The 57,671-nt window shown below is 44.9% G+C and carries 50 protein-coding genes, 1 other RNA gene and 1 other annotated feature (2 of these 52 running past the window's edge); of the genes, 18 read left to right on the forward strand and 33 right to left on the reverse strand.

Annotated features, from left to right (window positions below; translation table 11 throughout):
- Positions 1 to 40 carry the beginning of a bifunctional aspartate kinase/homoserine dehydrogenase I gene (gene thrA, locus AACS00_RS12325; RefSeq protein WP_258306871.1) on the reverse strand. It extends 2,432 nt beyond the left edge of the window, so only the first 40 of its 2,472 coding nucleotides appear in the window; it begins with the start codon at positions 38 to 40; its stop codon lies beyond the left edge, outside the window.
- Positions 41 to 60: 20 nt separating this feature from the next.
- Positions 61 to 180: a sequence feature (Thr leader region), on the reverse strand.
- Positions 181 to 441: 261 nt separating this feature from the next.
- Between thrA and AACS00_RS12330 the strand changes: the two genes are divergently transcribed.
- Complete coding sequence (locus tag AACS00_RS12330; RefSeq protein ID WP_072668854.1) at positions 442 to 912, forward strand: hypothetical protein; 471 nt, start codon at positions 442 to 444, stop codon at positions 910 to 912.
- On the opposite strand, the gene AACS00_RS12335 is transcribed toward AACS00_RS12330, so the two are convergent.
- Together AACS00_RS12335 and AACS00_RS12340 are read right to left on the reverse strand one after the other, a co-directional pair.
- Positions 909 to 1,394, reverse strand: a complete 486-nt coding sequence (locus AACS00_RS12335) for a putative 4-hydroxy-4-methyl-2-oxoglutarate aldolase (protein WP_110167604.1) — start codon at positions 1,392 to 1,394, stop codon at positions 909 to 911. The genes AACS00_RS12330 and AACS00_RS12335 overlap by 4 nt on opposite strands.
- A gap of 169 nt (positions 1,395 to 1,563) precedes the next feature.
- Positions 1,564 to 1,953: a DUF3293 domain-containing protein gene (locus tag AACS00_RS12340; protein ID WP_110167605.1), complete on the reverse strand. Its 390-nt coding sequence runs from the start codon at positions 1,951 to 1,953 to the stop codon at positions 1,564 to 1,566.
- A gap of 307 nt (positions 1,954 to 2,260) precedes the next feature.
- On the opposite strand from AACS00_RS12340, the gene arcA reads away from it, so the two are divergent.
- A complete protein-coding gene (arcA, locus tag AACS00_RS12345) occupies positions 2,261 to 2,977 on the forward strand; it encodes a two-component system response regulator ArcA (protein WP_004395926.1) in 717 nt (238 codons plus the stop codon).
- A gap of 191 nt (positions 2,978 to 3,168) precedes the next feature.
- On the opposite strand, the gene AACS00_RS12350 is transcribed toward arcA, so the two are convergent.
- The 3 genes from AACS00_RS12350 to AACS00_RS12360 form a co-directional block, all read right to left on the reverse strand.
- The gene (locus tag AACS00_RS12350) at positions 3,169 to 3,636 is read right to left on the reverse strand and encodes a hypothetical protein (RefSeq protein ID WP_072668857.1); all 468 of its coding nucleotides are present in this window, start codon (positions 3,634 to 3,636) and stop codon (positions 3,169 to 3,171) included.
- Between the two features lies 1 nt (position 3,637).
- Positions 3,638 to 5,989, reverse strand: a complete 2,352-nt coding sequence (gene arcB, locus AACS00_RS12355; RefSeq protein WP_072668858.1) for an aerobic respiration two-component sensor histidine kinase ArcB — start codon at positions 5,987 to 5,989, stop codon at positions 3,638 to 3,640.
- 205 nt (positions 5,990 to 6,194) lie between these two features.
- Positions 6,195 to 7,136 (reverse strand): TIGR01212 family radical SAM protein, encoded by a 942-nt coding sequence (locus AACS00_RS12360; protein ID WP_110167606.1) that lies wholly within the window; start codon positions 7,134 to 7,136, stop codon positions 6,195 to 6,197.
- Positions 7,137 to 7,663: 527 nt separating this feature from the next.
- On the opposite strand from AACS00_RS12360, the gene gltB reads away from it, so the two are divergent.
- The 8 genes from gltB to AACS00_RS12400 all read left to right on the forward strand — a co-directional run bounded on the left by gltB (position 7,664) and on the right by AACS00_RS12400 (position 18,798).
- Positions 7,664 to 12,205 (forward strand): glutamate synthase large subunit, encoded by a 4,542-nt coding sequence (gene gltB, locus AACS00_RS12365; RefSeq protein ID WP_110167607.1) that lies wholly within the window; start codon positions 7,664 to 7,666, stop codon positions 12,203 to 12,205.
- Positions 12,205 to 13,674 (forward strand): glutamate synthase subunit beta, encoded by a 1,470-nt coding sequence (locus tag AACS00_RS12370; RefSeq protein WP_110167608.1) that lies wholly within the window; start codon positions 12,205 to 12,207, stop codon positions 13,672 to 13,674. Before gltB ends, AACS00_RS12370 begins: the two co-directional genes overlap by 1 nt.
- Positions 13,675 to 14,175: 501 nt before the next feature.
- The gene (locus AACS00_RS12375) at positions 14,176 to 14,535 is read left to right on the forward strand and encodes a DUF1499 domain-containing protein (protein ID WP_072668962.1); all 360 of its coding nucleotides are present in this window, start codon (positions 14,176 to 14,178) and stop codon (positions 14,533 to 14,535) included.
- 94 nt (positions 14,536 to 14,629) lie between these two features.
- The gene (gene mtnN, locus AACS00_RS12380; RefSeq protein ID WP_110167609.1) at positions 14,630 to 15,325 is read left to right on the forward strand and encodes a 5'-methylthioadenosine/S-adenosylhomocysteine nucleosidase; all 696 of its coding nucleotides are present in this window, start codon (positions 14,630 to 14,632) and stop codon (positions 15,323 to 15,325) included.
- Between the two features lie 10 nt (positions 15,326 to 15,335).
- On the forward strand, positions 15,336 to 16,289 hold the full coding sequence (locus tag AACS00_RS12385) for a cobalamin biosynthesis family protein (RefSeq protein ID WP_110167610.1): 954 nt from the start codon (positions 15,336 to 15,338) through the stop codon (positions 16,287 to 16,289).
- A 2-nt stretch (positions 16,290 to 16,291) separates the two neighbouring features.
- Positions 16,292 to 17,107, forward strand: coding sequence for a vitamin B12 ABC transporter substrate-binding protein BtuF (gene btuF, locus AACS00_RS12390; RefSeq protein ID WP_072668864.1), 816 nt, complete (start codon positions 16,292 to 16,294; stop codon positions 17,105 to 17,107).
- 85 nt (positions 17,108 to 17,192) lie between these two features.
- Entirely contained in the window at positions 17,193 to 17,813 is a 621-nt protein-coding gene (locus AACS00_RS12395) for a TRIC cation channel family protein (RefSeq protein ID WP_072668865.1), read from the forward strand.
- A 124-nt stretch (positions 17,814 to 17,937) separates the two neighbouring features.
- The gene (locus tag AACS00_RS12400; RefSeq protein ID WP_072668866.1) at positions 17,938 to 18,798 is read left to right on the forward strand and encodes a LysR family transcriptional regulator; all 861 of its coding nucleotides are present in this window, start codon (positions 17,938 to 17,940) and stop codon (positions 18,796 to 18,798) included.
- Here the strand turns inward: AACS00_RS12400 and AACS00_RS12405 are convergent.
- From AACS00_RS12405 to carA, 3 genes are all read right to left on the reverse strand, one after another.
- Positions 18,728 to 19,513, reverse strand: coding sequence for a TSUP family transporter (locus AACS00_RS12405; protein ID WP_110167611.1), 786 nt, complete (start codon positions 19,511 to 19,513; stop codon positions 18,728 to 18,730). The two genes, AACS00_RS12400 and AACS00_RS12405, sit on opposite strands and share 71 nt — an antisense overlap.
- Positions 19,514 to 19,719: 206 nt before the next feature.
- A complete protein-coding gene (carB, locus tag AACS00_RS12410; RefSeq protein WP_110167612.1) occupies positions 19,720 to 22,950 on the reverse strand; it encodes a carbamoyl-phosphate synthase large subunit in 3,231 nt (1,076 codons plus the stop codon).
- A gap of 16 nt (positions 22,951 to 22,966) precedes the next feature.
- A complete protein-coding gene (carA, locus tag AACS00_RS12415) occupies positions 22,967 to 24,106 on the reverse strand; it encodes a glutamine-hydrolyzing carbamoyl-phosphate synthase small subunit (protein WP_110167613.1) in 1,140 nt (379 codons plus the stop codon).
- Between the two features lie 259 nt (positions 24,107 to 24,365).
- On the opposite strand from carA, the gene AACS00_RS12420 reads away from it, so the two are divergent.
- Entirely contained in the window at positions 24,366 to 24,494 is a 129-nt protein-coding gene (locus AACS00_RS12420) for a hypothetical protein (RefSeq protein WP_258306864.1), read from the forward strand.
- Positions 24,495 to 24,584: 90 nt separating this feature from the next.
- On the opposite strand, the gene dapB is transcribed toward AACS00_RS12420, so the two are convergent.
- The 19 genes from dapB to rsmI form a co-directional block, all read right to left on the reverse strand.
- Positions 24,585 to 25,394 (reverse strand): 4-hydroxy-tetrahydrodipicolinate reductase, encoded by an 810-nt coding sequence (gene dapB / locus AACS00_RS12425; RefSeq protein WP_110167664.1) that lies wholly within the window; start codon positions 25,392 to 25,394, stop codon positions 24,585 to 24,587.
- Between the two features lie 92 nt (positions 25,395 to 25,486).
- On the reverse strand, positions 25,487 to 25,885 hold the full coding sequence (gene mutT, locus AACS00_RS12430; RefSeq protein ID WP_072668964.1) for an 8-oxo-dGTP diphosphatase MutT: 399 nt from the start codon (positions 25,883 to 25,885) through the stop codon (positions 25,487 to 25,489).
- A gap of 70 nt (positions 25,886 to 25,955) precedes the next feature.
- Positions 25,956 to 28,667 (reverse strand): preprotein translocase subunit SecA, encoded by a 2,712-nt coding sequence (gene secA / locus AACS00_RS12435; protein ID WP_110167614.1) that lies wholly within the window; start codon positions 28,665 to 28,667, stop codon positions 25,956 to 25,958.
- Positions 28,668 to 29,119: 452 nt separating this feature from the next.
- Positions 29,120 to 30,037, reverse strand: coding sequence for a UDP-3-O-acyl-N-acetylglucosamine deacetylase (gene lpxC / locus AACS00_RS12440; protein WP_110167615.1), 918 nt, complete (start codon positions 30,035 to 30,037; stop codon positions 29,120 to 29,122).
- Positions 30,038 to 30,133: 96 nt separating this feature from the next.
- Positions 30,134 to 31,348 (reverse strand): cell division protein FtsZ, encoded by a 1,215-nt coding sequence (ftsZ, locus tag AACS00_RS12445; RefSeq protein ID WP_072668872.1) that lies wholly within the window; start codon positions 31,346 to 31,348, stop codon positions 30,134 to 30,136.
- Positions 31,349 to 31,378: 30 nt separating this feature from the next.
- Positions 31,379 to 32,641, reverse strand: coding sequence for a cell division protein FtsA (gene ftsA, locus AACS00_RS12450; RefSeq protein ID WP_072668873.1), 1,263 nt, complete (start codon positions 32,639 to 32,641; stop codon positions 31,379 to 31,381).
- A 14-nt stretch (positions 32,642 to 32,655) separates the two neighbouring features.
- On the reverse strand, positions 32,656 to 33,414 hold the full coding sequence (locus AACS00_RS12455; protein WP_072668874.1) for a cell division protein FtsQ/DivIB: 759 nt from the start codon (positions 33,412 to 33,414) through the stop codon (positions 32,656 to 32,658).
- Positions 33,415 to 33,592: 178 nt separating this feature from the next.
- Entirely contained in the window at positions 33,593 to 35,056 is a 1,464-nt protein-coding gene (gene murC / locus AACS00_RS12460) for a UDP-N-acetylmuramate--L-alanine ligase (RefSeq protein ID WP_110167616.1), read from the reverse strand.
- Positions 35,057 to 35,059: 3 nt separating this feature from the next.
- Positions 35,060 to 36,136, reverse strand: a complete 1,077-nt coding sequence (gene murG / locus AACS00_RS12465; RefSeq protein ID WP_072668876.1) for an undecaprenyldiphospho-muramoylpentapeptide beta-N-acetylglucosaminyltransferase — start codon at positions 36,134 to 36,136, stop codon at positions 35,060 to 35,062.
- The gene (gene ftsW / locus AACS00_RS12470; protein WP_072668877.1) at positions 36,123 to 37,310 is read right to left on the reverse strand and encodes a cell division protein FtsW; all 1,188 of its coding nucleotides are present in this window, start codon (positions 37,308 to 37,310) and stop codon (positions 36,123 to 36,125) included. Before ftsW ends, murG begins: the two co-directional genes overlap by 14 nt.
- Positions 37,311 to 37,317: 7 nt before the next feature.
- Complete coding sequence (gene murD, locus AACS00_RS12475) at positions 37,318 to 38,649, reverse strand: UDP-N-acetylmuramoyl-L-alanine--D-glutamate ligase (RefSeq protein ID WP_110167617.1); 1,332 nt, start codon at positions 38,647 to 38,649, stop codon at positions 37,318 to 37,320.
- A 17-nt stretch (positions 38,650 to 38,666) separates the two neighbouring features.
- Positions 38,667 to 39,749: a phospho-N-acetylmuramoyl-pentapeptide-transferase gene (mraY, locus tag AACS00_RS12480; protein ID WP_072668879.1), complete on the reverse strand. Its 1,083-nt coding sequence runs from the start codon at positions 39,747 to 39,749 to the stop codon at positions 38,667 to 38,669.
- Entirely contained in the window at positions 39,746 to 41,107 is a 1,362-nt protein-coding gene (locus AACS00_RS12485) for a UDP-N-acetylmuramoyl-tripeptide--D-alanyl-D-alanine ligase (protein ID WP_110167618.1), read from the reverse strand. Before AACS00_RS12485 ends, mraY begins: the two co-directional genes overlap by 4 nt.
- Entirely contained in the window at positions 41,104 to 42,591 is a 1,488-nt protein-coding gene (murE, locus tag AACS00_RS12490) for a UDP-N-acetylmuramoyl-L-alanyl-D-glutamate--2,6-diaminopimelate ligase (protein ID WP_110167619.1), read from the reverse strand. The genes AACS00_RS12485 and murE overlap by 4 nt, the downstream gene beginning before the upstream one ends.
- A 36-nt stretch (positions 42,592 to 42,627) precedes the next feature.
- Positions 42,628 to 44,361, reverse strand: coding sequence for a penicillin-binding transpeptidase domain-containing protein (locus AACS00_RS12495; protein WP_110167620.1), 1,734 nt, complete (start codon positions 44,359 to 44,361; stop codon positions 42,628 to 42,630).
- On the reverse strand, positions 44,358 to 44,675 hold the full coding sequence (gene ftsL, locus AACS00_RS12500; RefSeq protein ID WP_072668882.1) for a cell division protein FtsL: 318 nt from the start codon (positions 44,673 to 44,675) through the stop codon (positions 44,358 to 44,360). The genes AACS00_RS12495 and ftsL overlap by 4 nt, the downstream gene beginning before the upstream one ends.
- 9 nt (positions 44,676 to 44,684) lie before the next feature.
- Positions 44,685 to 45,635 carry a 16S rRNA (cytosine(1402)-N(4))-methyltransferase RsmH gene (rsmH, locus tag AACS00_RS12505; protein WP_110167621.1) on the reverse strand — a complete coding sequence of 317 codons (951 nt, stop codon included), beginning with the start codon at positions 45,633 to 45,635 and terminating at the stop codon, positions 44,685 to 44,687.
- 185 nt (positions 45,636 to 45,820) lie between these two features.
- An RNA gene (rnpB, locus tag AACS00_RS12510) (RNase P RNA component class A) lies at positions 45,821 to 46,214 on the reverse strand.
- 90 nt (positions 46,215 to 46,304) lie between these two features.
- Positions 46,305 to 47,168, reverse strand: coding sequence for a 16S rRNA (cytidine(1402)-2'-O)-methyltransferase (gene rsmI, locus AACS00_RS12515; RefSeq protein WP_110167622.1), 864 nt, complete (start codon positions 47,166 to 47,168; stop codon positions 46,305 to 46,307).
- A gap of 69 nt (positions 47,169 to 47,237) precedes the next feature.
- Between rsmI and AACS00_RS12520 the strand changes: the two genes are divergently transcribed.
- From AACS00_RS12520 to AACS00_RS12535, 4 genes are read left to right on the forward strand one after another with little or no spacing between them, the layout of a single operon-like run.
- Positions 47,238 to 49,043: a penicillin-binding protein activator gene (locus AACS00_RS12520; protein WP_110167665.1), complete on the forward strand. Its 1,806-nt coding sequence runs from the start codon at positions 47,238 to 47,240 to the stop codon at positions 49,041 to 49,043.
- Positions 49,030 to 49,398 carry a YraN family protein gene (locus AACS00_RS12525; RefSeq protein ID WP_072668885.1) on the forward strand — a complete coding sequence of 123 codons (369 nt, stop codon included), beginning with the start codon at positions 49,030 to 49,032 and terminating at the stop codon, positions 49,396 to 49,398. The genes AACS00_RS12520 and AACS00_RS12525 overlap by 14 nt, the downstream gene beginning before the upstream one ends.
- A 7-nt stretch (positions 49,399 to 49,405) precedes the next feature.
- Positions 49,406 to 49,996 (forward strand): phosphoheptose isomerase, encoded by a 591-nt coding sequence (locus tag AACS00_RS12530; protein WP_004395962.1) that lies wholly within the window; start codon positions 49,406 to 49,408, stop codon positions 49,994 to 49,996.
- Positions 49,997 to 49,999: 3 nt separating this feature from the next.
- Positions 50,000 to 50,581 (forward strand): BON domain-containing protein, encoded by a 582-nt coding sequence (locus tag AACS00_RS12535; protein ID WP_072668886.1) that lies wholly within the window; start codon positions 50,000 to 50,002, stop codon positions 50,579 to 50,581.
- A gap of 81 nt (positions 50,582 to 50,662) precedes the next feature.
- Here AACS00_RS12535 and sspB read toward each other — a convergent pair whose 3' ends face one another.
- From sspB to zapE, 5 genes are all read right to left on the reverse strand, one after another.
- The gene (sspB, locus tag AACS00_RS12540) at positions 50,663 to 51,118 is read right to left on the reverse strand and encodes a ClpXP protease specificity-enhancing factor (RefSeq protein ID WP_072668887.1); all 456 of its coding nucleotides are present in this window, start codon (positions 51,116 to 51,118) and stop codon (positions 50,663 to 50,665) included.
- Positions 51,119 to 51,128: 10 nt separating this feature from the next.
- Positions 51,129 to 51,764 (reverse strand): stringent starvation protein SspA, encoded by a 636-nt coding sequence (gene sspA / locus AACS00_RS12545; protein ID WP_004395965.1) that lies wholly within the window; start codon positions 51,762 to 51,764, stop codon positions 51,129 to 51,131.
- A 244-nt stretch (positions 51,765 to 52,008) separates the two neighbouring features.
- Positions 52,009 to 52,401, reverse strand: a complete 393-nt coding sequence (gene rpsI, locus AACS00_RS12550; protein WP_004395968.1) for a 30S ribosomal protein S9 — start codon at positions 52,399 to 52,401, stop codon at positions 52,009 to 52,011.
- A gap of 15 nt (positions 52,402 to 52,416) precedes the next feature.
- Positions 52,417 to 52,845: a 50S ribosomal protein L13 gene (rplM, locus tag AACS00_RS12555; protein ID WP_004395969.1), complete on the reverse strand. Its 429-nt coding sequence runs from the start codon at positions 52,843 to 52,845 to the stop codon at positions 52,417 to 52,419.
- 326 nt (positions 52,846 to 53,171) lie between these two features.
- Positions 53,172 to 54,275 (reverse strand): cell division protein ZapE, encoded by a 1,104-nt coding sequence (zapE, locus tag AACS00_RS12560; RefSeq protein ID WP_110167623.1) that lies wholly within the window; start codon positions 54,273 to 54,275, stop codon positions 53,172 to 53,174.
- 151 nt (positions 54,276 to 54,426) lie between these two features.
- On the opposite strand from zapE, the gene zapG reads away from it, so the two are divergent.
- The 3 genes from zapG to degS form a co-directional block, all read left to right on the forward strand.
- Entirely contained in the window at positions 54,427 to 54,867 is a 441-nt protein-coding gene (gene zapG, locus AACS00_RS12565; protein ID WP_072668889.1) for a Z-ring associated protein ZapG, read from the forward strand.
- A 180-nt stretch (positions 54,868 to 55,047) separates the two neighbouring features.
- The gene (locus AACS00_RS12570) at positions 55,048 to 56,415 is read left to right on the forward strand and encodes a DegQ family serine endoprotease (RefSeq protein WP_072668890.1); all 1,368 of its coding nucleotides are present in this window, start codon (positions 55,048 to 55,050) and stop codon (positions 56,413 to 56,415) included.
- Between the two features lie 286 nt (positions 56,416 to 56,701).
- A protein-coding gene (gene degS, locus AACS00_RS12575; RefSeq protein WP_072668891.1) for an outer membrane-stress sensor serine endopeptidase DegS crosses the window boundary here: on the forward strand, positions 56,702 to 57,671 show its 5' portion. The gene runs 92 nt beyond the window's last position; the window shows 970 of its 1,062 coding nt (coding positions 1-970); its start codon is at positions 56,702 to 56,704; its stop codon lies off the right edge, out of view.

The following is a 57,671-nucleotide window of genomic DNA, read 5'->3' on the forward strand; positions in this document are numbered from 1 at the left end:
ATGAACCTCCAAATTTTAATACTCGCATCCCTTTCTCCAAACTCGTCAAAATAATAGATATAAAAAAAGGCCTGTATCGGTGGGGATACAGGCCTTTTCTTGTGAAATTTTACGCTCAGCAGCCCGCCCCAACATGCGTAGTGTCGGTGGTAATAATGGTGGTGGTCATTACTAGGCTGAACAATGTCATCACGGTGATAAGTCACTTTCTGTTGGCGTTTATCTACGTTTACCTTATTTCGTATTGTAGAGTCAATAAAAAGTTTAATGTTTATGTATTTTAAATAATCATTCGCTCAATAAAGATAAACAAAACCGAGCTTTATCGCCCATCCGTTAATCATAAAGATAAATTCAAGATAATTTCTCTCTGCAAAACGGGGAATTTTATGCTTAAATAGTGTTCAACGTAAAATAAAGCTCGGTAACAAGGAGGATACCATGCGCATATTGATCGCACTGTCTGGCTTATCGCTAGCATTAAGCGCGCACGCCGTGACTCTTCCCTCTTTACCTTCCGAGCCCTCTCGCTCTGCACATACCGTTTTTCTCTACAGCGATCCCTCAAGCCAAACTTTCGATAGCTGGGTGATTGATAGTGGTTATGCCTACAATGTATTTCGTAACGTTGATCTTTATGTGGGCGCGAGGATCAACTCATCAAATGCCTCAATCAATGGCGGAAGTAATGGCTTTTTAAGTGGCGTTAGTTACAAGGTGAATGAGCGAGTTTCAGTGAAAAGTACTCTTTACTCATCAGCGAAATACGACGATCAAAAACGTCGCTATGATGTCTTTTCAGCAGAGCTATCCAGTCGTCTGCGTCTCTCTGAAAACTTAGATTTGCACGCCACCCTTGATTATCAAGAATGGCAACAGGGTATTGAGTTCGGAATTGGCTTTCGGTTTTAAGTTAATGTTAATAATTGCTCAGAAAGCAACACGCCATTCCAGTCAGCATATAGATAATCTCCGGGCTGAACCATTTGACTGTGTAACGTTAAGGTCACATTAACCTCTCCTGCACCACGCTTGTCAGTCTTAAAAGGCGAAGTTCCCAACGCTTTAATCCCTAAATCCATTTCTGACATTGCTACAACATCACGGACAGCACCATAAATGATCACGCCTTCCCAACCATTTTCGAGCGCCAAAATCGCAATTTGGTCGCCCATTAAAGCTTTTTGGCAAGAACCATTACCGTCAACAACCAGCACTTTCCCTTTACCCGGTTGACTAAGCACGTCTCTAACTTTTGAGTTATCATGATAGCAACGTACCGTGACAATCTCGCCCCAAAATGCACTACGCATCCCAAAGTTTTGTAATGGCAAATTAAGTAAAGTCACTTCTGATGGGTATTTATCACACAGATCTGGTGTTATGTCGTTCATTGTTCCTCCATGAATTTAATCAGCAAACGGCAAGAAGGAGTGATATCAATGAGGGCGTATATTCACTCTAGTCCTTGCCAATAATAATGGCCGGAATGATCAACTACTCACACCACAGCATCTTCAAGTCGTTAGACATATTGAGTCCATTAAAAGACTCTCTTTAAGGTTAGGTTGATTTTATTGCACTCAATAATGGTCCTAATTCGAGTCGTTGGTGATCAAGACAAGATTGCAAAATAAGTTGTCCATCTTGTACATAATAAAACGCATTTTGTGCATATTGATTAGCCAAAACCACCGCTTTAGTAACAGGCATTACAACAGCAAAACTCTCTTCATACCAACTAAAATCATCATTACCGACAATAATCTCAATCAAATCATAATCGATTAAAGCCTGTTGTAAATGGCGATTATTTCGCCGATTCTCATCTTCTGACAAGCGAAGGCTTCGAGGGTTCCATGCCGTAATAATGACAAAATCTCCTTTAATGCTCGTTGTTGGAAACACCAACTTCACTTGAGAGTAGGCGTACCATAGGTTTTCATTGATCATCTCTTTTTACATCTCGTGATTACTATTCATATCTGTTACATTACAACTCTTGATATAAATCAACAAAGTGATTGGAATTAACATTTGGGCGTTGTTAGCATGCTGTTAACATTATAGAATCCGCTCAAAAGCTGATAGAAGCGAAAGGTGATGGATCTTCATAACAAATACACCAAGGAAGGCGGCTGTTGAGGTAATTTTTCAAGATACTTTGATTTATTATCAACATAAAGTTTCTTGTATGTTATATTTTTGCCTAGAATAAATTCTATTAGTACAATTTTTTCACAAGTTTAGGTACCGCCAAATGCAAACCCCGCAGATTCTTATCGTTGAAGACGAGCAAGTCACTCGCAACACATTAAAAAGTATTTTTGAAGCAGAGGGATACGCTGTTTTTGAAGCCAGTAACGGTGAAGAGATGCACCAAATACTGTCGGATAATCCCATTAACTTGGTCATCATGGACATTAACCTACCGGGTAAAAACGGCTTACTGCTTGCTCGTGAGCTTCGTGAACAAGCTGATGTTGCGTTAATGTTTTTAACTGGTCGTGATAATGAAGTTGATAAAATTCTAGGCCTTGAAATTGGTGCTGACGATTACATCACCAAACCGTTTAATCCTCGTGAATTGACCATTCGTGCGCGTAACCTATTAAGCCGTTCAATGAATGCCAACGTGGCTCATGAAGAAAAGCGTTCGGTTGAAAAGTATCAATTTAATGGCTGGGTATTGGATATCAATAGTCGTTCTTTGATCAGCCCACATGGTGAAGGTTACAAGCTGCCGCGTTCAGAATTCCGTGCTCTGCTTCATTTCTGTGAGAATCCGGGGAAAATTCAAACTCGTGCCGATCTATTGAAGAAAATGACTGGCCGAGAACTTAAGCCTCATGATCGCACGGTTGATGTGACTATCCGTCGTATTCGTAAGCACTTTGAATCGATCTCTGGTACGCCAGAAATTATCGCGACCATCCATGGTGAAGGCTATCGCTTCTGTGGCGACATCACAGAATAAACCTGCACACGAATAAAAAGCCTCGATAGAACGTCGAGGCTTTTTTATGATTAACAACCCGAAATCATCAGACGTAGATTGATATAGCTATCAAGCGACTAGAAGTAAACTCTTATATCAATAAGCGATCATATGGTGGAAAAATAGTTCAATTTATCCTATTGCCACTTAAAATCTGAACTGAATATTGATTAATAGACTTTATCAATCGATACCTGATGCTCGACTAGCCAAGTCTCTCCGAAACTATCTCGTACACCAAGTGCAACGCTCACTGGACGATTGATGTTCACCGATAGTGTACTGTTAAAGACCACTTCCCAATTATTTTCACTCGGTGTGCGTAATTCTAATACAGAACCGGGAAGAGACCATATTTCCTCCCCTTGTCTGAACACTAATTGAAATAAGGTTAAATCAGCGGGCAATTGACCTGAGGTTTCTAGCACTAGCGTACCATTCAAATTGTCGGTGAAATCGAGTTCAGTGGCCCCCTCAGTTAAGGCTATTTTGGGCATCCGATCGGTCCATAAATTACTTTTTAGCTGAATAGCGGCCTGAGAAAATAATGCCGCATTACTAGCCTGCCAATTGACTTGTGGCGATGTTGCACACGCTGACAGTAAAAAAGTAAGTACAATTAAAGCATATTTTTTCATGTTATCTCCTTTGCTCTAGCCACTGTTTTAACACTTGAATATCATTGCTGTATTCATTTTTTATTTCATCAACCCAATCGGCAATATTTTCCCACCACGCGGGTGCATCCGGAGACTGAGCTTTTTGTGCAACACTTTGAATACGTTTTAGACCGATTGAACCCGCCGCACCTTTAATTTTATGAGCCTCAGAGACAATTCCGGCTTGATCTTTCGCTACCATATTAGAATCCAAGATCTCTAAATAACTTGGCATCATTTTTTCAAGCATCTCAACACTTTCTAACATAGGTTGAGGCCCGACAATATCGAGATAAGAGTTTAGCATCTCGATATCGATCAAACGACGACATAACTCTTGATAACAAGGCTCAGCGGGATCAACATCAGGGAGCTTCGCAACCTCGCTCTGAAATAGCTGCTGAGCAATAACTTTACTGATCACTTCTTGCACCGCCTGCACCGAAAGTGGCTTACTTATCGCATCATCCAATCCTTGGGCTTGATACTGCTGCTTATCTTTCAAAACATTAGCAGTCAGTGCAACGAGCGGCGGTAATGAGGAGTAAGTTGCTCGATAAAACTGTGCCACATCAAACCCAGTCATATCCGGTAGCTGAATATCTAAGAAAACCAAATCAAACTCATCTGGCATAAACCGTTGCTTGGCTTCTTCACCAGTCATCGCCACCGTCACCTGATGACCTAAACTCTCTAACAGGGAGCGAGCAACCGTGATATTAAGTTCAATATCTTCCACCATAAAAATACGTAAGCTTTTTTGCGGCGTAAGGCTGAATTGCGGCTTATCCGGAGGACTCACTAAAGGCACTCGGATAGTCACCGTAAAGGTACTGCCGAAGCCCTCTTCGCTACTTACTTGAATATCACCCGCCATTAAATTGATCAATTGACGCGAAACAGCCAAACCTATGCCCGTTCCTACGGCATGGAGGTTATCTTTGCCCGATTTAACCTGGTAATACATGGCAAAGATCTTATCTAATTCAGCCTCTGGAATACCAATACCGGTATCTTCGATCTCCATAACAATCTCAGCACTATCTTGTTCAATATCAGCGCTGACACTCATCACCACACCGCCTTCTTTAGTGAACTTCATAGCGTTGCTCATTAAGTTCCACAGCACTTGGCGTAAGCGTGTTGCATCGACTTCAATCCATGTCGGTAACTCAGTTAAACGCTCCAAATCAAAACGCAGTCCTTTTTGTTCAGCCATTAACGCAGAAAGGCTCTCTAGCTCAGCAACAAATTCGATAAAGTTTAATGGGGCAGGAAAAAGCTCTAGCTTACGGCGGTCGAATTTATCCATATCAATAATGTCATTAAAAATATGACCTAAGGTGATCGCACTAACTTGAATGGTTTGCATATGCTTACGCTGCTCATCAGTGAGTTGACTATCGAGCAGCATCCTGCTTAATCCGACAATACCATTGAGTGGCGTGCGTAATTCATGACTGATGGTCGAGATAAAGGTGGTTTTATCGCGGCTGGCTTTTTCCAGTGATTCTTGATGACGCTTACGCTCAGTAATGTCTCTTCCAAAACCCACTAAACCTAAATGACGGCCCTCTTTACTATAAAAAGGCACTTTGCGCAGTTCAAAGAAGTGTTTACGTCCATCGGGATACTCAAGCCACTGCTCATAGGTAATGGCTTGATTATTCTTAAATACTTGCTGATCGGTTTCAACTATCGATTGAGCAATCTCCTTACGATACACATCCCAAGGTGTCAGACCGACTAATTGACTTTCCCGCTTACCCGTTAGCTCTTCCATTGCTCGGTTACAGCCGGAAAATTCACCTTTCGCATTGCGGTAATAAATTAAGTCTGGTGACGCATCGATAAATGAGCGCAATAGCGCGGTACGTTCGGCCAGTTCCAACTGTGTTTTTTCTCGTTGATACACCTCGTTTTCTAAATCAACCATCGCCTCTTCACGAGCTTCTTCAGCTTTAATACGCTCTTCAATTTCTTGATTGAGTTTAACAATATTTTGCTGTAACTGTTGGTTAAGCTCTTGATCTCGCGAGCGCATATCTTTGAGCTTGGAGACTAACTTAGAGAGACGTTGTCGAGATTCCTCTAATTGATCAACCACGACCGATAAAAAATACACCGCCCACGGGGTGATCAATAGTCCAAAAAACACCGAACGTACAATATCTATGTCATCGACAAAACCTTTCAAAACCAGCGTAATTCCGACCTGAACCACGACAGCCAGAGCAACCAACGCTAAAGCCAGTAAAATTGAAAAACGTAAAATGCCCAATTTAACAAGTAGGTCGACATAGTACTGAGCTAAGTTTTTTATCGGTTTCATTGCAGGTTCCGCATAGATAATGGCCGTGACGCCAAGCGAGTTTCGAAATAGCGACTTCGCGCTAATCCAACAGCGCTTTCAGATAAAAAGCCTGTGATTAAAAAGACTTAAAAGATAAAGATACCAGCTTATCAAATCAGGATCTGCAACTATTCTAAGAGTTTGCCTAGCGTAACGCAGTAAATTACGTTTAAAAGTGAGCGGCTTATTTTTTGTTGGTCGGATTAATGTATTGGAAAGGACGCCCGATTAATGAACCTTGCGCGCCATCTTTTGCTAATCGCCGACCAAGCTCAGTCATCGCCAACCAACGATTCTCACACCAGAGAGGAGCCAACAACGTAGGACGGCGAGCGGCAGAAGAGACTCGATGATAAACCACTTCAGGTGGCGTTAAGCGAATGAGCTGGCTGGCAATCGTGACGTACTCTTCTAATGTTGGCGCAACTAACTTGCCTGCCCGCCACGCTTTGGCCATCGTACTGCCATCAACAATATGCAAGCCATGTAACTTGATACCATCGGTTCCCACTTCAACGACTTGCTGTAATGTCGCCACATTATCGCTTGCCGTTTCTTTAGGCAGGCCAACGATTAAATGAGTACAGATTTTAATACCAAGCGCTCTTGCTCTTTGAGCGATTGATTGATAACAAGCAAAATCATGGCCGCGATTAATGCGCTTTAAGGTACGTTCATGTGCAGTCTGTAATCCTAGCTCTAACCAGACTTCAAATCCTTGCTGCACATAGTCATGTAACAGTTCCAATACTGCATCCGGTACACAATCAGGGCGAGTGCCCACACACAGACCAACAATGTGGGCATTTTGCAACGCTTGTTGATACATCGCTTTTAATACCTGAACTTCAGCATAAGTGCTGGTATAGGCTTGGAAATAAGCTAAGTATTTATTGGCACGCTGAACTTCACCCGCTCTTTCTTTTAGCTGATCAGCAATACTCTGCTTTTGCGTATGTTCATCAACAAAAGAGGCAACATTGCAAAATGTACATCCACCTCGACCAATGGTGCCATCTCGGTTAGGACAACTAAAGCCCCCATGCAACGTCAGTTTATGGACTTTCTCACCGTAGCGGCGTTGAAGATCTTGCCCTAATGTGTTTACTAATTGATGCAGTTGCATAACGGATACCCAAACTATAAATACAAATAACTCTCACTTCGATCTATGTAATTAAATTACATCGAAAGGAATAAATAGTAAGCGTATGAGGTAGATACCGCGTGGTGCAAAATCAATAAACATTCATTAAATCTGCATTTAGCTAACTTTGTTTGAAAAATGTTGCGCTGATTATGCAGAGGCTGAGAAAAAGGCGCAAAAAAGACCGAGTTTTTCATTGCATTTACGGCTAACAAAATTGTAGGATAGTTACAGTTTCATGATGATTTTTGTTTGTTTTATTACAAATAAGCTCAAGAAACGTCGGCGATATTCCATTCCTACCTATATAAACCACTATAAAATGTGGTTAAACAGAGGAATATCACTAAGGATTGTTTTTCTCACACTATATATTTCCTGTGAGAGACGGAAGGGATGCGAGTCGGTCAGCATAGATCGATTTAAATGGATAACAATAAGGATAGATGCAGTGCTGGGGCTTGCCTTGGCTTGCTTGTGTCCAACTGAACTGGAAGGATGTATCTATGGTAAATAGAGAACAAAGTTCGCAAGGTCTGTATACGCCAGAACTCGAGCATGACGCTTGCGGCATCGGTTTTGTTGCTCACCTCAAAAACCGTAAATCACACCATGTCGTGACTCAAGCCCTAGATATGCTAGCGCGTATGGAACATCGTGGCGGACAAGGTTGTGACCCCTGTAGCGGTGACGGTGCGGGTATTTTACTGCAGAAACCTCACGAATTCCTATTAGAGGAAGCGGTAAAACTGGGGATTAAACTACCGTCATTTGACCAATACGGCGTCGGTGTTGTCTTGTTTCCAAGGGATGAGCACAAACGCGCTCAATGCCGTGATATTTTAGAGCGCAATGCTAAACGTCTTGATCTTGATGTTCTTGGCTATCGTAAACTGCCAACCGACAACAGCATGCTAGGAGCCGATCCACTCAGTACTGAACCTTATTTTGAACATGTTTTCATCTCAGCAGGTCCAGGAAGTACGCCGCAAGAATTGGAACGCAAACTCTACGTACTACGTAACTATACGGTTCGCGTTTGTCTCGAAAGCGTTTCTAATATTGGCGATGATTTTTATATCAACTCGCTCTCCTATAAAACGCTGGTTTACAAAGGCCAGTTAACCACTGAGCAAGTTCCGCAATATTTTCTCGATCTACAAAACCCAACCATGGTTACCGCTTTGGCGTTGGTACATTCACGTTTTTCCACCAATACCTTCCCAAGATGGCGTTTAGCGCAGCCGTTTCGTTACATTGCTCATAATGGCGAGATCAATACCGTACGCGGTAACTTGAACTGGATGAAAGCACGCGAAGCTATCTTACAATCCAATCTCTTTACCCAAGCAGAAATTGATATGCTGCTACCTGTCTGTCAGGAAGGTGCTTCCGACTCAGCTAACTTTGATATGGTGTTAGAGTTATTGGTGCTATCGGGCCGAACTCTGCCACACGCATTGATGATGATGATCCCCGAAGCGTGGCAAGAAAACAAAACCATGGATCCCAAGCGTCGTGCCTTTTATCAATATCATGCCAATATCATGGAACCATGGGATGGCCCAGCCTCAGTATGCTTTACCGATGGTGTTCAAGTTGGTGCAACCCTAGATAGAAACGGCCTACGTCCCTCTCGCTATACCGTCACTAAAGACGACTTTTTGATCATGGCGTCTGAATCTGGCGTGGTAGAAATTGATCCAACTAATGTCGAATATCGTGGTCGCCTACAGCCCGGACGCATCTTTGTTGCCGATCTTGAACAAGGGCGAATCATCTCAGATGAAGAAGTCAAAGATGGCATCGCTAACGCACAGCCTTATGAGAAATGGGTAGAAGACAACTTACTGAGCCTGAAAAAGCTGCCCGAAGCCGATAACGTGCACAGTCAACCTTCACCAGAGCGTCTGCTTCATCGTCAGCAAGCGTTTGGCGTCAGCAGTGAAGAAGTCAACGACATTATCTTTACTTTAGCGGAAACCGGTTACGAACCTCTTGGTTCAATGGGAGCCGATTGGCCGGTGGCGGTGCTGTCGCATCAGTCTCAGCACCTATCAAACTACTTTAAGCAGTTGTTTGCGCAGGTAACCAACCCGCCTATCGATCCGATCCGTGAACGGATGGTGATGTCGCTCAATACCTATATTGGCCGCGATCAAAACCTACTCGCTGAATCTCCGGTTCACTGTCGAAAAGTTGAGCTAGAATCACCGGTGATTTCTAATGCTGAATTAGAAAAACTGCGCGCCATTGATAACGAACACCTGCAAGCCAAAACACTGGATATTGTTTTTCAAGCCAGTGAAGAGCCAGGCAAACTTGAACGAGCACTCAAACGCATCTGCCAATACGCAGAGGATGCGGTGATCGATGGCTATTCCATCATTCTTCTTACCGACCGCGCGGTAAACTCTAACCATGCCGCAATTCCAGCAATGCTGGCCGTTGGCGCTGTCCACCATCATCTGATCCGTAAAGGACTACGCTCTAAGTGCGGCATCGTGGTTGAAACGGGAGATGCGCGCGAAACTCACCATTTTGCTACCTTAGTCGGTTATGGTGCTAATGCGGTGAACCCTTATTTAGTGGTCGAAACCATTGTTGACTTACAGCGTCGCAATAAGCTAGATGCTAACGTTGAGGTGAACAAATACTTCGAAAACTATCGTAAAGGGATCAACGCAGGCCTATTGAAAATTTTCTCCAAAATGGGCATCTCGACTTTACAGTCCTACCATGGCGCACAGATCTTTGAAGCATTAGGGATCAGCAAATCCGTAGTAGACAAATACTTCACTGGTACAGTGACCCGTATTCAGGGTTTAACGTTAGATGATATTGCCAAAGAAGTTGTGGTTCGCCATCGCATTGGTTATCCGATTCGTGAAATCCCGTTACAAATGCTCGATGTCGGCGGTGTCTATCAGTGGAAACAGCGTGGTGAAAAACACCTATTTAACCCAGAAACCATCCATTTACTGCAACACTCAACTCGTCACAAAGATTATCAACAGTTCAAGCAATATGCCGCCGCTGTCGATAGCCAAGGGGATAAAGCAGTAACCCTGCGTAGTCAGCTTGATTTTATTAAAAATCCTGCAGGCTCTATTGCGATTGAAGAAGTCGAACCGGTATCGAGCATTGTAAAACGCTTTGCTACTGGCGCAATGTCGTTCGGATCAATTTCTCATGAAGCGCACTCAACATTAGCGGTGGCCATGAACCGTTTGGGCGCACGCTCCAACTCTGGTGAAGGGGGGGAAGATCCCGCGCGTTTCATTCGTAAAGAGAATGGCGACTGGGAACGTTCAGCCATTAAACAGGTGGCATCTGGACGCTTTGGGGTTACCTCTTACTATTTGACCAACTGCGACGAAATTCAGATCAAAATGGCGCAAGGGGCCAAGCCAGGAGAAGGCGGCCAGCTACCGGGAGATAAAGTCGATGACTGGATTGGTGCAACTCGCCACTCAACGCCAGGGGTTGGCTTAATTTCGCCGCCACCGCATCATGACATCTACTCCATTGAAGATTTGGCGCAGCTGATTTTTGACTTGAAAAATGCCAACCGTAAAGGGCGAGTCAACGTTAAATTGGTCTCTGAAGCCGGCGTGGGCACTATCGCTTCTGGTGTTGCTAAAGCAAAAGCCGATGTGGTGCTGATTGCAGGCCATGACGGGGGAACTGGCGCGTCGCCTATTTCATCGATTCGTCATACTGGTTTACCGTGGGAACTCGGTCTGGCTGAAACCCATCAGACACTACTTAAAAACGGTTTACGTAACCGCATCGTGGTACAAGCGGATGGACAGATGAAAACCCCGCGTGATATCGCTATCGCTACTTTGCTAGGGGCCGAAGAATGGGGCGTTGCTACCGCCGCCTTAGTGGTGGAGGGTTGCATCATGATGCGTAAGTGTCATAAAAACACCTGCCCAGTCGGTATCGCAACTCAAAACAAAACCTTACGTGAACGCTTTGATGGCCGCGTGGAAGATGTCGTGACCTTCTTCCAGTATATGGCACAAGGCCTACGAGAAATCATGGCCGAGCTTGGTTTTCGCACCATTGATGAGATGGTAGGGCAAGCGCAAAAACTCAAATTACGTGATGATGTGGGCCACTGGAAATACAAAAACCTCGACCTTTCTCCCCTGCTCTATCTTGAGCCAGCCCGTGAAGGGGATGGTATTTATTGCCAAAGCGCGCAAAATCACAACTTGGAGCATGTCCTCGACCGTCAATTAATCCAGTTAGCGAAACCAGCGCTTGAGCAAGGCTTAGCTGTGAATGCCGAACTGCCGATCATCAATACCGATCGCAGTACTGGCACCATGCTGTCGAACGAAATTTGTAAAGTCTATCAAGATCAAGGGCTACCTCAGCCAATGACGGTTAAATTTAACGGTAGTGCTGGGCAATCCTTTGGCGCTTTCTTGACCAAAGGCGTCCATTTTGAAGTCGAAGGTGATGCCAACGACTACTGGGGTAAAGGCTTATCAGGCGGTACCTTAGTACTTTATCCTAACCGCAATGCCAGCTTAATTGCCGAAGATAATATCGTGGTTGGTAACGTCTGTTTCTATGGCGCTACCTCTGGTGAATCTTATATTCGAGGCTTAGCGGGTGAACGCTTCTGCGTGCGTAACTCTGGTGCAAAAGTGGTGGTCGAAGGTGTCGGCGATCATGGCTGTGAGTATATGACCGGCGGTATTGCGGTGATCCTTGGTTCAACCGGACGTAACTTTGCTGCAGGTATGAGTGGCGGTATCGCTTATGTGTGGGATAAAGCGGGTGATTTTTCACAAAAACTCAACGCTGAGCTGGTCGATCTTGACCCTATCGAAGCGGAAGATAAAGCGCTGTTAAAAGAAATGCTGACTAAACACGTTCAATTCACAGGAAGTGAAGTGGCACAAACATTCCTCAACAATTTTGAGCAAAGCTTAGCCACGATGGTGAAAGTCATGCCTCGTGACTATAAAGCCGTACTTGAAAAACGTAAGGAAGCCGCAGCGGCAATGGAAAAAGCGGAGGCTGTATAATGGGTAAAGCAACTGGATTTTTAGAGTTTGGTCGAGAGCTACCAAAAAAAATCGACCCTGCAGAGCGAATTAAACATAACCATGAATTTGTGCTCAATAAAGAATTTGGCCAAAAAATCAACCAACAAGCAGCTCGCTGTATGGATTGTGGGGTGCCTTTTTGTCATAGCGGCTGCCCAATCGGCAACATCATTCCTGAATTTAATGATGCGGTCTATCGTGATAGTTGGCAAGAAGCTTGGCAAATCTTAAGCTCAACCAATAACTTCCCTGAATTTACTGGTCGAGTATGCCCAGCCCCTTGCGAAACTGCTTGTGTGCTAGGTATCAATCAAGATCCCATTACTATCTGTAATATTGAGAAAACCATTGTTGAACGGGCTTATCAAGAAGGCTATGCCAAGCCGAAAACGCCTCGTTCTCGTACTGGTAAAAAGGTCGCGATCATCGGCTCTGGGCCAGCGGGATTAGCCGCCGCTGAGCAATTAAACAGCGCAGGCCATCAGGTCACCGTGTTTGAGCGGGATGAAAAAATCGGTGGCTTACTGCGTTTCGGCATCCCTGATTTTAAACTCAGCATGGCCGTGATTGATCGCAAACTCGATCTCATGGCTGAAGCGGGGGTTGAATTTGTGGTGAATGCTCATGTGGGGGTTGATATTAACGCTCAGCAGCTGCGCCAAGAGTTTGATGCAATTTTGCTGACTGGCGGCTCCACCGTGCCACGTGATTTACCTATCCCGGGACGCGATTTACAAGGCGTTTACTTTGCAATGCAATTCCTCGGACAAAATAATCGCCGCGCTAACAATATGGATCTTACAGGTGAAGAGATTCACGCCAAAGGCAAACATGTGGTGGTCATTGGTGGTGGCGATACCGGTTCAGACTGTGTCGGTACATCTAATCGCCATGGTGCAGCAAGCATTACTCAAGTCGAGATCATGCCAATGCCACCAGAAAAACGCCCAGCTAATATGCCATGGCCACAATATCCGATGATTCTACGCACGTCGACTTCCCATGAAGAAGGCTGCGAAAGACATTGGAATATTCTGACTAAAGAATTCATTGGCAACGAGCAAGGTCAAGTGACTGGACTACGAATTGCCGATATTGTTTGGCAAGAGGCCGCGCTGGGACAACGCCCTGAGTTTCGCGAAGTGGCTGGCACTGAGCGAGTGATCCCTTGTGATATGGCGTTTCTCGCGATGGGCTTTTTACATCCAGAGCCACATGGTGTACTCGCTCAGCTGGCGATAAAACTCGATGATCGCGGTAACGTCGCGACAGATAACTTTGCCACCAATCAAAAAGGGGTCTTTGCCGCTGGCGACATGCGCACTGGTCAATCACTGGTTGTACGCTGCATCAATGAAGGCCGTGAATCTGCCAGAGCGATTGATGCTTACTTGATGGGCAATACGCATCTTGAATCGATCAATGATTCTTTAATGTTATCGGCGTAAACGTTTTATCTATACCCAAACAACTTGGAGTTGCAGGTAGGCGGCAAGTGAGTGACAAATTTGTCTGGAACAAATTTGAACAGCCGTAGGCTGGCCTTTGGTGAGAGCCACGGATGGCTCTCATAATCCCCATGAGCATAGATAGACTATGTGATTGGGGCGAACGAACGCAGCCAACACCCCTGCAGCTTCAAGTAGGAAGGGGATATACCCAAACCGCTTTGGGTTGCAGGTAGAAAGAGATTTTCAAAGGCTAACACCCAGTGTTAGCCTTTTTTATCAGTAACATCGCTCAGTCTTAGCGCGCTTCATCCCCAAACTAGAAAAATCATCAGCTTAATCAGCCAAAGATCGTCAATCATCCGTATAATGGGTTGTCCTCAGCGGAAAATATCAGCTATGCTCAAATTTTATTCGCCATAGGAAAATGTCGTGAAGCCATTCATTATTATCGGGTTATCACTCCTTGTCATTGCTTGTAGCCGAGGTATTGCATCTAATATGACCGATCGAACAGCGAGCCTGTGTGGCAATAAACCTAACTGCGTATCGACGGAAGAATCCAGAGACAAGTTTTCTGTGGCACCGTTTATCCTGCGCCCAGGTGTGACGCTCAATCAAATTGAGCGTATTGCGTTAACCTTACCCGGCGCTGAAGTTGTTGAAAAGACAGACGATTACTTGCGAATTGAATGCACTACCCGAGTATTACGCTTTGTTGATGATTTGGAACTTAAACTACAGCATGATCAATTAAAAGTTCGTTCAGAGTCTCGAGTTGGCTATAGCGATTTTGGCGTTAATCGCCGCAGAGTTGAAACATTACGTGAAAAAATGACCTCCGCGGGTTTGTTGCAATAACGCATTCATCGCTGGCATTTTTAGTTAACCTCGATCAATCCTCGTTGAGCATGATAAACTGCAGCGATTTTTATCCATTGAAAAGAGACATAAAATGAAAATTGGCATCATCGGCGCGATGCAACAAGAAGTCGCCATTTTAAAAGACGCTCTCGAACAACGCCAAGAAATCAGTCAAGGTGGCTGCACCTATTACAGCGGTAAGCTGCATGGTGTTGAAGTTATCTTGCTTCAATCTGGGATCGGTAAAGTATCAGCCGCTGTTGGTACAGCATTATTGCTCAGTCAATACCAACCTGATGTTGTGATTAACACAGGCTCTGCGGGCGGTTTCGATTCTAGTTTAACTATGGGCGATGTGGTCATTTCTAGCGAAGTTCGTCACCATGATGCTGATGTGACTGCTTTTGGTTATGAAATCGGACAAATGGCTGGTCAACCCGCCGCTTTCATTGCCGATGAAAAACTCATGTCAGTGGCTGAACAAGCTCTGCAAACCATGGATAACAAACACGCAGTTCGCGGCCTGATTTGCACTGGCGATGCCTTTGTTTGCAGCGAAGAAAAACAAAACTTCATTCGTCAACATTTCCCAACCGCAGTAGCGGTGGAAATGGAAGCCGCTGCAATTGCCCAAACTTGTCATCAATTTGGTGTACCCTTTGTCGTGGTGCGTGCTATTTCTGATGTCGCAGATAAAGCTTCGCCACTCTCTTTTGATGAGTTTTTGCCGCTAGCCGCACAAAGCTCTTCAGCGATGGTGCTAAAAATGGTTGAACTACTAAAGTAGCCTGTTGTTCATGGATGAATTATTCAAACTCTTTTATGCCAATGGTGCCCTACTTGTCATGTGGGGTGCTTTGTTATTTCATTGGCTATTGCCGATCCCTCACGCCACCCATCCGATTACTTTGTGGCATAAATTTGCCGAAATATTGGCAGAGAAAGTCAATAAACCAATCAGTTATCAACAAAGTTTAATTTCCGGCACTCTGGCTTGGCTACTGATGATTATCCCTACCATTATGCTGTGCGTTGCTCTGCAACCTCTGGTTTGGCACCCGCAACTGTTTGAATTAGCGTTATTGCTGTTAGCGCTCGATTGGCGCAGTGCGGATAAACTTAGCCAGCAGATGAGTCAAGCACTGGCACAACAGGATAAACCGTTAGCTCGCCGTTTATTGGTGCCGTTTGTTAATCGTGAAACGGCAACGCTTTCCCCGGTCGGTTTAGGTAAAGCCAGTGTCGAAACCATCACTATGGGTATTGGCCGTAACCTGATTGGGGTTCTATTTTGGTATGGATTTCTCGGGGGGATCGGCGCATTTATTTATCGTTTAATGGTTGAATTAGCCCGTTGTTGGTCTCCTTCTCGTACTCAATTTCAGCCGTTTGGTTTGCCTGTTATTCGCGCCGTGGCAGTACTTGATATCGTTCCTTTGCGTTTATTTAGCTTACTGATCCTGATGGGCGAAAATGTTAACTATAATTTGACGCAAATGCTTAATCAAAGTCGCTCTTGGCCATTACCGGGGCCGGGATGGCTACTGTGCGCGGTAGGTAACAAATTACACTTAGCGCTGGGTGGACCAGCCATTTATGGTCAGCAGAAAGCGGTAAGAGCAAAAATTGGCGGACGCATTGTACCTGCAAGCCTTCATTTAGCTCAACTACGTCAATTACTCACTCGTCGATTATGGCTTTGGCTTATTTTACAAAGCATTATGTTACTGCTCGTTTATCAAGGTGTATAAACATGCCACACCGATTACTGCTCTTACTTCTGTTCTTTTGGCCCTGTTATGCTCTTGCTGCTGTAGAAAGGATCATTAGCTTAGCTCCTCATGCCACCGAACTGATATTTGCCGCTGGACTGGGAGATAAATTGGTGGCAGTGAGTGACTATAGTGATTACCCAGAATCAGCACAAAGCTTACCTCGAGTCGCCAATTATCAAGGGATCAACATTGAACGGATTCTGACCTTACAGCCTGATTTAGTGGTGGTATGGCCACAAGGTAATGCTATGCGAGAGGTAGATAAGTTAGCTCGCCTCGGCATTCCACTCTTTTATTCAGATCCAAAAACGTTAGATGATATTGCACTCGATATCGAAAAACTGAGTCAGTATGCCAGCGATCCTAAACTTGGTATGCAAGCGGCCAATCAGTTTCGCCAGCAGCTTGCTCAACTCGGACAGAAATACGCTCATCTTGATAATGTACGTTATTTTTACCAATTAAGTGAGAAGCCAATCATCACCTTAGCGCAAGGCAGTTGGCCAAGTGAGATTTTTACTTTTTGTGGGGGGGTGAATATTTTCCAGCATAGCCCATCTCCTTATCCTCAAGTGAGCATTGAACAGGTGCTACTCGCCAAACCGGAAGTCATTTTCACTTCAGAACAAGCAATAGTCGAAGGCACTATGTGGCAACGCTGGAAAAGCCAAATCCCAGCAGTAAAAAAGGGACAGATCACAAGTATCAATGCTGACTGGCTCAACCGGCAAACCCCAAGATCACTGCTCGCCATTGAGCAAGTTTGCAATTATTTTGCCCAAACACAAAAGTAGTAACTAAAAAAGCAAAAGTTGCATACAATGTGCTCCCATTTACTCATCCCAAATTAACAGGGAATGTTAAGCGAGCGACTCAACTTTGGATACTTCACTGCTCTACTTGATTGATATGTTTGGCACTGCAGTGTTTGCGATTTCAGGCGTACTACTAGCAGGGCGATTAAAGATGGACCCTTTCGGTGCGGTGGTTCTCGCCAGTGTCACCGCCATTGGTGGTGGAACCATTCGCGATATGGCACTCGGTGCGACGCCGGTTTTTTGGATCACCGATACCACTTATTTATGGGTGATCTTTGCGACCTGCCTATTAACCATGTTGATTGTCCGTCGCCCTAAACGGGTGGCTTGGTGGATACTGCCCGTCTGTGATGCGGTTGGCCTGGCGGTATTTGTCGCTATTGGGGTTGAAAAAGCACTGATCTTCCAAGAATCAGCGTTAATCGCGATTATTATGGGGGTAATCACTGGCTGCGGTGGAGGTATCATCCGTGATGTGCTTGCTCGTGAGATCCCTATGGTATTAAGAAGCGAAGTCTATGCCACCGCCTGTATTGTCGGCGGCATGGTACATACTAGCGCGCTCGCTTTAGATTATAACAGTTCGAGCGCTTTTCTCTGTGGCGTAATGTCGACTCTAGTCATCCGCTTATGCGCCATTCGTTGGCACTTATCATTGCCGACTTTTGCACTAACCAAATAATCCCTCAATCACCAGCCATCATGGCTGGTGATGCTCCATACGCAAGCTTTGTGACTTTAATAGACGACACCGTAATGGTTCAAGGTTACCATTAGCGACATCTATTCCCATTTGTCATCAACCTATGTTACTCGAAGGCATTGAAACCTTACTGGTGCTCAGCAAAGAAAAAACCATGAGCCGTACCGGTAGCCAACTCTATATCAGCCAATCGGCCGTCAGTAAGCGCATTGCGAACTTAGAGAAAAAACTCGGCAAGAAACTGATTGTTCCCGCAGGTCGACATATCAAATTGACCGCCGATGCCGAGCAATTAATTACCAGCATTGGCCCTAGATTTAATGAGTTGCATGGCTTGATTTTTGAGCAGCAGATACTGGAAGACAATACACTATTGCGTATGGATTGCTCGGAGACGTTAGTCGCCGGTTATCTTGGCCAGATCATGGGACAACATCGCAAGCAGGATCCGCATTGGCTGATCACTACCAACCACACGCCGAGAATTGTCGAAAATGTTCAGTCTGGCAAAGCCACCTTGGGCTTTTGTGCCGGTTATCTGCCTGCCAATCATGGTTTGCTGACCTTTCATTTAGGCGATGAGCCATTTACCGTAATTAGCCAAGCCCCTTTGCACTCACTACCAAGCGAGCTGATCACTAATGATTTAGCCAATCCCGCCAACACCTATCAAGCAGCCATACTGCACAAACAAGGCATTCGACCGGCGATGGAGATGGACTCTTACACCGCCGCCGCGCAGCTAGCGCTCGGCGGTATGTTACCGGCCTTAGTGCCACGCTCGATTGTCAGCACCCTAAAAATTGAGCCTCAGCACTGCTTTGATTTCGTTGAACTTGCCGATCTGACTCGGCCCATTCATATTTGTCTACGCGCCAGCCGCTATCGCAGCATTAGAGTCCAAACATTGATAACAGCGCTGCATGATGCTGTTCCCAAAGCAGTTTTAGCGCCATCAGCATAGACATGGTGATCACCAGAGGGCGGATCCAACGCTGACCTTGGCTGATCACCACTTTTGCTCCCATACGAGCACCAATAAAGCCACCAACTGCCATGGTTAAACCTATCTGCCAAATGGGTAATCCGGCGATTAAGAAAAAAGTCAGCGCGGCAATGTTGGAGGTAAAATTAAGCACCTTAGTGCGCGCGGTAGCTTCCACCAATCCAAAATGACCTAAAGCGACAAAACAGACGGTAAAGATTGAACCGGTACCGGGGCCAAAAAAACCATCATAAAAACCGATACCAAAACCCACCGTGAAAGCAAACGCGGTTTCGGATAAAGGTGCAGACCCAGTGTGAGTTTTAGTAGTCGGAGCCAATAAGAAATAAAGCGATATACCGATAAGTAGAAGTGGGATAAGGCTAGTCAACAAAGAGGCATCAATATACTGCACCGCTTCCGCGCCAAGTGCCGCGCCAACAAAAGTACACACAATGGCGAGGCGCATCGATTTTAGGCTTACAACACCATTGCGGACAAAATAAAAAGTGGCAGAAAAGCTACCAAAGGAGCTTTGCAGTTTATTGGTCGCCAGTGCTTGGGTCGGCGGTACCCCTGCGGCCAATAAGGTCGGTAAAGTCAGTAAACCGCCGCCGCCTGCCATGGCATCAATAAATCCCGCAACAGCCGCTACTAAAAATAGTAAGCCCAGCACTTCCAATGAAAGTTCCATTTCTCATCAACATCTTGAATAATAAAGCTTAACAGTATCACTGCTCAAAACATCAAAACAGCGAAATGCAAGACAACAACCTATTCCATTTATTCATCAATATAGACTTGGGAGATCACTGGGCAATTTAGATGATAAAAAAGCCCGCTTAATTCAGCGGGCAATGAGGTTGTCTGATAAGCCTTAACGACTTACCTTAATTGTTATTAGGCTAAGCTGGCTTTGACTTGCTCATGTAGCTCTTGCACCGAAGTGACCGACGCTTTCGCGTCCGCGGTGTGTGACATACAAGTTGCAAATGCCGCATTTAACGTCGTGGTATAGTTAACTTTTTCAGCTAGAGCACCACGGCGCAATACTTTTGAATCTTCAATCGCTTGACGACCTGCCGCCGTATTGACGATATAGGTGTACTCATTGTTTTTGATTCGATCCAAGATATGCGGACGCCCTTCATGTACCTTATTCACTAGGCGAGGGTTAATCCCAGCTTCACCGAGAATCACCGCGGTACCATGAGTTGCATCTAGCTGATAGCCAAGTTTGATCAACTTAGACGCCAAATCGACCACACGCTCTTTATCTTCTTCACGTACCGATAATAGTGCTCGGCCACCATCGGGATACACGTTGCCACAGCCAAGTTCAGCTTTAGCGTAAGCTTCAGCAAACGTTGCCCCAACGCCCATCACCTCACCAGTTGAGCGCATTTCAGGACCAAGCAGTGGGTCAACACCAGGAAACTTATTAAAAGGCAGCACGACTTCTTTAACCGAATAATAAGGAGGAATGATCTCTTTGGTAAAGCCTTGTGACTCAAGTGACTGACCAGCCATCACACGTGCGGCAATTTTTGCCAGCGGCGCGCCAGTCGCTTTGGATACGAACGGCACCGTTCGTGCTGCGCGAGGGTTGACTTCAATCAGATAAACTTGATTATTTTTCACCGCAAATTGGGTGTTCATCAAACCGCGTACACCTAATTCAAAAGCTAACTTCTCAACTTGCTCACGCATCACATCTTGAATTTCTTGGCTTAGCGTGTAAGCCGGTAGTGAGCACGCTGAGTCACCGGAGTGAACACCCGCTTGTTCAATGTGCTCCATGATGCCGCCAATCACGACTCGCTCGCCATCACAAATCGCATCGATATCCACTTCAACCGCATCGTCTAAAAAGCGATCGAGCAGAACCGGTGACTCATTCGATACACTGACCGCTTCGTTAAAGTAACGACGTAAATCTTGCTCGTCATAGACAATTTCCATCGCCCGACCACCAAGCACATAAGAAGGACGTACTACCAACGGGAAGCCAATCTCTCTTGATTTTTCAATCGCTTGTTCCATGGTGGTGACCGTGGCATTTTCTGGTTGCAGTAACCCTAAACGCTCTACCGCTTGCTGGAAGCGTTCACGGTCTTCCGCGCGATCAATCGCATCTGGGCTAGTACCAATAATCGGCACTCCGGCCGCTTCTAAGGCGCGTGCCAGTTTTAATGGCGTTTGACCGCCGTATTGGACAATAACCCCTTTCGGTTTTTCAACGCGAACAATGGCTAACACATCTTCCAGTGTTACTGGCTCGAAATAGAGGCGATCTGAGGTATCGTAGTCGGTGGATACGGTTTCTGGGTTACAGTTCACCATGATGGTTTCATAGCCATCTTCACGCAGTGCAAGTGAAGCATGAACACAGCAGTAATCAAATTCGATACCTTGACCGATACGGTTTGGACCACCGCCGAGCACCATAATTTTGTCTTTATCCGTAGGCTGCGCTTCACATTCTTCATCATAGGTTGAATACATATACGCGGTATCGGATGAGAACTCCGCTGCGCAGGTGTCAACTCGTTTGTAGACCGGATGAATATTGTACTGATCGCGCAAGCGACGAATTTCACTTTCTGCCACGCCTAATAAAGCTGAGAGACGCGCATCTGCAAAACCTTTGCGTTTCATTTTACGCAGGATATCGGCATTGAGGCCGGCAAAGCCACCCGCTTTCACTTGCTGCTCCATCTTGACCAGTTCTTCGATTTGCACCAAGAACCAGCGGTCGATATTGGTTAAGTTAAACACTCCATCGACCGATAAACCGGCACGAAACGCATCAGCAATGTACCAAATACGCTCAGCGCCCGCTTCTTTCAGTTCGTGACGAATTTTGGTCAATGCGTCAGGGGCATCTAGATCGACCATTTCATCAAAACCATTCACGCCAACTTCTAAGCCGCGTAATGCTTTTTGCAGTGATTCTTGCTGGTTGCGACCAATGGCCATCACTTCACCGACAGACTTCATCTGTGTGGTGAGACGATCATTAGCACCAGCGAATTTTTCAAAGTTAAAGCGTGGAATTTTGGTTACCACGTAGTCAATGGTTGGCTCAAACGAGGCAGGAGTCGCACCGCCAGTGATGTCGTTCATCAGCTCATCAAGCGTAAAGCCAACCGCTAATTTAGCGGCCACTTTAGCAATTGGAAAACCGGTTGCTTTTGAAGCCAGAGCAGAAGAGCGTGACACGCGAGGGTTCATCTCGATGATCACCATACGACCATCTTTCGGGTTAATACCAAACTGTACATTCGAGCCGCCAGTTTCAACGCCAATTTCACGCAATACCGCTAATGAAGCATTGCGCATCAGCTGATACTCTTTATCAGTAAGAGTCTGCGCTGGTGCTACGGTAATTGAGTCACCCGTATGGATACCCATTGGGTCGAAGTTTTCAATTGCACAGACGATGATGCAGTTGTCGTTTTTATCACGCACCACTTCCATCTCGTACTCTTTCCAACCGATCAGCGATTCATCAATCAATAGCTCATTGGTTGGCGATAAGTCGAGTCCACGGCGACAAATTTCTTCAAACTCTTCTTTGTTGTAGGCAATACCACCACCGGTTCCGCCCATGGTAAAAGAAGGACGGATGATACAAGGGAAACCAACCATCTCTTGTACTCGGTAAGCCTCTTCCATCGTCTTGGCGGTATCCGCACGAGGACAAGCTAAACCGATGGATTTCATTGCCTTATCAAAACGTGAGCGATCTTCTGCTTTATCGATCGCATCAGCGGTTGCACCGATCATCTCTACGCCGAACTCCGCCAATACACCTTGGCGCTCTAGTTCTAACGCGCAGTTCAATGCCGTCTGGCCACCCATGGTTGGCAATACGGCGTCAGGGCGCTCTTTTTCAATAATTTTACGCACCACTTCCCAATGAATCGGCTCAATATAAGTGGCATCGGCCATATCGGGGTCGGTCATGATCGTTGCTGGATTCGAGTTGACGAGAATCACTCGATAGCCTTCTTCACGTAACGCTTTACAAGCTTGGGCACCTGAGTAGTCGAACTCACAAGCCTGACCAATGACAATCGGGCCTGCACCTAAAATTAGAATACTGTTAATGTCAGTACGTTTTGGCATTGTCTACTACTCCGAATTAGGCTGTATGCTGTTTAATTAATTCAATGAAATGGTCAAAAAGAGGAGCGGCATCGTGGGGACCTGGGCTGGCTTCTGGATGACCTTGGAAGCTAAACGCAGGTTTATCTGTGCGATGAATGCCTTGTAATGAGCCATCAAACAGTGATTTGTGAGTTGCGCGCAACGTGTCTGGTAAGCTTGCTTCATCAACAGCAAAGCCATGGTTTTGCGCTGTGATCATCACAACATTACGCTGTAAATCTTTTACGGGATGGTTCGCACCATGGTGACCAAATTTCATTTTGACTGTCTGCGCACCAGAAGCTAAGGCTAAAATTTGGTGTCCTAAACAGATCCCAAATACCGGTAATCCTTTCTCTAAGAACACTTTAGTGGCTTCAATTGCATAAGTACATGGAGCGGGGTCACCAGGACCATTGGATAAGAAAACACCATCAGGGTTGAGTGCTAATACTTCTTCGGCTGACGTTTGTGCTGGTACAACCGTTAAGCGGCATCCTCGGTCAACCAACATACGTAAGATGTTACGTTTGGCTCCGAAATCGTAGGCAACGACGTGATAAGGTAGCTCGCTGTGGTCTTTTGCTTCAGGAAGTCCACCTTCCAACGTCCACGAACCTTGTTGCCATGCATACGCTTCTTGTGTTGTAACCTCTTTCGCAAGATCCATTCCTTTTAAGCCTGGGAAATTTTTTGCTTTCTCGAGTGCAAATGCTTCATCCAACGAATCACCAGCCATAATGCAGCCATTTTGCGCGCCTTTTTCCCGCAAAATACGCGTCAGTTTACGCGTATCAATCTCTGCAATACCGAGAATATTTTGTGATTTTAGATAGTCAGAAAGAGAGCGTTGATTACGGAAGTTGGAAGCGATAAGAGGGAGATCGCGAATCACTAGGCCTTGGGCATGGATAGAAGAGGATTCTTCGTCTTCAGTATTAGTTCCGGTATTACCAATGTGGGGATAAGTGAGAGTAACAATTTGTTGAGAATAGGAAGGGTCAGTGAGAATTTCTTGGTACCCCGTCATCGAAGTATTAAAAACAACTTCACCAACGGAAAAACCCTCTGCCCCAATGGACACTCCGTGGAACACTGTCCCATCTTCTAGGACCAACAGTGCTGGTTTACTCAAGACAACCTCCAGAATAAAAATGCATTAAATATAAATTAAATCTCAAATCTGCCTTCCTGTTCGCAGCGAGACGTTGCTTGAGGGTATGTTAGACAAATTGGCGGTATTCTAAGGTTCACACTAATCCCTGTCAACAATCGTTGATAAATTAAATTTTAATTTATCAACTTGCCAATAAAAACCAAACCAAAGCCAACAAAATGATACTTTTCTTACCTTTTTATCGCCAATAATGATGAAATAAATAAAAAGCACCTAAATGACCAGTAAAAAAAAACAACAAAAAAACCAAAAACAAAAGCAAACGATAAACAAAGACGAAAACAATCAAAAACAGACAACTAAAGCAAAAACACCAACCAACCCGATGTTTATTACAACAAAATAGCTATAATTAAGCTTTTAAAAAAAGCTTAATATTCTTAGTTAACGTGAATAAAAAAAATGCGCCAATCTAAACTGGCGCATAATTATGTAATTAAAGCTCATTCAAATTGAGCACATCGGTCATCGAATAAAGCCCGGCGGGTCTGTCCGCTAACCAAATAGCCGCTTTCACAGCCCCATTAGCAAAGGTCATACGATCGGTCGCTTTATGAGTAATTTCTACTCGCTCACCAATATCGGCAAACATAGCTGTATGTTCACCAACAATATCGCCAGCACGAATCGTGGCAAAACCAATTTCATGCCGAGATCTTTCACCAGTGATCCCTTCACGAGCATAGACCGCTACATCATTAAGCTGATTACCCATCGCATGAGCAATCGCCTCTCCCATACCAATCGCGGTTCCAGAAGGTGCGTCCACTTTAAAACGATGATGAGCTTCAATGATCTCAATATCGCAATAATCCCCCATCACTTGCGCGGCTTTTTCTAATAACTTAAAGACTAGGTTAACGCCAACACTGTAGTTCGGAGCCATAACAATAGGCACCTGCTGAGCAGCAAGCTTAATTTGTATTAATTGCTGTTCATCAAACCCAGTGGTACCAATCACCAATTTCTTTTGGTGTTTTTGACATAATTCAATATTGGCTAACGTACTAGTAGGGGCAGTGAAATCAATGATCACATCGAAATCATTGACGGCTTGCTCTAGATTATCGACTAAAGCAACATCAAAACGTCCCTCACCACACAATTCTCCAATATCTACACCGACTAGTGATGACTCAGGACGCTCGGAACCTGCCCCGACGATGGTATTGGGATTATAATAACTTGCCTTGACGAGATTGCGTCCCATACGACCAGCAGCACCTGCAATCGCAATTCTTATCATTGCTTCTTTCTCCATTTATCATTCCATGGTTCGCGATAGACGATTTATCCACTACCCTTAAACTAACAACTATCCTCGATGCTGGCTAGCACTTAGAGTAACTCTTTCATCACTCGCTCAACAATCGCATTATTAGCCGCAGGGAAAGCGTAGTTTGTCAGGTCACTGATCAGGACCCATTTACCTTGTTGGCCTTCTTTACCGAAAGGTTGGCCTTCGAAATGACTCACTAACATGAAATCAAACATTAAGGCTTTATCAGAGTAATCAAATTCAAGATGTTCAAACAAATTCTGCTCAGTAACCGTAATACCAATCTCTTCATACAATTCACGAGACAAAGCTTGCTTAATGCTTTCACCAGCCTCAACCTTTCCTCCAGGAAACTCCCATAACCCCCCTTGATGTTTATCATCAGGGCGTTTAGTAATATAAATCTGTGAACCTTCAGAATTAACAATAATCCCGGCAACGATATGAATACGTTTCATGCGTTTTCCCATACGATATAGATTAAAAAAAGAGTCGCCTAAGCGACTCTTTTTACTGAATTAAATAAAATTAATCAATTTTACCGTGACACTGTTTGTATTTTTTACCACTACCACAAGGACAAGGCTCATTTCGTCCGACTTTACGCTCTTCACGGACCATCGGATGATGTCCATCATCTTTATTCTGGTTATCGCTACTAGGATGTTGAGCTTGAGCACGACGAGCAACCTCTTCAGCTTGAGCAATACGCTGAGCTTCCATACGCTCCACTTCATCTTGCTGTTGCACGCGCACTTTTGACAAAATAGCAATCACATCAGATTTTAATGAATCAAGTAACCCTTCAAACAGCTCAAACGATTCACGTTTATATTCCTGTTTTGGATTTTTCTGCGCATACCCACGTAGATGGATCCCTTGACGTAGATGATCCATAGCTGCGAGATGCTCTTTCCATAGCGTATCCAGTGTTTGTAACATGACGGATTTTTCAAAATTACGCATGACAGAGACACCAACCGCTTGCTCTTTCTCTTTATACACGGTGGCTGCTTGTTCAAGAATTCGCTCACGCAACGCTTCTTCATAAAGCTTATCGTCTTCATCTAGCCAAGTTTGAATCGGTAGAGCAAGATCAAAATCATTTTTCAAGCGCTCTTGTAATCCCTCAATATCCCACATTTCTTCTAACGATTGTGGGGGGATGTAGGTATCAATGACCGAATTAAAGACATCAGCACGATTGTGTTCAATCATGTCGCTAATATCATCCACTCGCATTAGCTCGTCACGGAGTTCATAAACGACTTTACGTTGATCATTGGCTACGTCATCGTATTCCAAGAGTTGTTTACGTATATCAAAGTTACGACCTTCAACTTTACGTTGCGCTTTTTCAATCGAGCGAGAAAGCATTTTACTTTCTATGGCTTCGCCTTCGTCCATACCGCTCTGAATTAAGCTCGCCATACGATCTGAGGTAAAGATACGCAGCAAACTGTCTTCCATAGAAAGGTAGAAACGCGAAGAGCCGGCATCACCTTGACGGCCAGAACGACCACGTAATTGGTTATCAATCCGACGAGATTCATGACGCTCGGTACCAATAATGTGCAAGCCGCCGGAAGCAAGTACTTGATCATGTACTTTTTTCCACTCAGCTTTAATTTGATCAATCTGCTCTTGAGTTGGGTTATCTAACGACTCAACCTGTGCCTGCCAACTACCGCCGAGAACAATATCCGTACCTCGACCCGCCATATTGGTGGCGATCGTTACAGCCCCTGGCTTACCAGCATCAGCAACAATTTCTGCTTCTTTTTCATGGAATTTCGCATTCAGGACGTTATGTTTGATCTTGGCTTTTTTTAGAGCATGAGAAAGCAGTTCCGACTTCTCAATTGATACGGTACCAACCAGCACAGGTTGACCTTTTTCTACTCGATATTTAATGTCTTCAATAATCGCTGCAAACTTCTCAGCCTCAGTGCGATACACCACATCCGGCATATCATCTCGGACCATTGGTTTATTGGTTGGGATAACCACCGTTTCTAAGCCATAAATTGACTGAAATTCGAAAGCTTCGGTGTCAGCAGTACCTGTCATGCCTGACAGTTTTTCATATAAACGGAAATAGTTTTGGAAAGTGATCGAAGCTAAGGTTTGGTTCTCATTTTGAATTTTGACCCCTTCTTTTGCTTCAACGGCTTGGTGTAAACCATCAGACCAACGACGTCCAGGCATCGTTCGTCCGGTATGTTCATCAACAATAACCACTTCACCATCATCGGTAACGATATAATCGACATTTTTCTCAAATAAGACATGAGCACGTAATGCCGCATTAACGTGATGCAATAAGCTAATATTATTTGGAGAATATAACGTATCTCCTTCTTCCATTAAGCCATTACGCACTAACAACTCTTCAACAAATTCCTGTCCAGTTTCCGTCAGGTAAACCTGTTTGGATTTTTCATCCACGGTATAATGGCCATCACCACGATAATCTTCAGAGTCTTCTTTATCTTGCTGCTGGAGATTAGGAATCAATGTATTAATTCGTGTATATAATTCTGAGCTATCTTCGGCAGGACCAGAGATGATCAATGGCGTACGCGCCTCATCAATTAAGATTGAGTCCACCTCATCCACTACCGCAAAAAAGCGTTCGCGTTGCACTCGGTCTTCCATACGGAACGCCATATTATCGCGCAAGTAGTCAAAACCGAACTCATTGTTGGTTCCGTAAAGGATATCAGCAAGATAGGCTTGTTTTTTCTCATGAGGCGGCATATTGGGAACGTTAATACCAACGGTCATGCCCAAAAACTCAAACAGAGCACGGTTGGTTTCCGCATCACGTTTAGCTAAATAGTCATTGACAGTAACGATGTGTACGCCTTTGCCCGCTAAGGCATTAAGATAAGCTGGCAGTGTTGCGGTGAGTGTTTTACCTTCACCAGTACGCATTTCGGCGATTTGCCCCGCATTTAAGACCATACCACCAATTAATTGCACATCGAAATGACGCATGCCAAACACACGTTTAGAAGCTTCACGTACGGTAGCAAAGGCTTCTGGTAATAGTTGATCCAACGATTCTCCCTGCTCAATACGCTGACGAAACTCGATAGTTTTTGCTTTTAGTTCATCATCAGAAAGGGTCGCAAATGCAGGCTCAAAATTATTGATTTCTTTAACGATTTTTCTTAAACGGCGCAAGGTTCGGTCGTTTCGACTGCCAACCACCTTTGTCAGTAGCTTAGTTATCATTTTTTATGTATCTCTCTTTACTTAGATCGTCCCGATCTGCTTTAAATATTTCCAGTCTCTCTCTATCTTCAACTAAGGATACTGAGATAAATCATGTCCTTTGGATATTGTGATGAAGATGTGTATTTTCAAGACACCAAGCCAATTAAGTCATGCTCAGTGTAAGGATTTCTATCGGTAACCATCAATGGTCATAACACCAGAGACGTAAGATACCATTTTACTTAATCAGAACGAAGTCTGTTATACCAACTAAACTCACTCAAAATACTGACAGCAAGTCCCACTTGAAGCAAAACAGGCTCAACGTTACCGAAGAGGCAAAGAATTACCGCCGTTTTATTAATACATTGCCGCTTAAATAAGCATTAAACAGGTAAACGTTCAAGATGAGTAAATAAAGAATAAATAAAAAAGCCAGACTCAGTCTGGCTTTTTTATTTATTCTTTATTTATGCAATAACCATATTCGGCTCTGCAAAAGCAACAGGAGATCCTACTTCTTCTTCGAATGTAGCCCATTCCCAGGCTTCTTGGTCAGCTAATAGCGCACGAAGTAGCTGGTTATTCAAACCATGTCCTGATTTGTAAGCTCTGAATTCGCCGACAATGGCATGACCACACATGTAAAGGTCACCAATGGCATCCAATACTTTGTGAGTGACAAATTCATTAGCAAAACGCAAACCTTCCTCGTTCAAAATGCGATAATCATCGAGTACGATAGCACAATCGAAACTACCACCAAGGCAAAGGTTTTGCGACTGTAAATACTCTATATCACGCATAAAACCAAACGTTCGGGCGCGAGAGATTTCTTTCACAAAGCCTTGCGAAGAGAAATCAAACACCAGATGCTGCTCATCACCATCAATCGCCGGATGATTAAACTCTATCTCGAAATCCATTTTAAAGCCATTATGAGGGCGTAACTCCGCCCATTTGTCTTCATCTTGGAATCGTATTGGTTTCTTGATACGAATGAAACGCTTAGGTGCATTCAGTTTTTCTATACCGGCCTGTTGTAATAAGTACACAAATGGGCTGGCACTGCCGTCCATAATAGGAATTTCCGGCGCATCTACTTCAACAATAACATTGTCGATCCCCATGCCAGCCAAAGCCGCATTGAGATGCTCAACAGTTGAGATACGGATACCATCATCGTTAACTAATGCCGTACACAGCATAGTATCTCTTACTGATGCTGGATCAGCAGGGAAGTCAACAGGTGGGTTAACATCAGTACGACGATAAATAATACCCGTGTTTGCAGCAGCTGGGCGAAGAGTAAGCGTGACTTTACGACCAGAGTGAAGGCCCACTCCAGTTGTTTTCACTATTTCTTTCAGAGTACGTTGTCTGATCATCTACTTGCCTCTATTTCGATGCCACAAAGCTCGACCGATAAAAAACCGACCGACATCTTACCAAAATTTTGAACGGTGTCAAATTGTGGCGCTATTTTAATCAGCCTGACGACGTAAAAAAGCCGGAATATCCAAGTAACCGCTCTCTTTCTCTGGCTTAGGTGCCGTACTTTGACTGGCAGAAGAAGCACTACTCGTCGTTGGTGCTGACGGAGTTTTCACTTCTACTTTTTCCTGCAAAGGTTGTGCCATTCTATCTTCCACTTTAGTTGCTGAAGCAACGTTCTGTGGTTGAGCAATGGCGGCGGTTTTCGGTTTGCTACCACCAGCAACTAGTGTGATATCCGGTTTTCTCTCGTTACCAATACCCGTTGCCACTACCGTTACACGAATTTCATCGGCCATGTCTGGATCAAGTGAAGTACCAATCACGACGGTGGCATTGTCTGATGCAAACGCTTTAACCGTGTTACCCACCGTTTCAAACTCATCAAGACGCATATCCAAGCCAGCCGTAATATTAACTAATACGCCACGAGCTCCTGCTAGATCGATGTCTTCTAGAAGCGGACTTGAGATGGCCATTTCTGCCGCCTCTTCTGCTCTATCTTCACCTCTAGCTACACCGCTGCCCATCATCGCATGACCCATTTCAGACATTACTGTTCTTACATCAGCAAAGTCGACGTTAATCATGCCGGGACGAGTAATCAGTTCAGCGATGCCTTGTACGGCATTTTTAAGTACGTCGTTCGCGCTGGCAAAGGCTTCAAGTAGAGTAATACCACGACCCAATACTTTGAGCAGCTTCTCGTTAGGAATAGTGATTAAAGAATCAACGTGTTTCGATAGTTCTTCAATACCTTGTTCTGCAAACGCGAGGCGCTTTTTGCCTTCGAAGCTAAATGGCTTAGTTACGACAGCAACCGTTAGGATGCCAAGCTCTTTAGCCACTTCTGCAATCACCGGAGCGGCACCAGTTCCAGTACCACCACCCATACCAGCGGCGACAAATACCATATCGGCACCAGAGAGAATTTCTTTAATTCTTTCTCGATCTTCGAGAGCAGCATCACGACCAACCTGTGGGTTAGCGCCTGCGCCAAGTCCTTTAGTAATGTCACCACCGATTTGGATAACCGTACTAACATTACTTTTACGAAGTGCTTGCGCATCTGTATTGATACTGATGAATTCCACGCCTTCGATGGACTCACGCACCATGTGTTCTACAGCGTTACCGCCACCACCACCTACTCCAACGACTTTGATTACCGCATCGTCAGACATTTCCATCATCGGTTCAAACATGTGTTATCTCCGTTTTTCCTGCTTATCAGGTTAAAACTCTTTTTGTATCCAATTACGCAAGCGGCTAAATAAACTCGAAACTGATTGGCGCTTAGGCTCTTGATAGTCAGTGTCATCATTTATTTGGCTATCCCTTGCGTAATGAAGTAAACCCACCGCCGTAGAATGATACGGCTCTTTTACATAATCGGTTAAACCACTCACTTCGAGCGGTTTCCCCACCCTAACTTGATTGCGGAATACTCGCTCTGCACAGTCGACTAATCCTTCAATTTGCGCAGCACCACCAGTCAGTACCACACCAGCTGCGAGATGATGTTTAATACCATCTTTACGCAGCTTATCTTGAACCGTGTCGATGATCTGATTCACTAACCCCATTAACTCAGTGTAGCGAGGCTCTATCACTTCCGACAAGGTTTGTCTTTGTAAACTTCGTGAGGGACGTCCACCAACACTCGGAACGTTAACCGTATCATCCTTACTCACCAGTTCACTCAGTGCACATCCATATTTAACTTTTATCTCTTCAGCATCGCTCACAGGTGTACCAAAAGCAAACGCAATGTCACTCGTCACTGCATTACCAGCATAAGAGAGCACTTCTGTATGTCGTAATGCTCCGCCAGTCCAGATAGCGATATCCATAGTGCCCGCACCAATATCTATCACACAGACTCCAAGTTCACGCTCATCTTCAGTGATCACTGCATGACTAGCGGCTAATCCTGAATACACTAGCTGTTCAACTTTCAACCCACAACGTTCAACGGCTTTAATGATGTTTCGAGCCATATCATTGTGACAAGTAATCAGGTGGACGCTAACTTCCATGCGAACCCCTGATAATCCTAATGGATTTTTAATCCCTTCTTGATAATCAATGGTAAATTCTTGAGGAATAACATGTAAAATCCGTTGCTCCTCGCCAATTTTAATCGATTTGGCAGTATGGATAGCTCTATCCATATCATCCTGAGAGACCTCCTCATCAGAGATGGTTCCCATACCTTTTTCTATACGGCTTGCAATATGCCGGCCAGATATAGATAGAAAAACGTGACTTATTTGGCATTCTGCCATTAATTCTGCTTGATCGACGGCGCGCTGTACCGATTTAACAACGGATTCCAGATCGTTAACACCGCCTTTATCCATGCCTCTTGATGGACTACTTCCCGCACCGATAATATTAATTTGACCGTCAGGCAGGATCTCACCGACCAACGCGGACACCGTTGCGGTACCAATATCTAATCCAACTACAAGGCTATCATTGGCCGATTTCGTCATTTAAACTCTCTTTGTCACTCTTGCTCTGAGAACCAACCTACTGCGGCACCTGTATCGTATCTGAGATCGATATAACTGACTCGCTCAGCATCTTGGCCTAATCGCTTATAAAGTAGGAAAAAACGTGCAATACGTTCATCTAATGACTCTTTGCCTAATTCTAAGCGGATACCGTTATCCAAAATAATTTGCCAAGCTCGGCGCTCATTCAATAGCAGGGAAGAAATATTTAATCCTAGCGCTTGAAACTGCGGATTGTATTGCCGCCAAACCGCGAGTACTTGAGGACCACTGTCATCGGGTCCATACAATTTAACATACTCTTGTTTCACCGCGGCGATATCGCCATTAAAAACCTTGCCTTTATCGTTAAGCAATGCATTACCATTCCAAATCGCTGCCACTTGATGTTCGGTTAAAAACACCTTAATAGTATCTGGCCATTGTTTGCGAATAGAAGCATGAGCAACCCAAGGAATCGCCTGTGCCCGGCTCTGTAAAACATCAATATCTTGCGACATAAACGTGCCAATATGCTCTAGCTCCGCAAAAGCGCGCTGAACGTCGAGTGTCGAGACATAATGTAAATCGCCCTGCAAGACTAATTGGGAAAGGGGCAGACGATGTTCATCCCACATCCAACTGATCGTTGAGTACAACAAAGCGCCTATCAACAACAGCACCATCAAGAAGAAGCACCCAGATGCGGTATGCTGTTTTACTTGAGATGAAGTGGATAAGCGGCGACTTTCCGTTAACACATGGTTAATCAAAGTCCGATGATCCTGATGTCGACTAGCAATGTGATTCCCTATATCGTTGCTCAATAGAGGTAAAAGCACTGACATTAACCTTCGAATTATACTGAGCAGATGAAAACTATCAAATACTCAAGTAAAGAAATCGCTGCTTAATGGTCATTTATTTGTCATAAGTGCTCAGTTATGCAACTTATAGACATTGTTGCATTTGCTCAATATCTAATTTTAATGCGGCAAGTTGTTTGGCTATTTTACCAATATCGCCGGCTCCTTGCGTCAAAACTAAGTCACCATCTTGCAGAATATTGGCTAAAACTGCAGGTAATGCTGCACTATCTGGAATAAAGATCGGATCTATTTTTCCACGACGGCGAATCGTTCGGCACAATGAGCGTCCGTCAGCTCCAGCGATCGGCTTCTCTCCTGCAGAATAGACATCCAACATCAGTAGAACATCAACCTGCTCAAGTACATGAGCAAAGTCATCGTACAAATCACGCGTACGGGTGTAACGATGAGGTTGGAAAATCATCACTAAACGTTTTTCTGCCCAACCATTACGAGCAGCCTTAATAGTGACATCAACTTCCGTTGGATGATGGCCATAATCATCGACTAACATAACATGACCATGACCGGTGGCAAACTCACCTAAGTGGTCAAAACGACGCCCAGTACCTTGAGTACTCGCCATCGCACGTAAAATGGCATCATCGTCAATATCATCCTCACTGGCCACGGCGATCGCGGCAGCCGCATTCAACGCATTATGTCGACCGGGAATATTTAAAGTGATCGCCAAATCAGCCCTATCTTTACGCAGCACGGTAAAGTGACCTTGCTGACCTTGTTGGTGGTAATCGGCGATCCGCACATCGGCATCTTCGGAAAATCCATAAGTAATGACATGGCGACTGATACGAGGGATAAGCTCTCTGACTACCGGATCGTCAATACATAATACCGCTTGACCATAGAAAGGCAGATTATGTAAGAAATCAATAAAAGTTTGCTTAAGGGTTTCAAAATCACCACCATAGGTATCCATATGGTCAGCTTCAATATTAGTAACAATCGTTACCATCGGTTGCAGATGTAAAAACGAAGCATCACTTTCATCCGCTTCAGCAATTAATATCCGGCTCGACCCCAAGCGTGCATTAGTTCCTGCACTTTTTACCAATCCACCGTTGACAAAAGTCGGGTCCAGACCCGCTTCTGAATAAATTTGTGTAACTAAAGCCGTTGTAGTCGTTTTACCATGCGTTCCAGCTACCGCAATACCATGTCGAAAACGCATTAATTCAGCGAGCATTTCTGCGCGGCGTACGACAGGAATTCGCTTTTCTCGAGCGGCAATGATTTCAGGGTTTTGCTCATTAATCGCCGTTGACACAACAACCACACTCGCTTGCGATACATGTTGTGCTTGATGACCAAGATAAATCGTCGCTCCTTTATTGACTAAACGCTCAGTCACGGTGTTACTCGATAAATCAGAACCGGTAATGTGATAGCCTTCATTAAGTAGTACTTCCGCTATACCACTCATTCCCGCACCGCCAATGCCAATAAAATGAATACACTTTACTCGGCGCATTTCTGGAATCAGGGCACGAATTTGCGCCAAGTCTTGAGTATGTTTAATTGTCATTGATCATTTCTCATGTTTATCTGCAGTGATGGCGATAATCGCCTCGGCAACCACTTTATCCGCATTCAGCTTGGCCGCTTGTCTGGCTTGTTGAGCCATTGTTAACAGTTGTGGACGATCGAGATTAGCAATAGTATTCGCCAATCGTTCGCTGGTCAGTTCCTGTTGTTCAATCATTAACGCTGCACCACTTGAAACAAGATGATCCGCATTGAGCGCTTGCTGACGATCTTTGTGCATAAAAGGAATAAAAATAGCAGCGACGCCCGCAGCTGATACTTCGGAAACGGTTAACGCCCCTGAACGACAAACGATTAAATCAGCCCACTGATAAGCATCCGCGACATCGTCAATGAATTCTGTTACTTCAAACTGAGTGCAACCTAAATCCGCATAAGCTTGCTCAACTTCAATATGATGACGTTTACCCGCTTGATGACGTATGTGGTAACCGTCACCCAAGATTGCCATGACCTCTGGCAAGGTTTGATTTAAGACCTGTGCACCTTGACTTCCGCCCATGACCAGAATTCGAATGGGTCCTTGTCGCGCGGCTAAGCGCTCTGTTGGTTCAGCGATTTGAGTGACGTCCATCCGCACCGGGTTACCCACCACTGATGCATCACTGAACGCACCGGGAAAAGCTTGAAATACCTTAGTGGCTATTTTCGCTAGCCATTGATTGGTTAAACCTGCCACGGCATTTTGTTCATGGAGAATCACCGGAATACCCTGCAACCAAGCAGCGATACCTCCAGGTCCACTGACGTAGCCTCCCATTCCCAATACCGCATCTGGCTGCCACGCTTGCAAATGACGTCGCGCTTGGCAAATAGCATTTAAGATTTGCCATGGCGCTTTTAGTAAACGTAATACACCTTGACCGCGCAATCCTTTGACACGAATAAAATCAATCTCAATACCGTGTTTAGGTACTAATTCGGCTTCCATGCGATCAGCAGTGCCTAACCAACGAATCTCCCAACCTTGTTGTTGGAGCTGCTTTGCCACTGCCAAGCCGGGGAAAACGTGTCCCCCTGTGCCACCAGCCATGACCATTAAACGTTTATTTTTCTTCATGATGTCTATCTTTTCTTCTATCTTGTAAACGACATTCGTGATCAATTCTTAATAAAATCGATACCGCGACGGACATAACAATCAAGCTTGAACCGCCGTAACTGATCAGTGGTAGCGTTAACCCTTTGGTAGGCACCATACCTGAAGCTGCGCCCACGTTAACCAAAGTTTGAAAAGCAAACCAAATACCAATCCCAAACGCTAAATAACCACCAAATTGCTGATCATGTTCAAAGGCTTTTCGACCAATCAACATCGCCTTAAGTACCAAACTGAAAATCAACACCAGGACTAAACTAACGCCAATAAATCCTAACTCTTCACCCATTACCGCAAAAACAAAGTCGGTGTGCGCTTCTGGTAAGTATTCTAATTTTTGAATCGAGTTACCCAGACCTTGGCCCCACCATTCACCACGACCAAACGCCATTAAAGACTGAGTGAGCTGATAGCCACTGCCAAAAGGATCTTCCCACGGGTCGAGAAACGAGGTAACACGACGAATACGATAAGGCTCTGCCGCAATCAAACCAACGACGACTAACACGCCTGCGACGACCAATGCCAAAAATTGAGATAATTTAGCGCCAGCAATAAACAGCATGCCAAATAATGTGACCAGCATAACAATCACTGTGCCTAAATCTGGTTGCAACAGCAGCAGCACCGCTAACGCTGCAAAAACCATGATCGGTTTCATGAAGCCACCAAAAAAAGTGGCGCGCACTTCATCTTGTTTACGAACCAAATAGCTAGACATAAAAATGAATAGCGCTAGCTTAGCCACCTCTGCAGGCTGGAGATTAAACAAGCCAAGTGGGATCCAACGTGAGGCCCCATTGACCGATTTACCCGCGACCAACACCACAATCAGCAGCACAAATGCGAGGGCAAGAAACACCGAGCTATAACGCATCCAGCGTTCAACGGGGATCTGCAAAATAATCGCCGATGTGCCTAGAGCCAAAAGCAAAAAAATGCCATGCCGAAACATAAAATGAAAAGGTTGATCGGTTAAACGAGAGCTGATCGGAAAAGAAGCCGACGTCACCATGACAAGGCCAATCAACATCAATCCTAACGCAAGCCAAACTAGCTGCCGATCAAACAGCGCTTTCGGTGACGGTGTTTTTAGCCAATAAACGAAAGCGTGCAGTGTGCTTGAGATAGACACAGAAATATTACCTTTTCGTGTAGGCGTAGTGTTTAGCTAGCGCTGCAAAAGCGTCTCCCCTAGCCATAAAGTTGTTAAACTGATCAAAGCTAGCACAAGCGGGAGAGAGTAATACCATATCCCCAGCTTTTAATTGTGGATGAATCTCTTCAATGATCGCAGGTAAACTTGGGTAGTACTGTGCTGAAGGGTGTAATGGCATAAATTGTTGCCCATCAATGCCGAAACAGCATAATTTAACCGGTAAAGTGGCTAAAACAGGCTTCAAAGGCGTAAAATCCGCACCTTTTCCGACACCACCAACCAGCAAATAAAGATCACCGTCTATCGCAAGACCCGATAAGGCGGCCAAGGTACTGGCCAAATTAGTCGCCTTGGAATCATTGACCCAGCGAATGCCATCATACTCTACAACCAGTTGGCAACGGTGTGTCAATCCAGTGTAAGACTTTAACGCCTCTAATGCGTGGGTATACTCTATATTTAGGGCGTCTAAAAGTGCGAGAACCGTTAATGCATTGGCGATATTATGCCGTCCAACAAGGCTCAATTGCGAAACTGCCAGCACTGGCGTTCCTTTGACCGATAAATATTCCTCACCCTGATGTATCTGTAGCGAGTAATCGGCAGCGCCGTTTAAACCAACGCTGAGTATTGGCCCTGAAAAATCATCCGGTAACGTTTGTCGATCATCAGCATTAATCACCGCGGTTTTAGCATGGTTAAAAATACGTAGCTTGGCTTGGCGATACTCCGCCATTCCAGAGTAGCGATCCATATGATCTTCGGACAAATTTAAAAATGCCGCCGCGGCTATCGATAAATGATGAGTCGTTTCCAACTGAAAGCTCGATAACTCTAAAACATAGAGATCAGCCGTTTCCGCTAATAGATCGAGCGCGGGCACACCAATATTGCCTCCCACCGCCGTTTTCACGCCCGCCGCTTTCGCCATTACTCCAGTTAAGTCGGTGACCGTACTCTTACCGTTCGAGCCGGTAATGGCAATCACAGGCTTATCAACATGCCAAGCAAATAACTCAATATCACCCACCACCGGAATGCCAGCAGCAAGCGCTTGCTGTATTTCAGGCGTCGCTAATGCAATGCCTGGATTGGTGACGATCAAATCGGCATCAAGTAGCCAGTCCATATTCCAGCCACCACAGTGCAAAGCTACGTGCTGATCCAAAGACTCTTGACCAGGAGGAGTGAGCCGAGTATCAATAACCCGAATCCGAAGCTCAGGATGATAGCGACGTAAATAGTTGACCACTGAAAGCCCAGTAATGCCTAGCCCAACCACCACAACTTGCTGAATATCTTGCCAACGGTTCATGACTCTGCCTCTACGGATTAGCGTACTTTTAAGGTCGCTAGACCAATCAAAACTAGCACAATAGAGATAATCCAGAAACGCACAATCACTCGCGGCTCTGGCCAGCCTTTTAACTCATAATGGTGATGAATGGGTGCCATTCTAAAAATACGCTGACCACGCAATTTGTAGGAGCCGACCTGCAAGATAACCGAGATAGTTTCCATCACAAATACCCCGCCCATAATTACCAATAGCAGCTCTTGTCTGACCAAAACCGCGATAATACCGAGCGCCCCACCCAAAGCTAATGAACCGACATCGCCCATAAAAACTTGCGCTGGATAAGTGTTAAACCATAAAAAGCCAAGACCTGCGCCAACGATAGCCGTACAAACGACAACCAGCTCTGAGGTATAAGGAATATGGGGGATATGCAGATAGTTAGCAAAATTAACGTTACCCGTTGCCCAAGCAATCACCGCAAAAGCCGCTGCGACTAAAATGGTCGGCATTATCGCTAATCCATCTAGCCCATCCGTTAAATTTACCGCGTTACTGGTACCAACGATCACAAAGTAAGTTAAAGCTATATACAACAGACCAAGCTGCGGCATCACATCTTTGAAAAAGGGCACGACTAACTGAGTAGCAGCCGTGTCTTGACCATGGGCATAAAGAGCAAAAGCGACCACGAGAGCAATAACCGATTGCCAAAAATACTTCCAACGCGCAATTAAACCATCACTATTTTTACGTACGACTTTACGATAATCATCAATAAAACCAATCACGCCATAGCCAAAAAGAACAGCTAAAACTGCCCACACATAAGGGTTACTCAAGTTTGCCCACAGTAATACCGTGATGATGATAGAAGCCAAAATCATCACCCCGCCCATGGTTGGCGTACCACGTTTGCTAAAATGCGACTCAGGACCATCATTACGAACCACTTGACCGATTTGCAGCATTTGAAGACGCTTAATTAATCTTGGGCCCATCCAGAGAGATAAACTCAATGCGGTCAAAATACTCACGATGGCCCGAAAGGATAAATATTCAAACAAACGAAAGAATGAAAAGTAGGGCTGGAGTAACTCCGCAAGCCAAATAATCATGAGAATTTCTCCTTAAGTGCAGCAACAATCTTACTCATACCTGAACTGTTCGCCCCTTTCACTAACAACACATGAGGTTGAGAGGCGCGAACTTCGAGTTGCTGCGCAATAAATATCAGCATGTCTTGATGTGTTAAAAAGTGCTGTCCGTGACACCGTTGGCTAATCACTCGCGCATCCTCTCCGTACGTCAAGACATAGTCAAATTGGAATGGGGCAGCATGTTCACCGACTTGTTGGTGAAGTGCAAGACTTTCTGTGCCTAATTCCGCCATATTACCTAAAATTAACCAACGACAACCAGAGAAAGAAGCCAGCAGTTCAATGGCAGCTTTCATCGCCGGAACACTTGCGTTATAGCTGTCATCAATAAGACGAATCATCGGAGTTAACTGGCTAACGTCAACTCGACCTTTCACAGCAGATAACTGAGCAAGACCAGCGGCCACGTTTTCTAAGCTCGCGCCCATTTCGATTGCTAATGCGCTAGCAGCGAGTGCGTTACTGACATTATGCTGGCCTATTATTCCTAATGTTACGGGTTGTTCACCTTGTGGTGTATGTAAGATGAAACTGGCTTCTCCCGCTTGATTTAACGCTATTTGCGAGGCAAAAAAGTCAGCGTTCTGCTGGTTAACGGAAAAGGTTTTGACTTGTTTATCAGCCAATACTTTACTCCATAGCTCGCCACCATGACTATCCAAGTTAACCAGTGCCGTTTTTCCCGATGCGAGACCTTGATAAATCTCTCCTTTGGCTTGTTTCACGCCATCGATCGAACCAAAACCTTCCAAGTGAGCCGCAGCGACATTATTAACTAGCGCGACATCGGGCTTAACTAACTGGGTTGTATAAGCAATCTCACCAATATGATTGGCACCCAATTCAATCACCGCAAAATCATCTTCTTGGCTCGAGCGAAGTAAGGTAAGTGGTACACCAATATCATTATTGAAATTGCCAGCGGTATACAACACCTGACCTTTAGCACTTAAAATACTAGCAACCATTTCTTTGACCGTGGTTTTTCCACAGCTTCCGGTAATCGCGATGGTTGGCGTTTGGCACTGTTGATGAACCCAACACCCCAGTTGACCTAACGCTTGCTTGGTATTGCTGACGATAATTTGCGCAACATCCACATCGAGAGCGCGTTCAACCATTAATGCTTTAGCGCCAGCATCTATCGCTTGCTGCGCAAACTGATGAGCATCAAAACGTTCACCGACTAAGGCAATGAAAAGCCCTTCAGGCTCAATCCGACGCGTGTCAGTTGAAACAGACGAAATAATGCTATCCGTGCCCAGTAATTGACCTTGCACTACGTGGCTGATCGTCGATAATTGAGTACTGATCATACGGTTAACCCTAAAAGTTGTTGAGCCGACTCTCTGTCCGAATAATGAACGGTTTGATCGGCCAGTACTTGGTAATCCTCATGCCCTTTGCCCGCTAACAAAATAATATCATCGGCATTGGCATGAGTCAGAGCATACTGCAGGGCCTGATAACGATTATGCTCAATGTGCGCTTGAGCATGGCTTAATCCTGCGAGCATATCCTGTACGATAGCGTGCGCAGACTCACTGCGCGGATTATCGTCGGTAAAAATAATGTTATCGGCAAATTGCTCAGCGATCGCCGCCATCATTGGCCGCTTACCGGTATCACGATCACCACCACAACCGAAAATCACCCACAATTTCCCCACGCAATGTACACGCAAAGCACAAAGAGCTTTCTCTAGCGCATCAGGGGTATGCGCATAATCCACAACCACTTTCGCTTTACCCGGTGCGCTGAATAGCTCCATCCGTCCTAAAACTGGCGTTAACTGCGGCGCAGTATCCAGCAAAGCTTGCTTACTAAATCCTAAACTTAATAACGTTGCCAACGAAAGTAGCAGATTACTGGCGTTAAACTCACCGATTAAGGGGACGTGTAAGTTGCCGTCCCCCCAACTGCCATCAAAGGCTAAGTGAATACCTTGCTCGGAATAGCTGACCGACGTCGCCCATAAGCAACGCTCTGTCCTCGGCTGTTGATATAATGAAACCCCAACTAATCCGGGCCATTGTTCCGTCGCCCATTGCGCACCGACCGGATCATCAACATTCAAGATCGCTTGCTGACAATGATGTTCCGTAAATAGGGATTGCTTAGCTTTAGCGTACTCTTGCATCGTACCGTGGTAATCAAGATGGTCGCGACTTAGATTTGAAAAAACCCCTGCGATAAAGGGGAGAGCTTTGACTCGTCCTTGAACCAAACCATGAGAAGAAACTTCCATGGCGGTATATTGAGCCCCTTTATCCGCCAATTGACGTAACGTGGCTTGTACTTCCAATGCATTGCCAGTGGTATTCATCGCTGGCTGTAATTGATTTAAAAACCCATTACCTGTGGTGCCCATTACGGCGGCACGCTCCCCCAACAGTTCCAGCCATTGAGTGATTAATTGACTGATGGTCGTCTTGCCATTAGTTCCGGTTACGGCGATCACTCGGTTTTCATGACCAGCATAAAAACGACCCGCTAATGCCGATAAATGCTTATCCAACGAGGCTAAATAGATGATCGGTTTACCATCAATATCGCTTATCGTACCATGAGGATGCTGTTCATCGGCCTGAGCTAATACGAGATTAGCACCACAAGCCAATGCATCGATGATGAACTGTCGCCCATCAACAGCATGTCCGGCAACCGCCACAAACGTATCGCCTGGTTGTATTTTCCGACTATCGAGCTGCAAGCGCTGAATGGTTAACGAATTGAGTTGCGGATCATCAATCTTCATCCATGGTGCAAGCAATATGGGTAAACCTTGGGTTATCTTCATGTCGATTTCACATTTTCATTTTGATTTGAATAAACATTAGCGTTGAAAACGATTCTCATCAGGTGCGACATTTAAGATTTGTAACGCCCCTTTGATAATTTCAGCGAACACTGGACCAGCAACAGCACCACCATAGTAAGTATCCCCTTGCGGCTCATTAACCATGACCACCAGAGCAATACGAGGGTTACTGACCGGAGCTACACCAGCGGTATAGGCAAAGTACTCATCACTGTATCCACCAGCGACGGCTTTACGTGATGTCCCCGATTTAGCCGCAATTCGATATCCCGGAACCGCAGAACGTACCGCCGTACCGCCCGGCTGAGTAACGGTTTCCAGCATCTCTAATACTTGTCTGGCGTATTTTTCTTCGACGACTCGCTGAGATAAGTCTTGACGATTACTATCAATTAAATAAATCGGTTGATAAACACCAAGATTACCTAATGTCGCATAAGCATGCGCTAATTGAATCGGTGTCACCGATAAACCATAACCGTAAGCTAATGTGGCAATTTCAAAAGGAGACCAGCGGCGGCGATTGGGGAAAATACCACTGCTTTCTCCGACAAGATTGAGCCCAGAAACTTCACCAAGCCCAACCGCACGATACATATCTAAGGTATCTTCTAAAGGCATATCCAGTGCTAATTTAGCCACACCGATATTACTCGACTTTTGTAAAATTACCTGCAAACTGGCTTTTCCGACCCGAGAAACATCTCGCACTCGGCTCCCACCAACTTGCATAATCCCATTACCCGTATCAATAATGGTATTTTCATCGGCGGTTCCATTGGCTAACGCCGCAAGGACGACAAACGGTTTAACGGTTGACCCTGGCTCAAACGCATCAGTAATCACTCGATTGCGCATTTGAAAACTTTGCCAATCGCTACGATTATTAGGGTTATAAGAAGGGGCATTCACCATCGCTAGCACCGCTCCGGTTTTTACATCAAGCATCACCGCAGAAGCAGAAGTGGCGCGATAATCGGCCATCGCTTGTTTTACCGCACGAAAGGCAATAGCTTGCAAACGCTGATCAATGGTTAATTGCAGGGGTTTGCCTTCTTCCCGCTGTTCAAGAGCAATATTTTCAACTACTCGACCATACCGATCGCGGCGAATGATGCTTTTACCAGCCTCACCGGTCAGCCATTTATCATAGCTACGTTCAACCCCTTCCAAGCCATGACCATCAATTCCGGTCACGCCGATCAGATGCGCACTGACTTCTCCTGCCGGATAGTAACGACGTGATTCTGATTTAAGACCAACCCCTACCAGTTTAAGCTCGCGAATGTACTTAGCCATTGCCGGACTCACTTGGCGCTGCAAGTAAACAAAACGGCGCGTACTGTTATCTTGAATTTTTTGCAGCATGGCTTGCCTATCTAGCCCCAACACATCGGCTAATGCGTGCCAACGTTCAAGCTCGTTAAAGCCACCCTCTCTAAAAATCACTAACGGATCCGCCCAGACGGCTTCGACCGGTACGCTCACCGCCAGTGCCTCACCATTTCGGTCTGAAATAATCCCGCGTGCGGAATGCAAAGTCAGCGCACGAATCGATCGTAGATCCCCTTGCCGGATCAAATTGTCCGGTTCAATCACTTGAATAAACGCAAGCCGAGCGATCAGTAAGCCAAAAATCAGCACCACGAAGGAGAGTAATAAATATAAACGCCAGTGGATCAAAACGGGCGGCGTTGACTTAGTCGGTGAGCTAGCGGCTAGCGCTGTTTTGGTCGGCTGTTTACTCATTTAAGCTTAATCACTACTTCTTTATCGGCATCTGGGCGCTTCATCTCTAATTCACGACTGGCAACATCTTGCACTCGACTATGCTCAGACAGCGCCGTCTCTTCTAAAATTAAATTACGCCACTCATTATCCAGATAGTCACGTTGCTGCATGGCCTCATTTTTTTCGGCAATCGCTTGACGAGTATGATGGGTGGTAAACACCACGCCCATTGCAGTAGCAAAAATCATTAATAACAAACACAGGGGTAATCGACCGACCGTAAACAGGTCAATCACAATCAATTTAGCAAGATTTGGCTTAGAGACAGACATAGTGAATAATTACAACTTTTCTGCAATTCGTAATACTGAGCTACGAGAACGCGGATTGAGCGCCACTTCGTGATCGCTTGGCTTAATCGCTTTCCCCACGGCTTTCAATTTTGCGCTGCCTAAGGCTTTAATTTGATCTTGCGTCAGTGGTAAGCCATGTGGCACATCGGGGCCTTTACTCTCTTTACGAATAAAACGCTTAACCATACGATCTTCTAACGAATGGAAACTGATCACCGATAAACGTCCTTGCGGCGCTAAAATCGACGCAGCTCCCTGTAAAGCGATATCAATTTCTTCTAATTCACTGTTAATGTAAATACGAAAAGCTTGAAAAGTCCGGGTCGCAGGGTGTTTTTTTTCTTTAAAACTTTTTGGTGCCGCTTCCGAAATTAACTTTGCTAACTGACTGGTTCGAGTCAGTGGCTCGTTGTCTGGATTGTCACGATAAGCAACGATCGCTTTAGCAATCCGTCTTGCGTGTTTATCTTCGCCAAATTCACGAATCACCCAAGTAATATCATCCAATTCTGCGCTTAATAGCCACTGCGCAACCGAGACTCCTGAATTAGGGTCCATGCGCATATCCAACGGACCATCTTTCATAAAACTGAATCCACGCTCAGCATCATCAAGTTGCGGTGACGACACCCCTAAATCAAATAACACCCCATCAACCTGACCTTGCAAATTATAACGCTGGGCATACTCTGCAATGCCAGAAAAAGGGCCATGAATGATGGTAAACCGTGGATCATCAATTTTACTTGCCTCAGCAATGGCTTGAGGATCGCGATCAATACTGTATAAACGCCCTTCTGGACCTAATTGAGCTAATATCGTACGGCTATGACCACCGCGGCCAAAAGTCCCATCGATATAAATACCATCGGGTTTGATCGCCAATCCATCGATGGATTCATGAAGCAGCACTGATACGTGTTGGAAAGATTCAGTCATAATATTCTCGTTTCGCTGAACAAAGCGCGATTGATGCGTCGTTAGTGTACCGTTTTCACACTCGACCGCTACCCATAAGCATAGACAGGACGTGACATTGCGCTAAGTTTAATGGTTTTGCTATCAGCTAAGTCAATAAAAAGCAAAAAACCCATCATAACCGCGAAGCTATGATGGGCCTGAAAAGGTGGAGTCGACATATAAGCCGGGTTCTGTTCCGCTTGCGCGGCGGTAGCCATTCCTCTAGGCCAGCAATCGCTCACTGGCTCAAGCAACCTACCCGCCTCCTAACGCGAGCAACGTTATGTGGAAGCCTATTTGGTCTTGCTCCGGGTGGAGTTTACCTTGCTACGAACTGTTGCCAGACGCACGGTGCGCTCTTACCGCACCCTTTCACCCTTACCTGATCCCCAAAGGGCCATCGGCGGTCTTCTCTCTGTTGCACTTGTCGTAGGCTTGCGCCCCCCAGGCATTACCTGGCACCCTGCTCTATGGAGCCCGGACTTTCCTCCCCCTTATCAGTCTCCCTAACACAAGGTTAAGGGACGTCAATAAGGCAGCGGCTACCCAGTCAACTCCGGTCACGGATTCTATAGATAAGCATCGTGACTGTCTAGCACCAATCTCGAACCGGCCAAGAATTCGATACAATCGCTCAAAAAGCCTGCATTAGCTTAAGTTTTCAAGCCCCCACTTATACAGAGCATTTTTCTTCACGTTATAGATTTCTGCGGCTAAAGCTGCCGCTTTTTTTAAGGGTAACTCTTTACTTAGAATGCTCAAACTTCTTAATGCCTCTTCCGGTAAGGCTTGATTCGATTCTTCTCTGCTACCATGAATTAATAAGACCATCTCTCCGCGTTTGCGATTTTCATCTTGATTAATCCACTCAATCAACTCGCCAAGCGGCAACCCTTGGATGGTTTCAAAGGTTTTGGTGAGCTCACGAGCCAATACCACTTGACGATCTGGGCCTAAAATTTCCAACATATCCTGCAGCGATTCATTGATTCGATGCGGAGATTCATAAAAAATACACGTTCGCTCAACTTTGGCTATTTCTAAAAACTTATCTTTGCGCCCTTTACTTTTGGCTGGCAAAAAACCTTCAAAACTAAACCGATCCGAAGGTAAACCAGAAGCACTCAGTGCCGTAATCACCGCACAAGCACCAGGAAGAGGGACAACTTTAACACCCGCTTGACGACATTGATTGACTAAGTGGTAACCTGGATCACTGATCAGCGGTGTACCAGCGTCCGAAACGAGCGCTATCGACTGGCCAGATAATAATTTATCAACTAATGCTTGAGCTTTGTGCTGTTCATTGTGATCATGCAAAGCGAACGTTTTAGTTTGGATATTGAAGTGAGCAAGCAGTTTACCTGTGTGACGTGTATCTTCAGCGGCGATAATATCGACCTGAGCAAGGACATCAAGGGCGCGTTGGGTGATATCCCCTAGATTGCCAATTGGCGTCGGGACAATATAGAGGGTTGCTCCCTCTGCGGACACGGTTTTGTTATCTGTCATTTGTTTACCATCACTTCAACGATTAATATAGAGACAATTTTACACGGAATAATGAAAGAACCCATGGCTATGAAAAACCATCAGAGATGCAGTGTAACACGCTTACTCACTCCCGTTGCATTGGCAATCATGCTAGCGGCTTGTTCAACTACACCGTCAGTACCAACGTCTGTACAGATCACCGATAAACCACAACTATCGGCCCAAACCTATTTAATGCGCGCCGATAGCAGCCAAGGCAGCTTACAAAATGACTGGCTCATCATGGCACTCAAAGCTGCTGTGGCCGACAACGATTCCGCACAGGCAGAATTATTGATTCGCCGTATATCAAAACAAACTTTGAGTGAGACTCAGCAGGCAGAGTGGCAACTCGCTCGCGCTCAGTTATCGTTTAATCAACAGCAATATCAAACGGTCTTATCGCGGCTCAGTTTCCCTACTGATTGGCGCTTAGACCCACTACAATGGCAGAAGTACTATCAACTGAGAGCGGACAGTTTGCTTGCGCTGGATCGTGCCTTTGACGCGAATCGGGAACTCGTTGGGTTGTATGAACATTCGACGTCTGACCAGCAATCAATCATCGCACAACAAATTTGGCAGAATTTTGATGGCTACTCTAGCTCAACCATTACAACACTAAGCACTGGAGCAGATGAAGAGATCCTCGATGGTTGGTTGCAACTGGCTATCTATGTCAAAACGCTCGGTAGCGATTTACCACAATTAAAAAATACCTTAGAAAAATGGTTGAAAGAGAACGCTTCACACCCTGCGGCTCGTTATACACCTCAAACGATCAGTGATATTTTAGCATTAGATCTCGTGCAACCAACGCATACCGCCTTACTCCTACCGCTCAGTGGTCGTTTTACCAAGCAAGCAGAGTTAATTCGCGACGGTTTTATCATGGCAATGATGAACGATCCTCAACGTGATCCACAAGCGACTCTCACTATTTTGGATACCAATACGGAAAGCTTAGAAAAAGTTGATGCAATTTTGGCAGAAAAAAAGGTTGATTTTGTCGTTGGCCCACTGATTAAAAGCGATATCGAAAAGTTACAAGCTTTTCAGAAAAAACGCGGCCAAGCAATTCCAACCTTAGCACTGAATATTCCGGACAACATTGAGCAATCAAGTAATACTTGTTATCTCACTCTCTCTCCTGAGCAAGAGGTCGCGCAAGCGGCGAAATATTTGTTCAATCAAGGCTATCGATACCCATTAATTTTAGCACCACAAGGTAGCTATGGTGATCGCGTGGTAGAAGCTTTCAATCAAGAGTGGCGTCAATACAGTACCAATAAAGTCGCGGTGAACCTATTTGGTGACAAACGACAGTTACAACGCAATATCAACAACGTTTTTGGTCTTCAAGCAAGCCAACAGAATATTGCCCAAATGAACTCATTATTGGGTATTGGTTTAGAGAGCCAACCACGTAGTCGACGCGACATTGATGCCGTTTATATTGCTGCAGGTATTGCTGACCTCACGTTGATCAAACCTTTTATTGAAGTAGCGATCAACCCAGATACGCGTCCACCTAAACTATTTTCTAATTCAAACAGCAACAGCGGAGGTCGTCAATTTGAGGATCTCACTGGGATCACTTATAGCGATATTCCACTGTTGATAGAGTCTGGTAACCCTGTTGCCACTCAAGCGGCTGAACTTTGGCCACGAACGTCCAATGCTGATCGTCGCTTGCAAGCACTCGGGATGGATGCCTATCAACTGATGCTTGAACTCCCACAGATGAAAGTGGTCAAAGGATACACAATTTCAGGCCAAACAGGTGTACTCGGCATTGATGACAACTGCGTCGTACTGCGTGAAATTAGCTGGGCAGAGCATGGGGCTCTTTAGTCGCCGAAATACGGGACAGCATTATGAACAAGTAGCGGCTGATTACCTCGGTCGCCACTCTTTACGACTACTCGAAAAAAACTTTACCACTCGTGCTGGAGAAATTGATCTGGTGATGCGCGATAATGCTTGCTTAGTCTTTGTCGAAGTAAAATATCGTAAAAATCAATCTTACGGCCATGCTGCCGAAATGGTCACTTCACAGAAAAAAACACGCTTGATCAAAGCCGCGAATTGGTGGATGCTCAAGCACGGACTCAGTGTCGATAATACCGATTTTCGTTTCGATGTCGTAGCCATTCATGACAATGGTCAACACATTGAGTGGATAAAGAACGCAATAACCCAAGGATAATCAATCAATGCTCGATAGCATTAAAGATAGCTTTACCGAAAGTATTCAAATTCAAATTGCCGCCGCCGAGGCCTTGCCAGATGCGATTATGCACGCCGCGCAAGCAATGGTTGTCACGCTACTGAATGGTCAGAAAATTCTTTGTTGTGGGAATGGTGGATCTGCCGCTAATGCTCAGCAATTTGTCTCTTGTTTACTGAATCGTTTTGAGACTGAGCGTCCCAGCTTACCAGCCATGGCGCTGACCGCCGACAATACGACATTGACCGCCGTCGCCAATGACTACCATTATCAAGAGATTTTCTCCAAGCAAGTCCGAGCGTTTGGTCAAGCGGGAGATGTACTACTGGCCATATCTACCAGTGGTAATAGTAAAAACATCATCAAAGCGATGGAAGCAGCGGTGACACGCGACATGACAATCATTGCCTTAACCGGTAAAGATGGTGGAGAAATGGCGGGGTTGCTTGGGGAAAATGATGTTGAGATTCGCATTCCTTCCCATCGCACTGCTCGTATTCACGAAGTACACATGGTCACTTTACACTGTTTATGTGACTTAATTGACCAAGTGTTGTTTCCAGCTCACGAAGAGTAACTCATGAAAAACATCCGGTTCAACTTACTGCCTTTACTTGCTCTAGTGTTTATCTTACCGCTCTCTGGCTGTGCTGGTTTTCTAGTGGCTGGAGCCGCTGCAACGGTTAACATTGCAACAGACCCTCGTTCAACCACTGAGCAATGGCAAGATAAAAACCTTGAATTAGAAATTACAGGCTTGAGTAATAAGCCCCCTTTTCGCAGTCAAATGCGTATCACGGCAAGCTCATTTCGAGGTACGGTAGTATTGATTGGCCAGTCACAAACGAGTGATCTGCTCGAGCAATTTATTGGTCAAGTCGAGCAATTAAAAGGAGTGAACCACCTACATAATCAAGTGAAAATACAGCCACCGTTAACCGTAGGCCAGGTCAGTAATGACAGCTGGATCACCACCAAGGTCAAATCAGCCTTGTTGGCTAAATCAGAGCTGCGCGGCGTGAAAGTCTCAGTAATCACTGAAAACAGAGAAGTGTTTTTACTCGGTTACGTCACTCAAGAGCATGCAGAAATAGCGACGGATGTTGCACGTCATGTATCAGGGGTTAAGCAAGTCATCAAAGCGTTTGAATACGCAGATTAACACTTAATTAATCAAGCCATCGTATCAATAAAAAAAGCAGCGTTACCGCTGCTTTTTTTATTGTCTTTCATCATCGAAGGTTTATTTGACCACTCGAAGGCTTGGTCTACCTTGAGGTTTTGATGGTTCGGTGTCAGTGGATTGTTCATCAGCACCACTGTCTTGAGCTGCTACAACGCTCTCTGCAACCTCCGTCAGCTTTTGCTGATAAGCAGGCTCAGGTTCAAACATGGTGCCAGCACCGTTCTCACGAGCATAAATGGCTTGAACCGCATAAAGTGGAACAATCACTAAATGAGGACGCCCGCCAAAACGAGCACTGAACGTTACCTCATCATCACCTAACTCTAAATTACCAACCGCGCGAGGGGCGACATTAAGAATGATCTGTCCATCTTGGACAAACTCCATCGGTACCCTTACCCCTTGCAAGGTAGCATCCACCACTAAATGTGGCGTTAATTCATTGTCTAGCAACCAATCATAAAACGCACGAAGCATGAAAGGTCGACGAGGTGTCATTTTTTCAATATCCATAACACACCGATTAACGCGACAAACGCATCTCACGCTCAGCTTCTGTCAAAGAGGCTAAGAATGAATCACGCTCAAATACACGATTCATGTAGACTTTTAATTCTTTTGAACCTGGACCAATTAATTCAATGCCTAAGACTGGTAAACGCCATAGTAATGGCGCGAGATAGCAGTCAATTAAGCTGAATTCTTCGCTCATAAAGTATTCGTATTCGGCAAATACAGGGGCGAGCGTTAATAGGTCATTACGCAGTTTATTACGAGCCGCTTCCGCTTCACTAGCATTACCACGAATCACTTTATCCGCCAATGAATACCAGTTTCTTTCGATACGATAGATCATTAAACGACTATTACCACGAGCGACCGGATAAACAGGCATCAAAGGTGGATGAGGAAAACGCTCATCTAGGTATTCCATAATGATTTTTGAATCGTACAGCGCAAGCTCACGATCAATCAGCGTTGGGACCGACTTATAGGGATTCAGTTCGATAAGTTCAGCAGGCAGATTATCTTCATCAACCAGTTCAACTTCAACACTGACACCTTTTTCAGCCAGCACAATACGTACCTGATGGCTATACATATCAGACGCACTCGAAAATAGAGTCATCACAGAACGTTTATTGGCAGCTACAGCCATGGAGCCCTCCAGCACACACTTACAAGTATAAAAACAATGGAGGCTTAGCCTCCATTGATGATTCGAATAATCAAAAATTAGCATGGCATAATAGCATATTTAGTGCTCATCACGCTAATGTTCTTTCTTAACCGCAACTCAACTCGCCAACCAGCCAGTTCTTACCGACACAAAAAAGCCCAGCAAATGCTGAGCTTTTTGAACCACAATCCAGCCGAAGCTGAAGGATAATCTTTGAAAAAGATTAACGCTTAGAGAATTGAGGTTTACGACGAGCTTTACGTAGACCAACTTTCTTACGCTCAACGCAACGAGCGTCGCGAGTAACGTAGCCAGCAGCACGTAGTGCAGGACGTAGTGATTCATCGTACTCCATAAGAGCGCGAGTGATACCGTGACGGATAGCACCAGCTTGACCAGAAATACCACCACCTTTAACAGTGATGTATAGGTCAAATTTCTCTGTCATTTCAACTAGCTCAAGTGGTTGTTTAACCACCATGCGCGAAGTTGGACGACCGAAGTATTCATCAAGACTGCGCTTGTTGATTACGATGTTGCCGCTGCCTGGTTTAATAAAAACACGTGCAGCTGAGCTTTTGCGACGGCCAGTGCCGTAGTATTGATTCTCTGCCATTTCCGAAATCCCCAATTAGATGTCTAGTACTTTTGGTTGTTGAGCAGCATGGTTGTGCTCAGCGCCAGCGTAAACTTTCAGCTTACGGTACATAGCACGGCCTAGAGGACCACGTGGAAGCATACCTTTAACCGCTAGTTCAAGAACCATTTCTGGCTTACGATCGATCAGTTTTTCAAAGCTGATTGATTTAAGTCCACCAGGGAACTCAGTGTGACGGTGGTAGATTTTACCTTTAGCTTTGTTACCAGTTACAGTAACTTTCTCCGCGTTTACAACGATGATGTAATCACCAGTGTCAACGTGTGGAGTATATTCAGCTTTATGTTTGCCACGTAGGCGAGATGCAATTTCACTTGCAAGACGGCCAAGAGTTTTACCTTCAGCGTCTACAACGTACCAGTCGCGTTTTACAGTTTCTGGTTTAGCAACGAAAGTTTTCATGCTAATAATAACCCGTTAATTAAAATTTACACTTAAAGGAGCATTTGCTCCCACTGTCTAAGAGCCCAGACATCACCCCTTCGAGTGGATGGCACTCTGGCCTAAAAGGCCGCAGTAACGGTGGGTTGCAGGATTATAGAGAAGAGAGCGGAAAAAATCACCTTTTTTTGCTTAAAATCACAAAAAACTCTGCTAATCATCATGCTATCTCGAAAATCAGCCAATAAAAAACCAATCACCTAAGTTACAGTGAAGTATTGTCGATTGGTCATTTCTAGAATAATCAATATATTAATAACCAGATTGATGGAATTACTAAAGGCTTATTAAGGCAAATGCGCTTTTGCCAGATACTCATGGCTTTGCATTTCAATCAACCTTGACTGACAACGTTTAAACTCAAAACGTAACCGTTCTCCATGATAGAGATCGTCTAACTTAACCTGAGCAGAAATAATCAATTTGACATGGCGCTCATAAAACTCATCCACTAAAGCAATAAATCGTCGCGCCGCATCGTCCGCAAGAGGCCCCATCTGCATCACCTCAGCAAGTAAAACGGTGTGATATACACGAGACAACTCGATATAATCATTTTGACTACGAGCCGTTTGGCACAGTTGAGCAAACGTCGCATACAATACCCCATCACTGGCTTTTATGACGTTTAATTGGCGATGATTGATGGCTATTTGCGTCTGGCACTCTTTATCGCTGCTGACTAACTGAGTGTAATACTTATCGAGATTCCGCTGTGCTTGCTCGTCCAAGGGAAAATGATAAATTTCGGCTTGCTTTAGTGTACGTAAACGATAATCAACGCCGCTATCAACGTTCAGAACATGGCAATGCTGCCCAATCAATTTGATAGCTGGTAAAAAACGAGCTCGCTGCAAGCCATTACGGTATAGCTCCTCTGGTGGGATATTCGAGGTTGCAACCAAAACCACACCGCGAGCGAACAGTCCTTGCAATAAAGTGGCTAAGATCATCGCATCGGTAATGTCTGAGACAAAAAATTCATCAAAGCAGATCACCACGGCTTCTTGGCTAAATTTTTCAGCCACCGCTTCAAGAGGATCGCTGATTTCACCCAATTGCTTTAATTCATCATGCACACGATACATAAAACGATGAAAATGAACGCGCATTTTCTTTTCGGTCGGTAAGGCATCAAAGAAAGTATCCATAAGATAGGTTTTCCCTCGCCCAACACCACCCCAAAAATAGAGCCCTTGAGGCACGGTCATCGTCGGTGATTTAATACCCAACCATTTTTTCCAAAGCGGAGGTCGAACCACCGGTTGATTAATAAAATCACATAACTGATGATAGAGCAGATCCAGCGCGTCGACGGCGAGAGCTTGCGCGGCATCGTATTGAAAACCTGAGCGTTTTAAATCTTGTTCGTATCGCTGTTTCGGTGTCATGATGGTTTACTGTGTCTCTAGAGAATAAAAACTGCCTTCAGGCGTACATGCATTTTGCTTTATCGAATTTCGCTCTCATAGTAACATGTCACTACAGCATGTGTAACTAACCCGTAAAAAACATGTTAAATAACAACAATAAGGAGTCGTTATGCCTTGGATTTATGCCGTAGTAGGCCTAATAGTAGGGATGGTTGTCGGAGTCGTTATTGCACGTTTGACTGCTGACAACTACAAAAACCAAAAGTCATTGCAAAAAGAGCTGGATAACGCAAAATTTGCGATGGATCAACAGCGCCAAGAGCTGGCTGATCATTTTGCTCAAACGGCAGAAATGCTCGATGCACTTGGTAAAGACTATACCAAGCTCTATCAACATATGGCAAAAACTGCGACAGACCTGCAACCTAACCTACCAGAACAAGATAATCCGTTTATAAAAAAAATGGCTCAACATAAAGACAATGAGCCAAAACAAGAACTCGTTGAACAACCGCCTAAAGATTATGCTCAAGGAGCAACCGGGTTATTAAAAAATGAACCAAAAACGATCCTACGTTCATCCGATGTGATTCACAGTAAAGTCAATTAACCCTTTTGCTGCCAAACCGATTCATCAGGAGAATTCGCTTAGTATTGAAGATTAAATTCGCAACACAATGATGAACTTTGTAAAGGTTTTTAAGTCATAACTTTCACTCAGCCTATTGAAGTTTTTTTGTTCAAGACAAATATTACTTTCATGAAGCATTTATTTACGAGGATTGTTACGATGAAAAAACCTTTGCTTGTTTTAACGGCTCTCTCTTTAAGCTTAAGTTCCCTCATCACACCATTGCAGGTTAATGCGGCATTGCCCATCGCAGTACAAGGTCAAACACTGCCTAGTCTGGCTCCGATGCTAGAAACGGTGACACCCGCCGTAGTCAGTATCGCGGTAGAGGGGACTCAAGTTGCTCGCCAGCGTATCCCTGACCAATTTCGTTTCTTTTTTGGCCCTAATTTCCCAACGGAACAGTTTCAAGAACGCCCTTTTCGAGGACTCGGTTCTGGGGTCATTATTAACGCCAGTAAAGGTTATATTGTCACCAACTATCATGTAATTAATGATGCAGAAAAAATTCGCGTCAAGCTGTATGACGGCAGAGAATTTAATGCAGAACTGGTTGGTGGTGATCAGATGTCTGATGTGGCTTTGCTGAAAATCAACAACACCACGAATCTTACTGAGATGCCAATCGCTGATTCCGATCAATTACGCGTCGGTGACTTTGCGGTCGCGATTGGTAATCCATTTGGTTTGGGACAAACCGTCACCTCAGGCATCATTTCTGCCCTCGGTCGCAGCGGCTTAAATTTAGAAAATTTTGAAAACTTTATCCAGACTGATGCCGCGATCAACAGTGGTAATTCTGGTGGCGCATTAGTTAATCTCAATGGCGAACTGATTGGTATTAATACCGCAATTTTAGGCCCTAATGGGGGTAATGTAGGGATTGGCTTTGCCATCCCATCCAATATGATGAAAAACCTCACCGATCAAATCATTGAGTTTGGAGAAGTCAAACGCGGCATGCTTGGCGTTCAAGGGGGAGAAATCTCTTCTGAACTGGCGGAAGCTTTAGGCTATACCTCAAGTAAAGGAGCATTTGTTAGTCAAGTCGTCGCTGACAGTGCTGCTGATAAAGCCGGAATTAAAGCGGGTGATATTATCGTTTCACTCAATGGTCGAAGAATCGATACCTTCTCTGAACTGCGAGCCAATGTCGCCACCCTTGGACCAGGTAAAAAAGTTAAGCTGGGAGTGGTTCGTGATGGTAAAGAAAAAACCTTTACTGTTACCTTGGAAGAACAGGTGCTCAATAAAACCAAAGCGGATAATCTGCATCAAGGCTTAACGGGTGCAGAACTGTCAAACACCACTGCAAGTGATAGTATTCAAGGGGTAAAAATCACTCAGGTAGAAAAAGGCTCTAGCGCTGAGGCTTACCAACTGCAACAAGATGACATCATTATTGGAGTCAACCGTAAGCGAGTCAGAAACATCGCCGAATTCAGAGCCATTTTAGAGCAATCACCAGCAATACTTGCTTTAAACATACAACGTGGTGATAGAACACTCTATCTTGTTATACGTTAATCATTCTGTAACAAGCATCAACGTTTCAAAGGCAGCGCTCATTACGCTGCCTTTTGTTATTTCTGCAGGTGATGGTATCCTTAAAACACGCCTCTCATTACGCCTCTAACTGTATTACTGGAAGGTACCAATCAGCGGCCAATACCGTCGAGCTTTTGGGGAATATCAGTCGTTCCGATGACGTTAACCAATACCGTTCATGAGTAATGCCGCATTGTCAGGGTTATTAGTTAGCTACACCATATCGATGTTAAATTCAGTGGCATGACTATATTTTGGGGAAAACATGCTGATTTATCTGATTCGCTCTATTGGGCTTGGATTGATTGTCGCGCTTGCGGTGATTGTCGTGACACCATCATTACGAGCTCATCTGGTCGTTAAACCGAGCACTCAACCCGCTCATATTGCCTCATTACAAATTTCATTTAATGATGCTGTACGGCGAGCGGCTCCAGCCGTCGTTAATATCTACAGTCGAAAATATTCGGAAAACGATCGTAGTAAATTATCGACACAAGGTCTCGGTTCTGGGGTTATTGTCAGTGAAAAAGGTTATATCATCACCAATTATCACGTTATTGCTCAAGCCGATCAAATTATTGTTGCCTTGCAAGATGGTCGAGTTGCTGCTGCGCAGCTGGTGGGCCAAGATCGACGCACCGATATCGCTATTTTACAAATTGAAGGTAATAACTTACCGGTCATTCCTCAAAACCCTAACTATCATGCCAAAGTGGGAGACGTAGTTCTGGCAATTGGTAATCCTTATAACTTAGGTCAAACTACCACCTTCGGTATTATCTCTGCGACTGGCCGTTCCTCAATCAGTGCCGATGGTCGACAAGCCTTTATTCAAACTGATGCTGCAATTAATGAAGGCAATTCAGGTGGAGCTTTAGTCAATACCCAAGGTGAGTTAGTAGGAATTAATACCGCCTCTTTCCAACAAGCAACCGAATTAGAAACCTATGGAATTTCTTTTGCCATTCCGTTTGTTCTGGCCAATAAAATCATGGAAAAAATCATCGCTGACGGACGAGTAATTCGAGGGTACATCGGAGTGGATGGGCAAGATATTAATGCGGTAACTTCACGCCTATTGGGTAGCGATCATATTGGTGGAATCGTCGTGCTCGGAGTTGATCCTAATGGCCCCGCCGCTCAAGCAGGATTTATGGTCCGCGATATAATTTTAAAAATTGACGGACAAAAAATTAATGGCCGACAGAGTGTCATGGATATGGTCACCGATC

It is taken from the genome of Vibrio sp. 11986-1-5, from assembly GCF_963878025.1.
Classification (GTDB): domain Bacteria; phylum Pseudomonadota; class Gammaproteobacteria; order Enterobacterales; family Vibrionaceae; genus Vibrio; species Vibrio injensis.

Excerpts from the sequence above, each read along its gene's own strand:
- AACS00_RS12330 (WP_072668854.1), top strand. The coding sequence starts at position 442 with ATGCGCATATTGATCGCACTGTCTGGCTTATCGCTAGCATTAAGCGCG.
- AACS00_RS12335 (WP_110167604.1), bottom strand. The coding sequence starts at position 1,394 with ATGAACGACATAACACCAGATCTGTGTGATAAATACCCATCAGAAGTG.
- AACS00_RS12340 (WP_110167605.1), bottom strand. The coding sequence starts at position 1,953 with ATGATCAATGAAAACCTATGGTACGCCTACTCTCAAGTGAAGTTGGTG.
- arcA (WP_004395926.1), top strand. The coding sequence starts at position 2,261 with ATGCAAACCCCGCAGATTCTTATCGTTGAAGACGAGCAAGTCACTCGC.
- AACS00_RS12350 (WP_072668857.1), bottom strand. The coding sequence starts at position 3,636 with ATGAAAAAATATGCTTTAATTGTACTTACTTTTTTACTGTCAGCGTGT.
- arcB (WP_072668858.1), bottom strand. The coding sequence starts at position 5,989 with ATGAAACCGATAAAAAACTTAGCTCAGTACTATGTCGACCTACTTGTT.
- AACS00_RS12360 (WP_110167606.1), bottom strand. The coding sequence starts at position 7,136 with ATGCAACTGCATCAATTAGTAAACACATTAGGGCAAGATCTTCAACGC.
- gltB (WP_110167607.1), top strand. The coding sequence starts at position 7,664 with ATGGTAAATAGAGAACAAAGTTCGCAAGGTCTGTATACGCCAGAACTC.
- AACS00_RS12370 (WP_110167608.1), top strand. The coding sequence starts at position 12,205 with ATGGGTAAAGCAACTGGATTTTTAGAGTTTGGTCGAGAGCTACCAAAA.
- AACS00_RS12375 (WP_072668962.1), top strand. The coding sequence starts at position 14,176 with ATGACCGATCGAACAGCGAGCCTGTGTGGCAATAAACCTAACTGCGTA.
- mtnN (WP_110167609.1), top strand. The coding sequence starts at position 14,630 with ATGAAAATTGGCATCATCGGCGCGATGCAACAAGAAGTCGCCATTTTA.
- AACS00_RS12385 (WP_110167610.1), top strand. The coding sequence starts at position 15,336 with ATGGATGAATTATTCAAACTCTTTTATGCCAATGGTGCCCTACTTGTC.
- btuF (WP_072668864.1), top strand. The coding sequence starts at position 16,292 with ATGCCACACCGATTACTGCTCTTACTTCTGTTCTTTTGGCCCTGTTAT.
- AACS00_RS12400 (WP_072668866.1), top strand. The coding sequence starts at position 17,938 with ATGTTACTCGAAGGCATTGAAACCTTACTGGTGCTCAGCAAAGAAAAA.
- AACS00_RS12405 (WP_110167611.1), bottom strand. The coding sequence starts at position 19,513 with ATGGAACTTTCATTGGAAGTGCTGGGCTTACTATTTTTAGTAGCGGCT.
- carB (WP_110167612.1), bottom strand. The coding sequence starts at position 22,950 with ATGCCAAAACGTACTGACATTAACAGTATTCTAATTTTAGGTGCAGGC.
- AACS00_RS12420 (WP_258306864.1), top strand. The coding sequence starts at position 24,366 with ATGACCAGTAAAAAAAAACAACAAAAAAACCAAAAACAAAAGCAAACG.
- dapB (WP_110167664.1), bottom strand. The coding sequence starts at position 25,394 with ATGATAAGAATTGCGATTGCAGGTGCTGCTGGTCGTATGGGACGCAAT.
- mutT (WP_072668964.1), bottom strand. The coding sequence starts at position 25,885 with ATGAAACGTATTCATATCGTTGCCGGGATTATTGTTAATTCTGAAGGT.
- secA (WP_110167614.1), bottom strand. The coding sequence starts at position 28,667 with ATGATAACTAAGCTACTGACAAAGGTGGTTGGCAGTCGAAACGACCGA.
- lpxC (WP_110167615.1), bottom strand. The coding sequence starts at position 30,037 with ATGATCAGACAACGTACTCTGAAAGAAATAGTGAAAACAACTGGAGTG.
- ftsZ (WP_072668872.1), bottom strand. The coding sequence starts at position 31,348 with ATGTTTGAACCGATGATGGAAATGTCTGACGATGCGGTAATCAAAGTC.
- ftsA (WP_072668873.1), bottom strand. The coding sequence starts at position 32,641 with ATGACGAAATCGGCCAATGATAGCCTTGTAGTTGGATTAGATATTGGT.
- murC (WP_110167616.1), bottom strand. The coding sequence starts at position 35,056 with ATGACAATTAAACATACTCAAGACTTGGCGCAAATTCGTGCCCTGATT.
- murG (WP_072668876.1), bottom strand. The coding sequence starts at position 36,136 with ATGAAGAAAAATAAACGTTTAATGGTCATGGCTGGTGGCACAGGGGGA.
- murD (WP_110167617.1), bottom strand. The coding sequence starts at position 38,649 with ATGAACCGTTGGCAAGATATTCAGCAAGTTGTGGTGGTTGGGCTAGGC.
- mraY (WP_072668879.1), bottom strand. The coding sequence starts at position 39,749 with ATGATTATTTGGCTTGCGGAGTTACTCCAGCCCTACTTTTCATTCTTT.
- AACS00_RS12485 (WP_110167618.1), bottom strand. The coding sequence starts at position 41,107 with ATGATCAGTACTCAATTATCGACGATCAGCCACGTAGTGCAAGGTCAA.
- murE (WP_110167619.1), bottom strand. The coding sequence starts at position 42,591 with ATGAAGATAACCCAAGGTTTACCCATATTGCTTGCACCATGGATGAAG.
- AACS00_RS12495 (WP_110167620.1), bottom strand. The coding sequence starts at position 44,361 with ATGAGTAAACAGCCGACCAAAACAGCGCTAGCCGCTAGCTCACCGACT.
- ftsL (WP_072668882.1), bottom strand. The coding sequence starts at position 44,675 with ATGTCTGTCTCTAAGCCAAATCTTGCTAAATTGATTGTGATTGACCTG.
- rsmH (WP_110167621.1), bottom strand. The coding sequence starts at position 45,635 with ATGACTGAATCTTTCCAACACGTATCAGTGCTGCTTCATGAATCCATC.
- rsmI (WP_110167622.1), bottom strand. The coding sequence starts at position 47,168 with ATGACAGATAACAAAACCGTGTCCGCAGAGGGAGCAACCCTCTATATT.
- AACS00_RS12520 (WP_110167665.1), top strand. The coding sequence starts at position 47,238 with ATGAAAAACCATCAGAGATGCAGTGTAACACGCTTACTCACTCCCGTT.
- AACS00_RS12525 (WP_072668885.1), top strand. The coding sequence starts at position 49,030 with ATGGGGCTCTTTAGTCGCCGAAATACGGGACAGCATTATGAACAAGTA.
- AACS00_RS12530 (WP_004395962.1), top strand. The coding sequence starts at position 49,406 with ATGCTCGATAGCATTAAAGATAGCTTTACCGAAAGTATTCAAATTCAA.
- AACS00_RS12535 (WP_072668886.1), top strand. The coding sequence starts at position 50,000 with ATGAAAAACATCCGGTTCAACTTACTGCCTTTACTTGCTCTAGTGTTT.
- sspB (WP_072668887.1), bottom strand. The coding sequence starts at position 51,118 with ATGGATATTGAAAAAATGACACCTCGTCGACCTTTCATGCTTCGTGCG.
- sspA (WP_004395965.1), bottom strand. The coding sequence starts at position 51,764 with ATGGCTGTAGCTGCCAATAAACGTTCTGTGATGACTCTATTTTCGAGT.
- rpsI (WP_004395968.1), bottom strand. The coding sequence starts at position 52,401 with ATGGCAGAGAATCAATACTACGGCACTGGCCGTCGCAAAAGCTCAGCT.
- rplM (WP_004395969.1), bottom strand. The coding sequence starts at position 52,845 with ATGAAAACTTTCGTTGCTAAACCAGAAACTGTAAAACGCGACTGGTAC.
- zapE (WP_110167623.1), bottom strand. The coding sequence starts at position 54,275 with ATGACACCGAAACAGCGATACGAACAAGATTTAAAACGCTCAGGTTTT.
- zapG (WP_072668889.1), top strand. The coding sequence starts at position 54,427 with ATGCCTTGGATTTATGCCGTAGTAGGCCTAATAGTAGGGATGGTTGTC.
- AACS00_RS12570 (WP_072668890.1), top strand. The coding sequence starts at position 55,048 with ATGAAAAAACCTTTGCTTGTTTTAACGGCTCTCTCTTTAAGCTTAAGT.